This window comes from Janthinobacterium sp. GW821-FHT03C10 (assembly GCF_059420865.1).
In genome coordinates this window covers 87,619-138,355 of the sequence record NZ_JBWKUN010000003.1, presented here as the reverse complement: position 1 = coordinate 138,355, position 50,737 = coordinate 87,619, and the positions used below count along the sequence as shown (strand labels likewise).

Below are 50,737 nucleotides of genomic sequence, written 5' to 3'. Positions count from 1 at the left end.
AACAGGGAAATGCGCAAGGCCAGCGCAGGATGGACAGGTTCTCCCAGCGCGAGCCTGGCGACCCCGTCAGCGTCTATTTGAAGGCCGTGATGGCGCATGACTTGGTAGTGAAATCAGGGTGGTGAAATAGGGGGACTGAAGCAGAAAATGCGCAAAAAGTGCGCTGGGACAAATACTGGCAGGAATTGCAACTCAGCAGCCTTGTAAAGCGCTGCCGATCTGCTAGAGTTTAATTGCATCAACTACGTGCTGGAGCGCTGCTCCGGCACATTGAGCAACCCAGCGGACAGCCGTCCAACGGCGGCTGAAAGACCATGTTAACCTTCCTCGTTTTTCTCTTCATCGCCATCTTCGCCGCCATCATCGGCTTCGTCGCCTTTGAACTGGTCGAAGAAATGCGCGGCAGTCACCATAAGCTGATGGACCGCTACCACGAGTAGTGTTCACCTCGGCAATATCGCATGGCGCCAGCGACGGCCTACAGGCCCGTCCCTCGCGCCATCCTTGTATTTACGCTCCAGCCTCAAACTCCCGTTTTGAACTTCGTATAGATGCGCGTCATCAGGCGGCGGATATCGGCCGTGGTCGCTTCCGGCGCGGCCATGCGCTGCTTGTCCGCGTCCGGCAGGAAGATGGCCTTGTTCTCGCCGATGTCCTTGCGTACATACTTGATGCTGGCCAGGTTAGGATTCGCGTAGAACACCTTGTTGCTCAGGCTGGCATGCACTTGCGGACGCAGGATGTAGTTGATGAACAGGTGCGCATTGTTCGGGTGCGGCGCGTCGGCGGGAATGGCCATGGTGTCGAACATCAGGGCGGCCGTCTTCGGCACCAGCACCTGGATCACGTTGCCGTTCTTCGCGTCGATGGCGCGCTGGCGCGCGATATTGATGTCGCCCGACCAGCCCAGCGCCACGCAGACGGAGCCGTTGGCCATGTCATTGATGTAGCCCGACGAGCTGAACAGCGTTACGTAGGGGCGGATCGCCTGCAGCACCTTGCCCGCTTCCTGGTAGTCGGCGGCCGTTTTCGAGTAGGCGGGCTTGCCCAGATATTGCAGGGCGGCCGGCAGCACTTCCGACGGCGAATCGAGGAAGGACACGCCGCACGATTTCAGCTTGGCCGCGTATTTCGGGTCGAAGATCAAATCCCAGGCGTTGTCGGGCATGGGCATGCCGCCCAGCGCGGCCTTGACCTTGTTGACGTTGATGCCCACCGTCGTGTAGCCCCACAGCCAGTCGACCAGGTAATCGTTGTTCGGGTCGATCTTCGACAGCTTCGCCTGCAGGTTCGGGTCCAGGTTGCCCAGGTTCGTCAGCTTGCTCTTGTCGAGCTTGCGCAGCAGGCCCGCATCGATCTGCAGCCGCGCCCACTGGGCCGTCGGCACGACGATGTCGTAGCCGGACTTGCCCGCCACCAGTTTCGCATTGAGGATTTCGTTATTGTCGAAAACGTCGTAGCGCACCTTGATGCCCGTTTCCTTCTCAAAATTCTTGATCGTATCGTCGCCGATATAGTCCGACCAGTTATAGATGTTCAGGACCTTCTCTTCCTGCGCCTGAGCTTGGGCAGACAATGCCAGCATGGCCGCCGCCAAGGTCAGTCCCAGTCCAATGCGCCGTCCTGCTCGCCATGTGTTTGCCATCGTACCGCCTCCGGAATTAGTCAGAAAATAGTGACGATGATAGCAAGAAGGGCGCGATCAGGTCTAGCCCGATCGCGCCCTGCCTGAGGACGTCTAACAAAACCTACTGCGCGTCGCGCTTTGCGGCCGGCGATGCTCACCGTACTAGAGTACGGTTGCGCTTCTCTGCCACAAATCACTGCCGCTCGCTACGGTTTTGTTAGACGTCGCAAATCGTCGCAAATCTTCCTCACTGCAAATGCCGTAAAACTGGGGGTCAGACCCGACGGGGGAAGCTGCCCCAATGGGGTAGCTTCCAATCCCGCAGGGACTGACCAGCCAGCATTACACCTTGTCCAGCCCCACCTGCGCACCCGTAAACACCAGGTTGCCGTTCTGGGCGTCGATGCGGATCTCGTCTTTCGGCCCGAAGCGGCCTTCCAGGATCAGCTTCGACAGCGGATTTTCGATCTGCTGCTGGATCGCCCGCTTCAACGGACGGGCGCCATACACCGGGTCGTAGCCCGCTTCGGCGATTTGCTGCAGTGCCGCGTCCGTCAGGCTCAGCTGCATGTCCATGCGTTCCAGGCGTTCTTCGAGAATCTTCAGCTGGATCTTCGCGATCGCGCCGATGTTTTTCTCGTCGAGGCCGTGGAACACGACGATTTCGTCGATGCGGTTGACGAACTCGGGACGGAAGTGCGAGCGTACCTCGGCCATCACGGCCAGCTTCACGACACCGGGATCATCGCTTTCCATCGCCTGGATCTTGTGCGAACCCAGGTTCGAGGTCATGATGATGACGGTATTCTTGAAGTCCACCGTGCGGCCCTGGCCGTCCGTCATGCGTCCGTCGTCGAGCACTTGCAGCAGCACGTTGAAGACGTCGGCATGCGCCTTTTCCACTTCGTCGAGCAGGATCACGCTGTACGGCTTGCGGCGCACGGCTTCCGTCAGGTAGCCGCCCTCGTCGTAGCCCACGTAGCCAGGCGGCGCGCCGATCAGACGGGCCACGGAATGCTTCTCCATGAACTCGCTCATGTCGATGCGGATCATCGATTCTTCCGTATCGAACAGGAAGGTCGCCAGCGCCTTGCTCAGCTCGGTTTTACCGACACCCGTCGGCCCCAGGAACATGAAGGAACCATAGGGACGGTTCGGATCGGAGAGGCCCGCGCGCGAGCGGCGGATGGCGTCGGCCACGGCCGTGATCGCTTCATCCTGGCCCACGACGCGCTCATGCAGCTTCTCTTCGATGTGCAGCAGCTTGTCGCGTTCGCCCTGCATCATGCGCGACACGGGAATGCCCGTCGCGCGCGACACCACTTCGGCGATTTCCTCGGCGCCCACTTCCGTGCGCAGCAGCTTCGGCTGGTCGGGATCGAGCTTGGGCATGCCGCTGTCAGCCTGCTTGAGCTGGGCTTCCAGCTGCGGCAGCTTGCCGTATTGCAATTCCGACACTTTCTGCCAGTTGCTTTCGCGCGTGGCCTGCTCCATCTGCAGCTTGACTAGCTCGATCTCTTCCTTGATGTGCGTGCTGCCCTGCACCACGGCTTTTTCCGCCTTCAGGATTTCCTCGAAGTCATTGTATTCGCGCTGCAGCTTGAGGATCTCTTCCTCGATCAGGCCCAGGCGGCGCAACGACGCTTCGTCCTTTTCCTTCTTGACGGCTTCGCGCTCGATTTTGAGCTGGATCAGACGGCGTTCCAGCTTGTCCATCACTTCCGGCTTCGAATCGATCTCGATCTTGATCTTCGCGGCCGCCTCGTCGATCAGGTCGATCGCCTTGTCGGGCAGGAAACGGTCCGTGATGTAACGGTGCGACAACTCGGCGGCCGCGATGATGGCCGCGTCCGTGATTTCCACCTTGTGATGCAGCGCATACTTATCCTGCAAGCCGCGCAAGATGGCGATGGTCGCTTCCACGGTCGGTTCGTCGACGAGCACTTTCTGGAAGCGGCGTTCGAGCGCGGCATCCTTCTCGATGTACTTGCGGTACTCGTCGAGGGTCGTGGCGCCCACGCAGTGCAGCTCGCCGCGCGCCAGCGCCGGTTTCAGCATATTGCCCGCATCCATCGCGCCGTCGGCCTTGCCCGCGCCCACCATGGTGTGCATCTCGTCGATGAAGACGATGGTTTGCCCTTCATCCATGGCCAGTTCCTTGAGCACGGACTTCAGGCGCTCTTCGAACTCGCCGCGGAACTTGGCACCGGCAACCAGGGCGGCCATGTCCAGCGCCAGCACGCGCTTGCCTTTCAGCGATTCGGGCACTTCGCCATTGACGATGCGCTGCGCCAGTCCTTCGACGATGGCCGTCTTGCCCACGCCCGGCTCGCCGATCAGCACGGGGTTGTTCTTGCTGCGGCGCTGCAGGATCTGGATGGTGCGGCGGATTTCATCGTCGCGGCCGATCACAGGGTCGAGCTTGCCCTTGCGCGCCCGCTCCGTCAGGTCCAAGGTGTATTTTTTCAGGGCTTCGCGCTGGCCTTCGGCCTCTTGCGAGTCGACCTTGTTGCCGCCGCGCACAGCGTCGATGGCCGCTTCCAGGGCCTTGCGGGTCAGGCCGTTTTCGCGCGCCAGCTTGCCGCAGTCGGATTTGTCGTCCGTCATGGCCAGCAAGACCATTTCGCTGGACACGAACTGGTCGCCCGCCTTTTGCGATTCCTTGTCGGCCAGGTTCAGCAATGCCACGAATTCGCGGCTGACCTGCACGTCGCCGCCCGTGCCGGAGACCTTCGGCAAGCGTTCGATCGAGGCGCCCAGGGCCTTGGACAGGCCGCCCACGTTGACGCCGGCCCGCTGCAACAGCGAGCGGGCGCCGCCATCGTCCTGGTTCAACAGGGTCGTCAGCAGGTGGACTGGTTCGATATAGGGGTTGTCGTTGCCCACGGCCAAGCTTTGCGCATCGGCCAGGGCTTCTTGTAGCTTGGTAGTCAGTTTATCTTGTCGCATGAAAAGCGCTCCCGGTTAATTAGTTGTTAACCAAATTGGGGTGAGGCAGTGCTTTTCAAGCATACACAAAGCAGAAAACTGATGCATTTTGGCAAATGCTACGGTGCGGGTCGCGTTCGCTTCAAATGGCGCTTGCTTTTACGGCCCACTTGTCCAGGGCCGTCTCGTCGCTGTCGCGCGCATCGACCCAGCGCGCCCCTTCGGGCGTGTCTTCCTTCTTCCAGAACGGCGCTTCCGTCTTCAGGTAATCGATGATGAATTCACAGGCGGCGAACGCCTCGCCCCGGTGCGCGGACGAGACCGCCACCAGCACGATCTGCTCCTGCGGCAGCAAGGGCCCCACGCGGTGGATCACCAGCGCGCCGGACAGGGGCCAGCGCTCCCGCGCCTGCTCGATGATGGCTACAATGGACTTTTCCGTCATGCCCGGATAGTGCTCGAGCTCCATCGCGGCCACGTCCAGCCCTTCGTTCATGTCGCGCACCGTGCCGACGAAGCCGACGACGGCGCCCACCTTGGGGTTGCCTGCACGCAATTGTGCGATTTCTTGACTCAAGTCAAAATCAGCGTGCTGGACGCGGACGGAAGTGCTCATTTCGCATGGCCTCCGATGCGGCGCAGCAGGGTTTCGATGCGGCTGGCCGTGCGCGCATCGGTGGCGGCGGCAATCGCGCACAGCTGCATCAGCTGCGACACTTGCGTGAGCGGCTTCTGGCCCGATTTGAGCGACGATTGCAGCACTTCCACCTGCATTTTCAGGCGGTCGCGGGCAAATTCGGCGCCGCTGTCGACGCCGGCGACGATTTCCAGGCGCAACACTTCAGCGAGCAGGCGCTCCTGGTTGGCCTGCAATTGCCGCACGTAGGCGGCAGCGCCCTCGCCCAGCGCGGCCTGGGCGGCGGCAAAGCGCTGCTGCAGGCTGCGTTCGTACTGGGCGTCCAGCGGCGGCAAGGCGCTCCAGCGCTCGGACCAGGCTTGCGCGTCGGCGCCGGCACCGCCATCGGCCAGCGCGGCTTCCAGCGATTGCACCAGGCGCAGCTTGTCGCGCAAGGCGTTGGCCTGCGCGGCGCCGGCGCGTTCGGCGATGGCGTCCGCCTGCGCTTGCACGCCGGCAACAGCCGCCTGGTAGCGCTGTTCGATCTTCGCTTCGCTGGCGCGCGGCACGGGGCCGGTGACGTTCCAGGCGGCGCGCGTGTCGCGCAGCAAGTGGTTGATGAAGGCCGTACGGGCCTTGTCGTCGCCCTCGGGCACGACGGCCGTTTCCAGCGCGGCGCACAGCGCTTCGCGCGCATGCAGGTGTTCGCGGCGCTCGTGGTCGGCCGCGTGGGCCGTTTCCTTGCGCTTGGCGAAGATATCGTCGCAGGCGGCGCGGAAACGCTGCCACAGCGCCTGTTCCGCGCGGCGTTCCAGCGGCAGGGCCTTGGCCAGCTCCTGCCATTTATCCTGCAAGGCTTTCAGCATGTCGACCGTGTTGCGCTCCGATGGCTTGAGCAGGCCCACTTCGACGATCAATTGCTCGCGGCGCGCCGTCTCGATCTGGCGCTGCGTATCGAGCGGCTTGGACAGGGCGTCCAGCGCGGCGCCGAATTCCGTATCCAGGCGTTTCTTTTCCTTGCGGTCGATGGTGCCCAGGCGCGTCCACGCCTGGCGCAAGCGCTGCGAGGCGGAAGCGACATGTTTCCAGTCGGTACTCTCTTCGGCCGCCAGGGCCGCCGTTTCCGCGATCAGCTCCTGGGCCTTGGCCGCATTGCCGTGGCGCTCTTCGGCCAGTTGCTTGAAATGCTGGGCCGCCGGCGCGTACGCCACGCTGCAGGCGGCGTCGAAACGCTCCCACAGGGATTTCGGCGCGGGGCCGGACAAGGTGTCGAGCGACTTCCAGCGCTCGCGCAGGCTGCCCACTTTCTTGGCCAGCTCGGCCATTGGCAATTGCTGCGCCGGCAATTCCTCGCCCGCCTTGACCAGTTCCTCGCGCGACACGTTGCCGCCCCAGCGCGCCCAGTCGGCCAATTGCTTGAATTGCGCGCGCACATGGGCCAGGCGGTCGGACTGGGCCGGCGTCAAGCGGCCATGCTTGCTATCGCGCAAGGTCTTGTCATGCTCGGACGCCACGTGCAGCAAGCCTTCCTGTAAGGCCGCTTCCATGGCGTCGAGGGTCTTGAAGAACTGCTCCGTCGCTTCCTTCGACACGGGCGCGTGTTCCTGGCGCGGCTTGCGCGGCGCCGGTTCCGCATGCGCTGGCGCATCCACGTCTGCAGCAGGAACGACAGGCGCTGGGGCACTGGCCAGCAGGGCCGCAAATTGCTGCTGCAGGCTGTCGGACAAACTCGATTCGGGCAGGCGCGGCAAGGCTTGCCACGTGCGTTTCAACACATCGGCGTCCAGGGTGGCGGCGTCCTGCGCCTGCCATTCGGTCAGAGCAGCCTGGCGCGCGTCGAACACGGCCTGGTGCTGCTGCAGCGCCTGCAAGGCGGACTGCGCCTGTTCGCGCGCCTGGATGAAATCGCTCTCCAGGTGTTTCGGCAAGGAAGCGCGCTCGGGCGATTGCGCATGCTGCGCATGTTCCGCGTCCAGGCGGGCCAGCGCCTGCGCCAAGTCGCTGGCGGACTGGCCATTGCTGGCCAGCGCGCGCATGGCACCCACGGCATCGATTACGGCGCGCTGCAGCACCACCTGCGCTTCCAGGCGGGCGGCCAGCGCGGCGCGCGCGGCGGCAAAGGCGCTCTCCAGTTCGGGCGTGGCCTTGATGACTTGCCATTGGCGGTCCAGCTCGGCAACCTGGTTCGGGCTCAGCTTTTCATCGTTCAACAGGCGCTGGGCCGTCTCGATGCTGGCCTGCGCGCGTTGCGTCTCGGCGGCCTGATGACGGATCAGGTCGATGCGGCCCTGCATCAGCTTGGCAACGCGGCGGTCCGTATTGCGCATGGCGTGGTGGACTTTTTCCAGCAGGGGCAAGCTATGGACGTGTTCGGCCGCGATCAAGCGGGCATCGGCAAATTCGCTGGACAGGATGAATTCACAGGCGGCGGCTTCGTCGCCCGCCACGGCATGGGCACGCGCAACCTGTTCGGCGCGGCGCGATGCGCTCTGCGCCGAGGCGGCGGCCTGTTCTGCCACGACAGGATCGGGGACGGCAGTCTTGCTGGCAGAACGCTTGAAGAGAAATTCGAACATGACGGGTTTCGCGTGGATCAAAACCACCATCATAACAAAGCCCGGGGTATTGCATCGGACAGGGCTGAACAAGTTATCAAATGACTAAAATGAATATTTTCCCTATGACGGCGCCATGTGCCCGGCAATAAAACCACCCTGGCACAGGCGGGCCTGCCGGGGTGTGCGCTCGCTACCCGTTCAAGCCTGCGCGCGCAGCGGCGGTGACGGTGCGAGCTGCGCCGCTGCGCCGCCGGCCTCGGCGTTTTCCCCGTCGGTGGCAGGCGCGCCCGGCGTCGGCAAGGATGTCGGCAAAGGCGCCGGCAAGACAAAGGGCAGCACCTGCGCCTTGCCGCGGCGCGCCTCCTGTGCGCGCGCATCGTAGGCGAGGAACTGATAGGCGATGGCAAACCACGCTTCGCCCACGATGACCTTGCGCGCCAGCGCGAACAGTTCGCGCTCTTCTTTTTCCAGACGCTGCAGCAAGGCCGCGCAAAAGGCGTCGATGGCCGCACACAGCTGCCCGGCCTGCAATTCGGAATGGTCGATGGCGGCGCCCGCGCCCTGCTGCACCATATTGATGCTTTCCAGCGCCACGTGGTTCAAGCCATTGATTTCGTCGAGCAAGCCGTCCGCATGCGGCGCGGCCTGGCGGATGGCGGGCACCAGATACATTTCCACCTTGCGCCAGTAGCCGCCCTGGTACAGCCGGTTCAGCCAGTCGCCCGCGTACTGCAGCTGCGCCAGGCTGAGCCTGCTCTGCTGGCGCAACTGCACATGCATGTACTTCTGAAAAGCCAGCAGGCTGATGCGGATGCTGGCCTGTTCCACCGACAGGGAAACCAATATGTATGTTGCCGTAAGCATGCACTCACTCCCGAAAACGCGCTGGATGTCTGATCCTGGAAGTGAAAGTGTAAAGACTACCGACAGGGATGGGTTTGATCCTGCACAAACCCGCAGCGGGCCAGCCGCGCTTTCTTTTACGGCGCGCGCAGGCCGATATGCAGGTTGACGACGCCAGGCTCTTCCGATGGCGTGACTTCGCCGCCAAAGCTTTTCACCAGCCGCTGCATGCCCTTGTTGCGCGCCATCGCCTCGCCCACCAGCGCTTCCGTGCCCCGGCTGCGGAAATAGTCGACCAGCTTTTCGAACAGGATGTGGCCCAGGCCCTTGCCCTTCAGGGCCGAGCGCACGGCGATGGCGAAATCGGCGTGGATATTGTCCGGGTCGGCCACGGCGCGCACCACGCCCAGGGTTTCCGGCTTGCCGTCCGGCCCCGTGTGCGTGGCGATGAAGGCCATGGCGCGGTCGTAATCGATCTGCGTCAGGCGCGCCAGCTGCGACACGGGCAGCTCGCGCATGGAGGTAAAAAAGCGCAGGCGCACGTCGTCCGGGTCCAGCGCGTGGAACAGATCCATGTGCTGCGGCGCATCCTCGGGGCGGATGGGGCGCAGCAGGATCGATTGATCCATCCACGTCACCTGCTCTTCCAGTTCCTGCGGATACGGGCGGATGGCCAGGCGGTCGCGCTGCTGGCCCGGCTGCAGGCGGATGCGCGCGTCGAGCGCGATCACGCCGTCCGCGTCGGCCACCAGCGGATTGATGTCGAGTTCGGCCAGCTCGCCGATGTCGGCCACCAGTTCGGCCACCTGGATCAGCGTGTAGCAGATGGCGTCGATATCGGCCGGCGGCTGGCTGCGGTAGCCGGCCAGCAGCTTCGACACGCGCGTGCGCGCCAGCATGTCGCGCGCCAGCACCATGTTCAGCGGCGGCAGGCCGATCGCATGGTCGGCCGTCACTTCCACGGCGATGCCGCCCTGCCCCACCAGGATCACGGGACCGAAGGCGGCGTCCGTCGTGACGCCGACGATCAATTCATGCGATTGCGGCCGGCGCGCCATCTGCTGCACCGTAAAACCGTCGATCAGCGCATCGGGCCGCATGCGGCGCACGCGCTTGAGCATGGCGGCGGCGGCCGTGCGCAGGATATCGGGCGTGTCGAGGTCGAGCGCCACGCCGCCCACGTCGGATTTGTGGGCGATGTCGGGCGAATGGATCTTCAGCGCGACGGGATAGCCGATGTCCGCCGCCACGGCCAGCGCCTCTTCCACGTCGGCCGCCATGCGCGTGGTGGCGACGGGAATGCCGTAGGCGGCCAGAATCTCCTTCGAGCGGCATTCGCCGAGCACCGTCTGGCCGGCCGCCAGCGCGGCGGCGACGATTTCGCGCACGCGCGCGCGGCGCGGCGTGGCCGACATGGGCAGCTGCGCCGGCACCTGCATCAGGGTTTCCTGGTTGCGCCGGTACTGCACGATCTGCATGAAGCCATGCACGGCTTTTTCCGGCGTGTCGTAGGTGGGAATGCCGGCGCGATTGAAGACCTGGCGCGCGGGCGCCACGGTGGTGCCGCCCAACAGGCACGACAGCACCGTGCGCGAGGTGGCCTTGATCAGCGGCGTGACGGCTTCGGCGATGTCGATCGAAGAGACCATGGCCGTGGGCGCGTGCAGCAGCAGCAAGGCGTCCGCCTGCGGCTCGTCGAGCAGGGGCTTGATGGCGTCGGCATAGCGCTGCACGGCCGCGTCGCCGGGCAAGCCGACGGGGTTGTCGTGCGACCACCCGCGTGGCAGCGCCTTTTCCAGCGCGATCACGGTATCGGGCGACAGCTCGGCCAGCTTGCCGCCGCTGCCCACCAGCGCATCGGTGGCCATCACGCCCAGGCCGCCGCCGTTGCACAAAATCGCCAGGCGCTCGCCGCGCTGCGCGCGGATGTGCGTGAGCGTTTCCACGGCGTCGAACAGTTCCTCGGCCGAGTACACGCGCAGCATGCCGGCGCGGCGGATGGCCGCGTCGTACACGGCGTCGGAACCGGCCAGCGCGCCCGTATGCCAGGCCGCCATGGCCGCGCCTTCCGCCTCGCGCCCCGCTTTCAGCACGATGACGGGCTTGCTGCGCGCGGCCGCCCGCGCCGCCGACATGAATTTTCGCGCCGCCTGGATGTCTTCCATGTACAGCAGGATGGCAGCCGTGTCGACGTCGCCGGCCAGGTAGTCGAGCAGGTCGCCGAAATCGATATCGTAGCTGGCGCCCAGCGAAATGAACTTGGAAAAGCCCACGCCGTGCGCATTGGCCCAGTCGAGCACGCCCGACACCAGCGCGCCCGATTGCGACACGAAGGCGATCTTGCCGCTCGTCGCGCCGACGTGGGCGAAGCTGGCGTTCAAGCCCAGTTTGGGCACCAGCAGCCCCATGCTGTTGGGGCCCAGGATGCGCAACAAATGCGGTTTGGCCGCCTTCAGCATGGCCAGGCGCAGCGACTGCTCGCGCACGGGATCGAGGCCCGACGTCATGACGATGGCGGCGCGCGTGCCCAGCGCGCCCAGTTCGCGGATCAGCGCCGTGATGGTGGCGGGCGGCGTGCAGATGATGGCCAGGTCGGGCGCCTTGGGCAGGTGCGCCAGCTTGCGGTAGCATTTCAGGCCCATCAGCTCGTCGTACTTGGGATTGACGGGCCAGATGTCGCCTTGATATCCCCCGCCCAGCAGGTTGTACAGGGCGATGGCGCCCAGCTTGCGCTCGCGCGCCGTGGCGCCGATCAGGGCCACCGAGGCCGGCTTGAACAGCTTGTCGAGATTACGGATACTCATGTTCTGGCCTCATGGATTGCCGGAGCGGGATTGCCGAAGCGACTACGCCCCAGTGTATCGGATGCGTTGCCAAAAAAATTTGACTTTGCGTAGCGTTTCACGAAAAACCCGCTCGCGCCTACCAGCGCGAGCGGTGGCTTTCCGTCACGCCCGCCAGCTGCGCCACGATGCGCTTGGGCGAGTCCGCGCTGGTGCGCACCCAGCCGCTGAAGGTGCCGATGGGCTGGATGTAGCGGCTGGCGGCGATCCACAGGTTTTTATCCTCGCGCCGCGCTCCTTCCGGCTTGAAGTGCAGGTCCAGCAGATCGTCGTCCGTCCATACGTGCCACGGCGCCAGCGGGTTGTCGGGATTGAAGTCGAAATGCGCGCGGCCCAGCGGATACAGCTGACCATCGAGCCACAGCGCATTTTCATGCGCGCCGAAATAGCCGGCCTGCAGGTTGAAACCCAGATCCAGGCTGTGCGCGGAGGCCCAGCGCCATTCCGTCTCGCGCGCCAGCAAGCCGTTCGAATAATCGAAGCTGGCCACGCCGTCATCGAGGCTGTAGCCGACGGCGCCGCAGCGCACGCTGCCCCACAAGGGCAGGCCGCCCGATTTTTGCGTCGCATGCACGCTGCCGCCCTCGCCCACGGGTCCCACGGCCAGCAGGGTGGGCGCCACGGGCGGGCCGCATTCCGCGTCGATGCCGAAGTGGCCGCACGCGAGCCGCAAACGGTAGCGCTGCTGCGGCTGCGCCTCGATGGAGATCGCTTGCGAGAGGAAGCGGAAACGGCTGGAGGCGCCCGCATGCGGCGCCACCGTGGCGCACAGGCCGGGGACGCCATCCTGCGAAAAGCTCGCCACGATCTTGCCCTTGTGGCGGTCGAAGGCATACGCGAACGCCGTGCTGGTCCAGCCCAGGTCGACGATGGCCACGCCGCAGAACACGGCCGGCGTCGACAGGGCCACGTAATGCCAGCGCTTGTGGTGGAACAACCGCCAGAGGGCGCCGCGCGCGTGCGGCGGCGCCAGCGCGGCCCAGTCGAAGGCGTCCAATTGCCCCGTGTAGCGGCCGAAACGGGGCTGGCCGTCGGCGTCGAGCAGTTCGGGCGGAGCCTGCGGCAGCATCATGCGGCCCGCCTTTCCCCTTGGCCGCCATCGTGCAGGGCCTCGGCCAGCTGCGCGCCGAAGGCTGCCGGCTGCGCCTGCGCGATGTCAATCTGCGGACAGGCATGCCAGAGCGCCAGGCGCCGCACGGCGCCGGCCACGTCCTGCACCAGGCGGGGACTGGGGCGCACGCCGTCTTCCAGCGCCAGCGACTTGATCTCGAAGCGCCCCTGCGCGCGGTGCGCCTTGGCGTCCAGGCGTCCCACCAGCGCGCCGCGGCGCAGGATAGGCAGCGTGAAATAGCCATAGCGGCGCTTCTCGGCCGGCGTGTAGCACTCGAGCCGGTAGTCGAAACCGAACAGTTCCAGCGCGCGGCGACGGTCCCAGACGACGGGGTCGAACGGCGACAGGATCGTCGTCAAGGTGGGCGCCAGCTTGCCGGCCGCCGCCGCGCGCAGCAACTCCCCATGCTCGGCATGCACGTAGACGTCATCCTCCCAGCCGGCCACCGCGCAGCGCAGCAGCGCGCCCTCGTCCACCAGCGCCTGCAGATCATGCGCCAGGCTGGCGCGCGACTGTTTGGTGCGGAAGTAGTCGCTGATCCAGCTGGCCCGCGCCAGGCCCAGCGCCTTCACGCTGGCCAGCAGCAGGTGGCGGCGCACCTCGTCCTCGGGCGGCAGCAAGCCGTCGTGCCAGCCCGGCAAAATGCGTTCGGCGAGGTCGTAATAGCGCTGGAACTGATGCCGCTTGGCGATCATCAGCACGCCCGACGTAAACAGCACTTCGAGCGAACGCTTTTCCGGCTTCCAGCTCCACCAGCCGCCCGCCTGGCCATCCGTGCGCTCGAAGTCCGCCGAGCGCGCGGCGCCGTTGGCGCGGATATGCTCGAGCACCGCAGCGACGGCATCCCCCTGATCGGCCATCCATTTGACGGAATACTTCCAGCCCATGGCGGCGGGATCCAGCATGCGGTGACGGTACAAGCCATAGTCCTCGATGGGCACGAAGCAGGCTTCATGGGCCCAGTATTCGAACAGCGCGCCCTCGGCCAGCAATTGCTCCAGCCACGGCTGCGGATAGTCGCCCAGCCGGCTCCACAACACCAGGTAGGGGCTGCGCGCCACCACGTGGATGGTGTCGATCTGCAGCACGCCCATCTGGCGGATGGCGGCCAGCACGTCGGCCTTCACGGCTTTTTTACGCCGCGTCTGCAGCAAGCCCTGCGCGGCCAGGTGCAAGGCGCGCGCGGCGGCCAGCGATAGCGGGGAGAGGTCGGGAGGAATGGGTTGGTGTGGGCTGTGCATAACAGAAAGATACCGCATTCCGGACGCGCCTTGTGCGTTTTATCGCTATCGGATCGCGCAGCCGGCAGCCACGCTACGCGGCGGGAAACACCAGCGTCACCGCCAGCCCCCTGCCCTGCAGGCCGGCGCCCAGCACGATGGCCGCGCCATGCCGCTCGGCGATGCGCCGCACGATGGACAGCCCCAGCCCGCTGCCGGGCAGCTGCGTCGCACTTTCCACCTGCACCAGGCGCACAAAACGCTCGAACGCGCGCTCATGCAGTTCTTCGGCGATGCCCGGCCCCGTATCGGCCACGCGCAGGTAGCTGCGCCCCGCTTCCACGCCGCAGCTGATCTCGACGGCGCCCGGCGACGGCGTGTAGCGCAGCGCATTCTCGACCAGGTTACGCAGCAGCATCTGCAGGCTGTCCGCATGCAGCGCGCACGGCGCCGGCGCCATGCTCACGCTCAGCGACAGCCTGTACGGCGCGGCCAGCGCCTGCCACTGGGCCGCCTGCTGCGCCAGCAGGTGCGCCAGATCGCCCGGCGCCAGCGCCACCTGGCCTTGCGCCTGCGGATCGAGCTGCGCCAGCGCCAGCAGCTGGTTGACGAGGCGCGTGGCGCGCTCCACGCTGGCGCCCAGGGCGGTGATGAATTCCTCGCGCTCGTCCGCGCTGCGGGCCCGCTGCAGCACTTGCAGATTCGTCTTGATGGCGGCCAGCGGCGTGCGCAGTTCGTGCGCCGCATCGGCCGTGAAGCGCTGCTCGTTGTCGCGGCTGTGCCGCACCCTGCCGAACAGGCGGTTAATTTCCAGCAGCAGCGGATGCAGTTCGTCCGGTGCGCCCGCCAGCCTGACGTCGGCCAGTTCATCGGGCGTGCGCGCCGAGACTTCATCGGCCGACGCCTGCAGCACGCGAAACACGCGGTGGATGCTCCACCAGATGGCGAGGGTGGCCAGCGCCACCAGCAGCAGGCCGAACAGCGCGATGCGGTAAAAGAAGCCGCGGCTGATGTCGTCGCGGTGACTGGTCGGCTCGGCCACCAGCAGTTGCAAAGTGCGCTGCGTGTCCCACAGCGAGAACAGACGCCAGCGCTGGCCGCCTATCGTGGTCCACGACAGACCATCGGGCGCGCTGCGCGACAGGGCGATGTCGGACGCCGCGTCGTTGCGGTACAGCACGCGCTGCCGCGCGTCGCGCACCTTGAACAGCAAATACTGGTGGGGATTGTGCTGGCCGCGCAACGGCAGGTCGATGGGCCCCGTCAAGCCGTGTTCGCGCACGTCCTTTTCCACCAGCGACAGCAGCAAATGCCCCGTCTCGGTCAGCGACTGGTCGAACAATTCCTGGCTTTCGCGGCGCGCTTCCACGTACACGATGGCCGCGCTGCCCACCCACAGGGCCAGGGTCAGGCCCAGCAGCACCGTCAGCAGGGTGCGCCGCAGCGACCAGGTTTTCACGCCGCCGCCAGCCGTTAAGAATCTCTTAAGAACTTCTGCGCAAGATCCGGAGCGAAATATTTTCTGGGTAGCCATGACCGCAATTGTAAATGATTCTTATTGCTTTCATGATTCCCATTCCCTTGCCAATACAGCGCAATTATTCATTCACCCTTCAGGAGTTTGCATGTCCAACAGCCCCCGCCGCGCGCGCCTGCCGCGCCCCACCACACTGGCCCTGGCTCTGGCCGCCCTGTCCTGCCTGCCGGCTCACGCCCAGACGGGCACGCCGGCCAGCATGCCGGAAGTAGTGGTCTCCGCCTCCGGGTTCGAGCAGGATATCAAGCAGGCGCCCGCGTCGATCACCGTGCTCACGCGCGAGGAACTGTCGAAGGAACGCTTCGGCAACCTGACGCAGGCGCTGGAAAGCGTGGAAGGCATCGACGTGGGCGCGGCGGGCGACAAGACGGGCGGCATGAACATCAGCATCCGCGGCATGCCCAGCGACTACACCCTGGTGCTGATCGACGGACGCCGCCAGAATGCGGCCGGCAACGTCACGCCGAACGGCTTCGGCGGCACGCAGACGAGCTTCATGCCGCCGCTGGCCGCCATTGAGCGCATCGAGATCATCCGCGGCCCCATGTCGACCCTGTACGGCTCGGACGCCATGGGCGGCGTGATCAACATCATCACGCGCAAGGTGGGCAAGCAGTGGATGGGTTCCGTCTCGGCCGACTACACGGCGCAGCAGGAATCGGACTTCGGCGACGTGAAAAGCGGCCGCTTCTACCTGAGCGGCCCCATCGCTACCGACCTGCTGGGCTTGTCCCTGCGCGGCAGCAAGCAGCGCCGCGACGCGGCCGACATCCGCTACAGCAACGTGGCCGGTGCGCAAGTCACCCCGAACATGGGCGCCAACCCCGTGCGCGCGGACATCGACAACTTCGGCGCGCGCCTGGCCTATACGCCGAACCGCCACCACACCGTCATCCTCGACGCGGACGCGGGCCGCCAGACCTACGACAACTCGAAACAGCAGCTGGGCACCGTGGGCTTGCAGGGCGGCTACGGCCCGGAACAGAAATACCAGCGCGACCAGTGGACCCTGTCGCACACGGGCCGCTTCGGCTTCGGCACACTGGACAGCAGCTACATGGTGAACAAGACGGAAACCCTGGGCCGCACGATTCCGCCGGGCACGCCGGGCGCCGTCGCCGGCAGCGCGCGCACCCTGGAAGTGGAAAGCCAGGTGTTCGACACCAAGCTGGTCATGCCTTTGGGCAAGCACATGGCGACCGTCGGCGCGCAATGGTGGAAGGCGGACATGACGGACGGCGTGGCGCCGAGCAAATTCGAGTTCACGCAAAAAGCCCTGTTCGCGGAAGACGAATGGCAAGTACTGGAGCATCTCGCGCTGACCTTCGGCGCCCGCTATGACGACCACAGCATCTTCGGCGGCCAGACCAGCCCCCGCGCGTATGCCGTGTGGAACGCGACGCCGAGCTGGACCGTCAAGGGCGGCGTCAGCAAGGGCTACAAGACGCCGCGCGTGGAGCAGCTGTCGCCAGGCATCAACGGTTTCGGCGGCCAGGGCACGATCCCGCTCGTCGGCAGCCCGGACCTGAAGCCGGAAACGAGCACGACGACGGAAATCGGCGCGTACTTCGACAATCTGGCCGGCTGGACCGCCAGCGGCTCCCTGTTCAACAACGCATTCAAGGACAAGATCACGACGGGCACGGGCCTCGTCAACTGCAGCTACCGTCCATCGCCGAACCGTCCCGGCTGCGTCAGCTTCGGCAACTGGCCCAACGTCGATGCGTTTGGCCAGTCCGTCAACGTGGACGAGGCCGTCACGCGCGGCGTCGAGCTGAACACGCGCTTCCCGCTGGGCAAGACCTTGTCGGCCAGCGCCAACTACACGTACACGGAAAGCGAGCAGAAGAGCGGCAGCAACGCGGGCAAGCCCCTGAGCGACACGCCCAAACACGCCGTCAACGCGCGCCTGTCGTGGGATATCTCGCGCGCATGGAACGGCTGGCTGCGCGCCGAGTACCGCAGCGAGCGCTTCCGCGATCCGGGCACCTCGGCCGCCACGCGCGCCGCCAAGGCCGCGCTGGGCGACTACAAGGGCTACACCATGCTGCACCTGGGCAGCAGCTACCAGCTGAACCAGCGCGTGACCCTGAACGCGGCCGTGTACAACCTGCTCAACAAGGACTTCATCGACTACCAGCCCTACCGCGCACCGGCATTGAATTACGCCAACCGCTACGTCAACAGCCTGGACGGCCGCCGCCTGTGGCTGTCGGCCACCGTCGATTTCTGATCAAGGGGGCGGCCTCCCGGCCGCCTTTTTTTCGTCAGGCCGCTTTGGGCTTGTCGATGCAATAGCCGACCGCATGCACGGTGCGTATCAAGTCCCGCCCCAGCTTCTTGCGCAGGTGGTGGATATGCACTTGCACGGCATTGCTTTCCACTTCATCGCCCCAGCTGTACAGGTTCTTTTCCAGCTGTTCCCGGCTCAGCACCCGGCCGCCATGTTCCAGCAGCAGCTGCAGGATGCGGAATTCCTTCACCGTCAACGTCACGGGCACGCCCCCTTGCGTCACCTGACGGTCCGCGATATCGAGCGCCAGGTCGCCGTGCACGAGGTGCTCGCGCAGGCGGCCCGCGGCGCGGCGGCAGGCGCTGCGGATGCGCGCGGCCAGTTCGTCGAGGTCGAACGGTTTGACGATAAAGTCGTCGGCGCCCGCGTCCAGGCCGGCGATGCGCTCGCCCACCTGGTCGCGCGCCGTGACGACCAGCACGGCGCCGCTGTAGCCGTTATCGCGCAGCAGGCCCAGCGCCTGCATGCCGTCCTGCCCCGGCAAGCCCAGGTCGAGCAGGATGCAGCCGTAGTCGTGCAGGCGCACGGCCGTGTGCGCGTGTTCGGCGCTCGTGACCCAGTCGACGGCGTAGCCGCCCTGTTCCAGGCCGATCTGCGTGGCGCGGCCCAGCTGCGGGTCGTCTTCGGTCAGCAGGATGCGCATGGGGAGGCGGCGCGGTCCGCTCAGTCCTTCTTCTTGATCAGGCCGGCCAGCGCGGCAAACGGATTGTGCGTGGCGGGCGCCACCTCGGCCGACAGCAGGCCGGCGCCACGGTCCGCTTCCAGGTAGCGCGAGTGCTCATTGTCGTGGCAATACAGGCACAGCAGTTCCCAGTTGCTGCCATCGGGCGGATTGTTGTCGTGGTTATGGTCGCGGTGGTGCACCGTCAGCTGCTGCACGTTGGCACGCGTAAATTCGCGCATGCAGCGGCCGCACACCCACGGATACATCTTCAGCGAGCGCTCGCGGTAGCCGCTCTCGCGCTGGTCGGCGGCGCGGCGCGCTTCGGCCACGATCTTGTCCAGTCTTGCCGCGTCGGGCTTTTTACTCTGCATGACAACTTTCGATATGGGAGGAAGAAGCGTCCATTTTAATGAGGATGGGGGCGCAATTGTACTTTTTCTGCCACTCGCCATGCCCGTGCCGCCCCCGGCGTGCTTTTTTTAGCGTGCGCGGCACCACAGGTACTTGATTTAACGCAAAATAAGGCCAGCGACAGACCACGAACAGACGCTAGGGCAGCAGGCAGCGCGCAGGTCAGCATATTTCGGCTATGATGCGCGCCACGCCGCCCTTCACCTTTCCATGACCCTAGCCTGCAAGCGCCCGTGATAGCGATAACAAGACCCCTGCAACGCCTTGCCCGCCGCCTGTACCGTCTCAGCCTGGTACCCCTGTCCGCGCTCATCTTGCTGCTGGCGCTGTGGGCGGCCGTCTTGTACCAGGTGGGCCAGGAGCGGGCCAGCGCCGTGCGCGACGCCGTGGCCGTCAGCCAGTCGCTGGCGCGCACCCTGGCCGACCACACCAGTTTCACCTTGCGCCAGACCGATCACGCCACGCAATTGTTCAAGCTCAAATACGAGGAAACGGACGGCACCCTGCGCCTGAATGAATTCACGCGCCGCCAGGGCTTGCTCGACAGCGTGCTGCCGTCGAAGCTGGAACTGCCGATCGCCCTCGTCGACGCGCGCGGCGACGTGATCGACAGCGCCAACGCGTATCTGCCGGAAAACCTGGCCGGCAAGGCATTTTTCAGGGCGCTGGCCGCGAATGCGTCCGACACGGCCCTGGTCGACACGCCCATGCTCGAAGCGGGCAGCAAGCACTGGACCATCCGCCTGGCGCGCCGCCTGAACGATGGCCTGGGCCGCTTTGCGGGCGCCATCATCATCCACGTCGACCCCACGTATTTTGTCGACGATTACGACCGTCTGAACCTCGACGAGCATGGCGCGCTGATGCTCGTGGCGCGCGACAGCGGCCTGACGGTGGGGCGCATCGGCGAACAATTGATCCTCAGCGACCGCATCGACTTCCGCATGCCGGGCCCGCCGCAGCACGCGCCCGAGGAATTGCTGATCGAGCCGCCCGTCGATGCGACGGCGCGCATCTACAGCTACCACGAACTGTCCCGCTACCCGCTGCTGGCCGTGGTGGGCGTGAGCCGCGCCACCGCCCTGGCCCGCTTCGAACACCGCCGCCTGGCGTATGTCGGCGCGCTGCTCGCCGCCAGCGTGCTCATCGCCGGCTTTACGGCCCTGCTGATGCGCCAGAGCGCGCGCCTGCGCCGCAGCATCCGCCAGGCCAAGGAAACGCAGGCGCTGCTGCGCGCGGCGCACCAGGCCAGCCTCGATGCCGTGCTGCTGCTCAAAGCCTGGCGCCCCGCGCCGGGCAAGCCGGTGGAAGACTTCATCTTCGCCGACGTCAACGAACGGGCCGCCGATATGCTGGGCAAGCCGCGCTCCGAACTGCTGGGCCAGCGCGTGCTGCCGCGCGTGCCGCTGCTGCGCGGCGAGCGCTTTTTCAAGCGCTTCGTGCTGGTGATGGAAACGGGCCAGCCGCTGGAGGATGAATTCGAACTGACCCTGGCCTCGGGCGGCACGCGCTGGCTGCGCCACCAGGTGGTGCCGATCGCCGACGGCGTGGCCGTCACCTCGCGCGACATCAGCGCGCGCAAGCACGACGAACTGGCGCTGCAGGACAACCGCAGCTTCCTGCAGTCGCTGATCGACCATTTGCCCGTGCTGGTGTACGTGAAAAGCGCGCGCCCGGAAAACTTCGGCCGGATGGAAGTGTGGAACAAGGCGGCCGAGGACATCACGGGCCACCTGGCCGCCGACGTCATCGGCAAGACCGACTGCGCCGCCTTCCCGCCCGACTTCGGCCTGCACGACGCCGAGGACGACCGCGCCATCCTGGCCGAGCGGGGCGTCATCGACCACACGGAAAAGCCGCTGCGCCTGGCGGATGGCAGCCTGCGCTACCTGCGCGCAGTTTCCGTGCCCGTGTTCGACGAGCGCCAGCAGGTCGAGCATATCCTGTGCATCGCCGAGGATATCTCGCAGCGCCGCCAGCAGGAACTGGAACTGCGCCAGAAACAGGCCGAGCTGGCCGCCGTCAACGACGCCTCGCCGCTCGGGCTGGTGCGCCTGGACCGTCAGCGCCGCTGCACCTACGTCAACCGCACCTTCGAAGCCATCACGGGCCTGCCGCGCGCCGCCGCCCTGGGCGCCGGCTGGACCAGCGCGCTGCACCCGGACGACTATCCGCTGATGCACGTGGCGCTGGAACAGCTCACGCGCAGCCACGCACCGTTCCAGTCCACCCTGCGCTGCCTGCAGCGCGACGGCAGGCTGGTCTGGGTCTCCGTCAAAATTGCCCCCATCCTCATCGACGGCAGCATCGAAGGCTACGTGGGCAGCCTGGACGACATCACCACCTTGCGCGAATCGGAAGTGGCGCTGCTGGAAAGCGAGGCGCGCCTGCGCACCATCGCCGACACCTTGCCGGCCATGATCGCCTACATCGACGCCGACCAGGTCTACCGCTTCCTGAACATCGCGTATGAACGCGAATTCGGCCTGACGGGCCGCCAGGCGCTGGGCAAGAGCGTGCGCGACACGGTGGGCGAAGCGCGCTACCGCACGGTGGCGCCGTATATCGAAAGAGTGCTGGCCGGCGAAACCTTGAGCTTCGAGGAAGAAGACGACAAGGAGGGCATCGAGCGCTGCATGGAAGTGATCTACATCCCGCAGATCGGCGAAGACAGGCTGCAGGTGGTGGGTTTTCACGTGATGCGCCAGGATATCACCGTGCAAAAGCGCGAGAAACAGCGGCTGCTGAAGCTGGCCCAGGTCGATGCGCTGACGGGCTTGTCGAACCGCGCCGGCTTCCAGCAGAAACTCAGCGACGCCATGCACGCCAGCCGCCAGCAACAGCACCTGATGGCCGTCATGTACATGGATATCGACCGCTTCAAGCCCGTCAACGACACGCACGGCCACGGCACGGGCGACGCCCTGCTGCGCGCCTTCGCCCAGCGCCTGACGCAGACCATGCGCGCCACCGACATCGTCGCCCGCCTGGGCGGCGACGAATTCACCATCATCATGGAACAGATCGCCCGGCCCGACGACGCGGCCGTGCTGGCGGAAAAAATCGTCGCCGCCATGCGGCAGCCGTTCGAACTCGATGGCATCACCGTGCGCATTTCCGCCAGCATCGGCCTGGCCTTCTACCGCGACGAAGACATTTCCCCTGCCGTGCTGCTGCAGCGGGCCGACGTGCTGCTGTACCAGGCCAAGCAGGATGGGCGCAATACGTATCGCGCCGGCGTGCTGACGACTTGAGCACCTGAGAAAACGTCCATGGCTGCGTTGCAGTGCCTTGCCCTGAACGTTTTTCAGGCACTCTGGATGTATCGATAAAAATCGAAAACACTCTTCGAAATTCGTTCAATTCTCCAGTACCTGCCTCATTTCAGCTATATTGGCGCCTGTTTCCCCTACCCTTGCCCCACCATGCGCCTGCTGCACACTTCCGACTGGCATCTGGGCCAGACCCTGCACAATTTTGAAAGGGGTTACGAACACCAGCGCTTCCTCGACTGGCTGCTCGACACGCTCGTGATGGAGCAGGTCGACGTGCTGCTGGTGGCGGGCGACGTGTTCGACAATGCCAACCCTTCCGCCGCCTCGCAAAAACAGCTGTATGTGTTCCTGCAGCAGGCGCGCGCGCGCCTGCCCGCGCTGCAGCTGGTCGTCGTCGCCGGCAACCACGATTCGGCGGGCCGCCTGGAAGCGCCAGCCCCCCTGCTGGCCGCGCACGGCACGCACGTGATCGGCCATCTGCTGCGCGATGCAGCGGGCAATATCGACCTGGAACGCCTGCTGCTGCCCTTGACGGGCGCCGATGGCCAGGTGCGGGCCTGGTGCCTGGCCGTGCCCTTTTTGCGCCCCGGCGACGTGCCGAAACTGCCGGCCGGCGACACCCAGGACGCCTACCTGGGCGGCATCGCCCTGCTGTACCGCCAATTGACCGACCTGGCCCTGGCGCGCCGCCAGCCCGGGCAAGCCATCCTTGCCATGGGCCACTGCCACATGGTGGGCGGCGAAATGTCGAACGATTCCGAACGCCGCATCGTCATCGGCGGCACGGAAATGCTGCCCTCGGGGATTTTTGACGCCGCCATCGCGTATGCGGCGCTGGGCCATCTGCACAAGGCGCAGGCCGTGGGCGGCCAGGAGCACATCCGCTATTGCGGCAGCCCGATACCGCTGTCGTTTGCGGAAGTGAACTACCGCCACCAGGTGCTGTGCCTCGATATCGACGGCGAGCAGTTACGCGAAGTACGCACCATCGCCGTGCCGCGCGCCGTGCCCCTGCTGCGCGTGCCCGCCGCCCCGGCGCCCATCAACGAAGTGCTGGAACAGCTGGCGGCCCTCGACGTGCCGGACGCTCCCACCGAAGCGCAACCGTTCCTGGAAGTGCGCGTGCGCCTCGACGCGCCCGAACCGGGCCTGCGCACGCGCATCGAGGCAGCGCTGGACGGCACGCCCGTGCGCCTGGCGAAGATCGAAACGTCGAGCGCCGCGCGCGGCAGCGCGCCCGATAACATGACGCTCGACCAGCTGGGCCAGCTGCAGCCCGACGACATCTTCCGCCGCCTGTACCTGCAAAAATACGGCCGGCCCGCGCCGCCCGAACAACTGTCGGCCCTGGCCGAACTGCTGCTGCCTGGCGCCTGACGTCCAGGGGCATTGCGCCAACCATCCATTCTCCCACGGTACCACTTGAAAGGCTTTATGAAGAAAATCCGTCATTTCCCACTGCTGGGCGTTTCGTTGCTCATATCGCTTGCCGGTTGCGGCCCAAGCGCCGAGTACCCGCCCCCGAGGCCGGCCGAAAAGACAGCAGCGTCGCAACTGTCGAAACCCATCATGCTCAAGGACCTGAGCACCGGCATCAAGGCGGGTAAATCGGTGGCGGATGGCTATCTGGGTAAATGGAGCTATTTCGGTAAACCGCGCGTCGTCACGACCGAGCAGCTGGCTGACGGTACCATTACCGCCATCACTGTCTTGCTGGAAGGGTCGGACCTCTACCCGCTCAAAAGCGAACTGGAAGAGAGATACAGCAAGGAGGAAGGCCATCCTGTCACTTTCAGCTGCAACCTTGCGTTCCGCCGCCTCCCCGCGCTCGACAACTTGAGAATCTCCGATGAAAACTGCATTGTGTACCATGCCGATCAGATATTGCGCATACATTCCATCTTTCCGTCTGACACGCAGATGATCAATAAATTATGGTCCGCGAGAGCCCTGTTCTACACCACCAAATTGACGCTGGTCGATGCCGGGCTTGAAGCCAGGCGCGAGGCCGCCATCAAGATGGCGTCCGATGAAAAGCGCGCGGCCGAAGAAGCCAGGGCGAAAAAAGATCTGTAAGCGCACCAGCGCGGCGACTGCACCAGCATAAAGACCAGCATGAAAATCCTCAAAATCAGCGGCAAGAACCTGGCTTCGCTGGCCGGCGAATTTGAAGTCGACTTCCAGCAGGAGCCGCTGGCGTCCTCCGGCCTGTTCGCCATCAGCGGCCCCACGGGCGCGGGCAAGAGCACCCTGCTCGACGCCCTGTGCCTGGCCCTGTACGACGCCACGCCGCGCCTGCTGAAAGTGCTGGGCCGGGGCAGCGCCCTGCCCGACGTGGGCAAGGAAACCGTCAGCGCGCAGGATACGCGCACCCTGCTGCGCCGGGGCACGCCGGACGGCTACGCGCAGGTGGACTTCGTCGGCAACGACGGCGGTCACTACCGCGCGCGCTGGAGCGTGCGCCGCTCGCGCACAAAAGCGGAAGGGGCGCTGCAGGCGACCGCCATGAGCTTGCACCAGCTGCCCGCGCTGCAGCCCCTCGGCGGCACCAAGACGGAAGTCAAGGACGAAATCGAAAAACGCATCGGCCTGTCGTTCGACCAGTTTACGCGCGCCGTGCTGCTGGCGCAAAACGAGTTTTCCACCTTCCTCAAGACGGAAGACAATGAACGGGGAGAATTGCTGGAAACCCTGACGGGCAGCAGCATCTATACGGACATTTCCATGCGCGCCTTCGAGCGGGCGAAAAAGGAAAAGCAGGTCCTCGAACGGCTGGGCGAAAAACTGGCCGACCAGCGGCCGCTGTCGCCGGAAGAGCGTGCTGAAACGGCAACGCTGGGTGAGGTCGCCGAAGCGGCCCTGCACACCATCGACTTGCGCAAGGCCGTGCTGGAACTGCAGCAGCGCTGGCACCAGGAGACGCACAAGCTGCAAAGCCAGGCGGCGGCCGCGCAAGAGGCGCTGGACGGTGCGGATGCCGAGCGGGCCGCCGCGCAGGAGCGCCAGACCGCGCTGGCGCAATGGGAATTGCTGCAGCCGGCGCGGCCCCTGATCGACGACGTGGCGCGCCTGGCCAACGACATCGCCGGCACGGGCGCCGCGCTGGAAGCGTCGCGCGCGCAGGCGGCGCAGGCCGTGGCCGGCGAAGCGCAGCTGGCGCAGGCCGTGCAGCAGGCGGCAGCGGCCTTGCTTGCCAGGGAAGCGGCGCAGCGCGATGCGGCGCCCCTGCTCGACCAAGCCAAGGCGCTCGACGCGGGCTTGGTGGCGCACATGCCCGCGCACCGCCAGGCGCAGGATGGCGCCCTGGCCGCCGATCAGGCCAACGAGGCGGCGCGCGCCGCGCTGCACGACCTGCATCAGCGCCAGCATGCCGCACAGGCGGAACAGGAAGCGGGCCGCCAATGGCTGGCATCGCATCAGCAATGGCAGGCACTGGCGCAATCGTGGCAATTGTGGGATCAATTGTTTGCCCAGGCCGGGCAAGCGGCCGCGCAAGCCGATGCGGCCGACGCCAGCATGGCCGAGTCAAGACAGCAGCTGCGCCAGGCCTCGGACGCCACGCAGGCGGCGCAAGCGGCGCTGGCCAGCGCCGCTGCCGCCCTGGCCGTGCGCGATGCGGAAAGGCGCGAGGCGCAAGCGGCCGTGCAAGCCATCGATGGCCAGGGGCTGCAGGAACAGCGCGGCCAGCTGGAGACGCACGCGCGCACGTTGACCAGCGCGGAAAAGACCTGGAGCGAACTGGCGCGCCAGCAGCAGGCGCTGGCGCACTGGCAAGCCAGGGCGGCCCAGCTGGCGCAGGCCGCGCAGACGGAAAGTACGGCGTTGGCGGCGGAAGCGGCGCAAACGCCGCTGCTGGAAGCGCGCCTGGCGCAGGCGGAAAAATCCCTGAAAGGCGCGGAAGCGGCATGCGCGGCCAGCGTCGAGCAGCTGCGCGCCACCTTGCAGGACGAGCAGCCCTGCCCCGTCTGCGGCGCGCTGGAACACCCGTACAGCCAAGCCGACCACGCCTTGCAGGCGATGCTGGCCAGCTTGCAGGATGAGGTGCTGGCCTGCCGCACGCAGGCGCGCGGCAATCTGGAGCGGCTGGCCACGCACAAGGCGGCGCTGGCCGCGACGGCGCGCGAGCAGGCGCAAACGGATGCCGAACTGGCGGCCCTGCCGCCCGCCATCGACAGCTTGCTCGCACAGTGGCAGCCGCATGCCGATACCCTGCAACTGCCGCCGGCAAACCAGCGCGCGGACTGGTTCGCGCGGCAGCTGGCGGCCAATACGGCCGGTTTGCAGGCGCTGGCGCAGCAGGAAACGGCGCTGCGCCAGGCCGGCGCGCGGCGCGAGCAGGCGCAGGCGGCGCATGAACTGGCGTCCAGCGAGCACGCGCGCTGCACAAGCAGCGTCGCCGATGCGCAAGCGCGGCTGGCGCAGCTGCAGGCGCAGCAAGCGGGCAACGCCGACAAGGGCGAGACGGCGCGCGCCGCGCTCGACGCCTTGCTGGCGCAGCTCGATGCCGCGTTCGCCGACGCCGACGGCGCCGAGGACTGGAAAGACAGCTGGCGCGCCGGTCCGGCCGCCTTCCGCGCGGCGCGAGACACGGACAGCCGGCAATGGCTGAAACAGCAGGCGGACCAGGACCACCGCGGCCACGCGCTGGCGACCCTGGCCGCGCAGCTGGAAGCGGCGCGGCCGGCCGCCGCCAAGGCGCGGCAAGCGGCGCAGGAAGCCCACGCCGTCTTTGCCGCCGCCGACAAGCAGCGCACGGCAATGCAGGCGGAGCGCCACGCGCTATGGCAGGGCAAGAGCGTGGCCGAGGTCGAGCGCGCGCTGGCAGACGCCGTCGCGGCAGCCAGGGAGCTGCTGGCGCGGCAGCAAACGGCGGCGCAATCGGCCAGCCAGCAGCGCACGCGTCTGGACGAAGCATGCGCGCAGCTGTCGCAGCGGCTGGCGGCCCTGCGTGAACAGGAACACGGCGCCAGCGCCGCCCTGCACGACTGGCTGCGCCAGTTCCAGGATACCCACCCTGCCCATGCGCCCGCCGACATGGATGCCTTGCGCGCGCGCCTGGCCATCGCGCCGGAAGCCATACGCGCCGAACGCGACGCCCTGCAAGCGATCGCCGACCGCCACACGGCAGCCGTCTCCGTGCTGGCAGAACGCCGGCAGCAGCTGGCAGCGCATGTGCAGCAGCCGCCGGAATCCCTGGAAACGGACGCGGCGGCGCTGCAGGCCGCGCTCGACGCGCTGCTGCTGGAACGCCAGGCGGCCAACCAGGAAGCGACCCGGCTGCGCCTGGCGATCGCCCAGGACGACGCGCGGCGCCACGGCGCGCAAGCGATGCTGGCGCAGATCGAGGCGCAAGCCATCATCGAGCGGCGCTGGGCCAGCCTGAATGAACTGATCGGCTCGGCCGACGGCAAGAAATTCCGCAACTACGCGCAGCAATTCACCCTGGAAGTGCTGCTCGGCTATGCCAACGCGCACCTGAACCACCTGGCGCGCCGCTATCAGCTCGAACGCATCGACAACCCGAACAATCCGTCGCTGGGTCTGATGGTGCGCGACCAGGACATGGGCGGCGAGCTGCGCTCCGTGCATTCGCTGTCGGGCGGCGAATCGTTCCTCGTCTCGCTGGCCCTGGCGCTGGGCCTGGCCTCGCTGTCCTCGAACCGGGTGCGCGTGGAGTCGCTGTTCATCGACGAGGGCTTCGGCAGCCTGGACACGGAAACCCTGCGCGTGGCCATGGATGCGCTCGACGGCTTGCAAGCGATGGGCCGCAAGGTGGGCGTCATCTCGCACGTGCAGGAAATGACGGAGCGCATCGCCACCAAGATCCTGGTCCAGCCCGGTTCAGGCGGCAAGAGCGTGGTGACGGTGCGCTAGGTCGCTAGCGGCTGGCCGGCTCCCGGCACAGCCTGAGCATATCCCAGCCCAGTTCGCGGCGGATCTGCTCGGGGTCGGGCGGGGGCCGGCGCTGTTCCAGCTCCGCTTTCAGCCACTTCCTGACCAGCTCCTTGGCGGGCTGTACAGGCTTTTCCTTGTCATGCTTGTCCATGGTGCTACCTCTTCAATGGCGGTCAGACGACCTCCTATATACGTTCAACGTCACGGCACGGATTCAGTTGACCTGCGCGTGGCGCAGATGCAACAACGTGTAACGATGGCCGGAGTGCGTTAAAATCGCCGCCTTCGCGTAGATGAACTCTACGCCCCGCAACAGTTCAAGGAACCCCATGAAAGCCGCCCGCAGCCTCACCTTCAAGTGCGTCAAATGTCACAAATCCATGCAGGTCTACCTGCAAAAAGTCTCCGCCTGCTCGCATATCCAGCCATACCAGGGCATTTGCGCATGCGGCGAACTCAAGCGCCACGCCACGGGCCAGGCCGATGCCGTCAAGTCTTACCTGGAATCGGCGGACGGTAGCTGGTCGCACCACCACTAATGGTTAAAGAATGGGACACGACTGCCGTTAACTGAGTACTTGCTCATTCGGAATTTGTCCATGTCCCAGCTTCCCGCCCTTGCCAACCGTCAACCCGCCTCGACTACGCTGGATGGACAGCGGCCGTCCCGCTCGGGCGGCAGCGCCACCGGCCTGGCCGCTTCGCCCCTGATGCAGCGCACGGCGCAAGATGTGGTAGCCCTGTCGAAGAATGGCCTGGACCTGTCGGCCAAGGGGCTGTCGCAACGGACCGATGCGCTGGGCAACGCCACCGTCGACGTGGCGCAGGATTTCCTGAACAACATGACGCGCCAGTTGTTCGGCGACGGCGCCAGCATCTCCTTCGATTCGGTCGACCTGCAAGCCGGCTCCAGCTTCAGCAGTGCTGGCGCCAGCGTCTCGGGCGCAGGCGCCAGCAGCCGCGCGGCCGCCTTCAGCCTCGATGAAAACGCCCATTTCATCGGCAAGGGCAAGATCACCACGGCCGACGGCCAGACCTTCGACTTCGAAGTGGAAGTGCAATATCAATCGAACATCAGCGCGGGCGTGCTTGAACAAACGCAAGGTGAAACGCCGGAAGCCACATCATCCGATGACGGCGCCCTGCCCGCCAAGGAGCTGCCCGCCACGACCTTCGCCGGCAATCTGCACGACCTGTTCAAGCTGCTGGGCCAGCAATTGCAAAGCAATCTCTATCAGGGCACGTCCGACGGCGCCAGCGCCAGCGGCAAGGATGGCGACCTGGCGGGCAGCCTGAGCTTGCGTTTGCTCAAGCTGGTGCAGCCGGACCATGCCACCGAGACCGCCAAAGACGACAGGAAAGCCGTGGAAACGACGCCGGAAGACCAGGCGCGCGCCCGCGCGCTGGCACTCGCCTATGGCACGGACACCGCTGACGGCACGGCAAGCGACGTATAATGGAAGACGGCCTGCGCAGGCGACCATGCCGCGCGCCCCCTTCTATCGATTGAAATCCATGTCCGACACTTCTTCCCCTACCGTTCATCCGCAGATCCACTGGAGCGAAAACGGCGCCGAGCATTCGGCCCGCTGGCGCTCGGAAAGCGGCATGCCGCCGCCCAAGCGCGTCGTCATCGCCGATGACCGCACGACGGCCGACCAGGCTTACCGCCTGGCCTGCGAAGGCACGGCCATGCTGTGGCGCGGCGACTTCCAGAACGCGCGCCAGCTGCTGCAGGCGCTGGCGCGGCGCGCCGACCACAAGAACGACAAACCCAGCAAGAAGGCCAAGGCCGCCAAGCTGGCGAAACCCGAACCATCGGCCACGGAAGCCTTCCATCTGCACCGCCAGGCGCAGTCGCAGCGCGCCCGCACCCTGGCCATGCTGCTGCTGCCGTTCGATGCCGATTACACGATCCCGCTGCGCCGCGCGCCGGACGTGAAACTGGCTTGCAATGAAGCGTATGGCCGTGGCGAGGAAGCGTTCGTCGCTTCGCTGCGCGAACTGCTGGGCCTGATCGGCGCGCACGAATGGCGCCGCACGGGCGTGGAACTGCCGGCCCTGGGCCAGCGCATCCACCCGCACTACGGCGTGTTCGCCCCGATCCGTGGCGAATACGTGGGCCTGGTGGCGGAAGCGCCGCTGCCCGCGCGCGCCAGCCTGGCCTTCGACATCGGCACCGGCACGGGCGTGCTGGCCGCCGTACTGGCGCAGCGCGGCGTCGCCCGCATCGTCGCCACCGACCAGGACCCGCGCGCCCTGTCCTGCGCGCGCGAAAACCTGGCCCGCCTCGACTTGACCGACAAGGTCGAGGTGGTGCAGGCCGACCTGTTCCCCGCCGGCCGCGCCCCGCTCGTCGTGTGTAATCCGCCATGGCTGCCGGCCCGCCCAAGCTCGCCGATCGAATACGCCGTCTACGATCCGGACAGCCGCATGCTGCGCGGCTTCCTTTCCGGCTTGGCCGACCACCTGGAAGCCAATGGCGAAGGCTGGCTGATCCTGTCGGACCTGGCCGAGCACCTGGGCCTGCGCCCGCGCGCGCAATTGCTCGAATGGATAGCGCAAGCGGGCTTGAAGGTGGTCGACCGCCTGGACGTGAAACCCACGCACCCGCGCGCGCAGGACGCCACGGACAGCCTGCACGCGGCCCGCTCGCAGGAAATCACCTCGCTGTGGCGCCTGGCGGCGGCGTAATCCAGTCAGCCATTGCGCATTGCAGCAAACCCCGCTATAATTCGCCTGCGGGGTGGAGCAGTCTGGCAGCTCGTCGGGCTCATAACCCGAAGGTCACAGGTTCAAATCCTGTCCCCGCAACCAGATACCGGAAAGCCGCTGATTCTTGCAAGAGAATCAGCGGCTTTTTCCATTGCGGCGCAGTATCTCAAGGGCCATCCTGCAAGCCAAATATCCTTCATTTCCATCCGCTCTTTCGCAATGCAGCAAACTCGGTTATAATTCGCCTGCGGGGTGGAGCAGTCTGGCAGCTCGTCGGGCTCATAACCCGAAGGTCACAGGTTCAAATCCTGTCCCCGCAACCAATACATAAAAAACCGCTGATGCCTGCAAGGGAGTCAGCGGTTTTTTTCATTCCGGGCCGGGCCCATGCTGTTCGGGCCCATGCTGTTACGCGGTGACGCTGGCCCTGATCTGCCTGGCCGCCGCATGCAGGCTGGCCGCCACCCGTTCCAGCTTGTCGGCGCCCGCCGTTTCGGCCAGGGCGGCAAAGGCGCTGATATGAAACGTGGCCACCATGGCGGGCGACACTTCCAGCTCCAGCGCCGTCTTGCTCAATTCCGTCGACGCCTCGAGATAGGGCTCGCTGCCCGCCTCGAACGCCTGCTTGGTTTCCAGCAATTCCTGACCGCCTTCCGCCTTGGCCAGGCAGGCATCGACTTTTTGCTGGAAGGCCGGCAAGGTATCGCGCACGGGGCCGGCATCCGGCGCCGGTTCCGGCTCCGCTGGCGCGGGAGCGGCTGGCGCCGGCTTGCCCGCCGCCGGCATGTCGCGCAAGGTCAGCCAGCGTTCGACGGCGAGGAAGTCGGCAAACGGCTCCTCTACCTTCGGGTTCATCAGCCAGACTTCGCCCGTGCGCCAGTCGATCCTGGCGCCGCGCTCGTTTCTCGCCAACAAAATATCCTTGCCGCCATCGGCATTCGACACGCGGCCGATGTCGAGCCAGTTCATCAGTTCCGCCTGGCGCGACATCGCGTTGACCCGGTGAAAAAAGGCCAACCATAAAAATCTGGCGACCAAAAGAACCAGGGCACCGCCAACCATCCACATCATTTTTCGCTCCGCACCACATCGACAGCCCGCATTTTCTCACATGAAAGCTTGCGCCAAGGAAACTTTTACATCTGCCGTGCGCAGGCGCAAATCCCTTGCCGCAGGCGGCCAGGGGCGCAGTCGCATTTCAGCAACGCCGCGTTTTCCCGATTGCCTGGCGTGCGCCGCTGCGCTATCATGAGAACAATTCTCATTTAGATTAAGATACCCTATCCCATCCTGTGCGCATGCCGTCCGCCCCTTCCCCGCCATCCGATTTCCAGGCCCTGTATGCCGAGCACCACTCGTGGCTGCTGCACTGGCTGAAGCGCCGCCTGCACGATGCGGGGCTGGCGGGCGACCTGGCGCAGGATACCTTCCTGAAGATCTTCGTCGCGCGCAGCAGTGCCGGGATTGCGCAGCCGCGGCCTTTCCTGGCCACCATCGCCAAGCGCCTGCTGGCCAACCACTGCCGGCGCGAAGAACTGGAACGGGCCTACCTCGACGCCCTGCTGCACCAGCCGCAAGCCTGTGCGCCATCGCCGGAAGCGATGTCCATGCTGCTCGAATCGCTGCAACTGGTCGACCGCGCGCTGGACCAGCTGTCCGCCAAGGCCAGGGCCGCCTTCCTGCTGGCCCACCTGGACGGCATGACCTACGCCGAGATCGCCGCCGAACTGGGCACCACCACGCATTCCGTCAAAAAATACCTGAGCAAGGCCAACCTGCTGTGCTTTTTTGCCGTGCCCGATTTTGCCGCGCCCTGACATGCGCGCCGCCACCGTCTACGCCCAGGGCCAGCCCATCGATCTGGCCGTCGCCATGCAGGCGGCCGAATGGCTGACCACCCTGATGAGCGGCGAAACGACGCCGGCGGAAAAAACGGCCTGGCAGCAGTGGCGCCAGGCGCACCCCGATCATGAACGGGCATGGAAACACATCGAAAGCGTCAGCGGCGGCTTGCGCGCACTCGATGGGCCAGCCAGCCGCCAGGCGCTGCTGCAAAGTCCCCTCTCGCGTTCCGTCTCGCGGCGCGGCAGCCTGCGGCTGCTGGCGTGGATCTCCGCCATCGGCATCACCGGCTGGTTCGGCGCGCGCTCGGAATATGCGCCCGACATGGCCCGCGCCGCGCTGGCCGACCTGTCCACCGGCGTGGGCGAACGCCGCGAGCTGACCCTGGCGGACGGCAGCCGCCTGCATCTGAACAGCGGCAGCGCCGTCAACATCCGCTACACGGACACGCAGCGGATGCTGCAACTGGTGCGGGGCGAAGCCTTCATCGCCACCGCCCGCGAAACGGGCCGGCCTTACCGCCCCTTCCTCGTCGAAACGGCGCAAGGCCGGGCGCAGGCGCTGGGCACGCGCTACTCGGTGCGCCAGGACGAGGGCAGCACCCAGGTCGCCGTCGAGGAAGGCGCCGTGCGGCTGATGCCGCGCCATGGCCATGCCAGCCTCGTGATCCAGGCGGGCCAGGGCGGCGGCATGACGGCGCGCAGCACCGTGCCCGCGCACGCCGTCTCGCCCGACATCTGGGCCTGGCGCCAGGGCTTGCTGCTGGCCGACGCCATGCCGCTGCGCGACTTCCTGCATGAATTGAGCCGCTACCGTCACGGCTGGCTGGGCTGCGAAGACGCGGTGGCCGGCCTGCGCATTTCCGGCGTCTTCCCGCTGGCCGACCTGGACGCCGTGCTGCTGTCGCTGCCCGATTCCCTGCCGGTGGACGTGCGCCTGCGCACGCGCTACTGGGTGCAGGTGGAGGCGCGCCAACAGCGCTGAACATGTATTTTCACGCCAGCGCAAAAAAAGGTACCCGTTTTCGATTCTCGCGTGACCTGTGTAGGCAACGTTCTTTTTGACGACTACACCACAAGGTAACCATGTCCCAAGTTATGTCTTCCCGGTCCCGGCCACGCATCAAGCGCATGGCGCATGCCATCCAATGCATCTTCATCGGTTCGGCCCTGCTGCTGAATATCCCCGCGCCAGCCCTGGCGCAGGAAGTCGCGGCAGCGCCAGCGGCCAGCCTCGACTTCCAGGTGCCGGCCGGCGACCTGGCGGCGGCGCTGCGCCAGGTCGCCAGCCAGTCCAGGGTCATCCTCAGCTTCACGCCGGACCAGACGCGCGGCAAGACGTCCACGGGGCTCACGGGACGCCACGACGTGCTGGCCGCCCTGAACGGCGTGCTGCGCGGCACGGGCCTGAAGGCCGAGCGCAGCGCCAATGGCAGCTACGTGCTGCGCGCGGCCGACGCCGCAGCGGGTGGCGAAGCGCTGTCGATGATGCCGGAAGTATCGGTCAAGGCGCAGCAGGACGCCACCGAAGGCTCGGGCGCATATGTCTCCGCCCTGCCGATCGCCACGGCCACGCCGCTGGGCCTGTCGATCAGGGAAACGCCGCAGTCGGTCAGCGTCATCACGCAGCAGCGCATGCAGGACCAGGGCTTGAGCACCATCGCGCAAGTGATGGCGCAAACGCCGGGCGTCACCCTGTTTTCGCTGGGCAGCGAGCGCACGGGCTTTACTTCGCGCGGCTATTCGATCACCAATTACCAGCTCGACGGCGTCAGCACGCATTCGGAAAACCTCGGCCTCAATGCGATACCGTCGCAAAGCCTGGCCGACATGGCGCTGTACGACCGCATCGAAGTGCTGCGCGGCGCCTCGGGCCTGATGACGGGCGCGGGCGACGCCTCGGGCGCCATCAACATGGTGCGCAAGAAGCCGACGGCGCAGTTCCAGGCCGCCGTCGAGGGCGAGCTGGGCTCCTACGATGAACGGCGCGCCATGGCCGACATCTCGGGTCCGCTGAACGAGGCGCGCACGGTGCGCGGCCGCCTGGTCACCGTGTACGAGGAAGGCGACAACATCATCGACGGCTACAGCCGCGACAAGCAAGTGGTCTACGGCGTGCTCGAGGCGGACTTGTCAAACGACACGAAACTGACGGCCGGCGTGACGCACCAGCGCAAGCGCTCGGACGGTTCCCTCTCCTACCTGGGCTTCCCCCTGTTCTACAGCAATGGCGTCATGACGGACCTGCCCCGCTCCTTCAGCCCGGCGTCCAGGTCGAATCGCTTCAACACCAATTCAACCGACATCTTCGCCACCGTGGAGCACGCGCTGGCGAACGACTGGAAGCTGAAAATCTCGGCCAACCGCGTGCAGTCGTCGCAGGAGGAGCGCGCCGTCTACATGAACGTGAGCGCCGGCTTCCCCGACCAGGCCACTGGCGATGGCCTGAGCCTGAGCGCCGACTACCGCGATTACCAGCTCCAGGTCAACAGCGTGGACGTCAACGTGCGCGGGCCGTTCAGCGCCTTCGGCCGCCAGCACGAGCTGGTGCTGGGCATGGACTACAGCGAATTCCAGAGCAAGACGGACGGCCGCTTCGACTGGAGCATCCAGGGCAGCGACGTCAACCTGTACCGCTGGAATCGCCTGGCAACGCCCGCGTTTGGCGCTACCTACGTCACCTACGACAGCACGCGCCGCCAGGCCAGCGCGTATGCCGCCACGCGCCTCAACCTGTCCGAGCGCCTGAAACTGATCGCCGGCGCCAAGGTGCTGCGCTACAGCGAGAACTACATCTCGGACGCGCCTACCGTGCCGTTTTACAGCGCGTCGCCAGCCGCGGAAAGCCGCGTCTTCACGCCGTATGGCGGCCTGGTGTTCGACATCGACGGCACGCACAGCGCCTACGCCAGTTATTCCACCATCTACCAGCCGCAAGCCCAGCAAGACCGCTACGGCAAGCTGCTGGCGCCGCGCGAGGGCAAGACCTTTGAAGCGGGCGTCAAGAGCGGCTGGCTCGATGGCCGCCTGAACACGGCCGCCGCGCTGTACCAGATCCGCCAGAGCAACCTGGCCGAATCGGACCCCGGCTACACCGTCCCTGGCACGAACAATCCCGCCAACCGTGCCATCAAGGGCGCCAGGACCCAGGGAGTGGATCTGGAAGCGACGGGCGCGCTGACGCCGGACTGGAACATCTCAGCTTCGTGGTCCTACAGCCAGACGGAAAACAATACCGGCAAGGCGATCCTGACCACCTTCCCGCGCCACCTGGTGAAACTGTGGACCACTTACCGGCTGCCCGGCGAGCTGCATCGCCTGACGGTGGGCGGCGGCGTGAACTGGCAAAGCCGCGTGTATTCCGACATCGACGCGTGGCAGATCAACAGTACCCTGCACTGGGAACAGAAGGCGTATTCGGTGGCCAGCCTGATGGCGCGCTACGACGTCAACGACAAGCTGTCGGCCACCGTGAACGTGGCCAACCTGTTCGACAAACAGTACACGGCTTCCGTATCGGACTGGTGGTACTCGGGCATGCATGGTCCGGCGCGCAAGGTGGCACTGAAGGTGCGCTACCAGTTCTAGGGCAGGCTGAATATTTCGCACTGGCGCAGGGCCGGTGATACAATTTTCACGCTTCACGGGCGTTGCCGGCCATTGCCGCCAACGCCCGTGCCCATAGAGACACCCAAGGAGAATGTGTGAAGGACCTCGCCCCCGCCCTGCCAGCCGATCCGGCCGACCAACCCGCCAATCCCTCGCGCCGGCGCATTTTCCAGGCCGCTTCCGCAGTCGGCCTGGCCGCCAGCCTGCCGGCGCTGGCCGACGCCGCGCCAGCCAGGAAGACCATCGCCAAGGGTTCGCTCGACGCGAAACTCAAGGCGCACGTCAAGAACGTGGTCGTGATCTACCTGGAAAACCGCAGCTTCAACAACCTGTTCGCCAACTTCCCCGGCACCAGCGCCCCCCTGTCCGCCGTCACGGCGGAACAGGCGCAGCAACTGGACCGCGACGGCAAGCCGCTGGCTACCCTGCCGAAGATCTGGGGCGGCCTGGTGCCGAACCAGCAAAACATCGGCGGCACCGATTACCTGATCAAGGAAGACCAGATTTCCGGCCTGCCCAACGCTCCCTACAAACTGAGCGACGCAGCCGGCAAGCCCCTGCCCGAGAGCATCATCACGCGCGACCTCGTGCACCGCTTCTATAACAACCAGATGCAGATCAACGGCGGCAAGAACGACGGCTTTGCCGCGTGGGCCGACAGCGGCGGCCTGGTGATGGGTCACTACGGCGAAACGTCGAAAAACCTGAACCTGTGGCAGATCGCCGAGCAGTACACGCTGTGCGACAACTTCTTCATGGCGGCCTTCGGCGGCTCCTACATGAACCACCAGTTCCTCGTCACGGGCCGCGCCAACGAATACTTCAACGCGGCCGAGACGGCGGCAAAGAAAAAGATCGCCGTGCTGTCGGACGGCCCGCAAGGCGTGCGCCTGGCCATCTCGCCCGACTGTCCCGCCTCCGCGCTGGACGGCAAGCCGAAATACGTGAACGACGGCGCCCTCACGCCGGACGGCTATGCCGTCAACACCATGGCGCCGCCGTATCAACCGAGCTACATCCGCCCCGCCTTCGACGGCGACCCGATGCACGCCGACCCGGCCGACGCGAATACGCTGCCGCCGCAAACCTACGACACCATCGGCGACCTGCTGTCGCGCAAGGGCGTCAGCTGGGCATGGTATGGCGGCGGCTGGCAAGCGGCGCTCGACCACAAAGGCGGCGGCAGCAAGCCGAACTTCCAGTTCCACCACCAGCCGCTGAACTACTTCAAGCAGTTCGCGCCCGGCACGGCGGCGCGCGCCGAACACCTGCGCGACGGCGGCACGGGCGACAGCCCGATCTCGAACAAATTCCTCGCCGCCGCCGTGGCGGGCAAGCTGCCGGCCGTGACCTTCTACAAGCCGCAGGGCAATCTGAACCTGCACGCGGGCTATTCGGACATCGAATCGGGCGACCAGCACGTGGCCAACGTCATCCAGCATCTGAAGGAATCGCCGCAGTGGAAGGACATGATCGTGGTGATCACATTCGACGAGAACGGCGGCTGGTGGGACCACGTGGCGCCGCCAAAGGGCGACCGCTGGGGCCCGGGCACGCGCATTCCCGCCATCGTCGTCTCGCCGTACGCAAAGAAAGGCGCCGTCGACCACAGTTTCTACGACACGACGTCGATCCTGCGTTTGATCACGCGCCTGCACGACCTGCCGCTGCTCGAAGGCCTGAAAGTGCGCAACGACGCCTTCGCGTCACGCGGCGCGCTGCCGCCGGGCGACCTGACGGGCGCCCTCAGCTTCCGTTAAGCCCTACACGGTGCGGCACGCCTGTGATACACTGCGTGCCGCACTTAAATCCGCAGGTGTGCTTTTCCTGCCGATGATATTCACAATGAGCCCGACTCCTGTAGCCGGGCTTTTGTTTTGTGGATGAAGTGAAAGCGTATGGACATAGGCGGACGGCATGCTGCCCGCCCCCCTGGCCTTCGTAGGCCAGGGACAGAGGTTATCAAATGAGAGATAAAAAAGACAACGCCACCATCGACTTGCCCGGTTTCGGTCCGCCGCCAGCGCTCGAGGCGCCAGAGCCGGCGCCGGAACCGCAGCGCCGCGCGCGCGCGCGCAAGGTGGCCTTGAAGCAGGTGCAGCTCGAATTGCTGGAGCCGACCGATGCCACGGGCTTGCCCGTATGGACGCGCGACGCCGGCCTCGATCTCACCGGCTTGCCCATCTGGGCGCCCGACAATTAGTAGCAGACTGAGTAACAACGCCGGCGGCCGTTTGCCGCCGGTGGCCACACCACCATCCGCACAAGGGCGTAAACGCCTGTAGACTGTGCCCATCCACCCGCTTTTTACCGGCTCCGCCCCTATGAACACCACCACTGACACCACCAATTCTTTTGCCAGCCTGCCGCTGACGCCCGCCTTTTTGGCCAACCTGGATTCGCTCGGCTACCACGAGATGACCACCATCCAGGCGCAAAGCCTGCCGGCCGTGCTCGATGGCCGCGACCTGATCGCGCAAGCGAAAACGGGCAGCGGCAAGACGGCCGCCTTCGGCATCGGCATCCTGCACAAGCTCAATCCGGCCTGGTTTGCCGTGCAAGGCCTGGTGCTGTGCCCCACGCGCGAACTGGCCGACCAGGTGGCCAATGAGCTGCGCCGCCTGGCGCGCGCGGCCGGCAACATCAAGATCCTGACCCTGACGGGCGGCGCGCCGATGCGCCCGCAGATCGCCTCGCTGGAACACGGCGCCCACATCGTCGTCGGCACGCCGGGCCGTTTGCGCGACCACCTGGGCCGCGGCACCATCAACCTGAACCACGTGCAGACGCTGGTGCTCGATGAAGCGGACCGCATGACGGACATGGGCTTTTACGAGGAAATCGCCGGCATCGTCAGCGCCTGCCCGGCGCGCCGCCAGACCCTGCTGTTCTCGGCCACGTATCCGGAAGACATCCGCCGCGCCACGGCGTCGTTCCTCGTCAATCCGCTGGAAGTGACGGTCGAGGCGCAGCACGACAACGACAAGATCGAGCAGCGCTTCTATGAGATCGGCTTCGACGAGCGCAACAGCGCCGTCGGCAAGCTGTTAAAACACTTCAAGCCGGAATCGACCCTGGCCTTCTGCAACACCAAGGTGCATTGCCGCGAACTGGCCGAGGAACTGCGCCAGCAAGGCTTTTCCGCGCTGGCCCTGTACGGCGAACTGGAACAGCGCGAGCGCGATGAAATCCTCGTGCTGTTCGCCAACCGCAGCTGCTCCGTGCTGGTGGCCACCGACGTCGCCGCGCGCGGCCTCGATATTTCCGACCTGGGCGCCGTGATCAACGTCGACGTCTCGAAAGACACGGAAGTGCATATCCACCGCATCGGCCGCACGGGCCGCGGCAGCAAGAAGGGCCTGGCCCTGTCGCTGTGCGCGCCGAACGAGAAAAAATGGGTCAAGCTGATCGAGCAGTACCAGAACAGCGCCGCCGAATGGCACGACCTGAAGGAGCTGGCGGAAGACGATGGGATGGAGGCGCTGCCGGCGCCGATGGTCACCCTGTGCATCATGGGCGGCAAGAAGGACAAGCTGCGTCCGGGCGATTTGCTGGGCGCGCTGACGGGCGATGCGGGCCTGACGAAAGAACAGGTGGGCAAGATCAACGTGTTCGAGTTCATGACCTACGTGGCGCTCGACCGCAAGGTGGCCGAGGCGGCGTTCAAGCGCCTGAATGCGGGCAATACCCTGGGCCGCGACTTCGGCAACATCAAGGGCCGCAGCTTCAAGATGCGCTTTATCGAGGCCTAAGGCCTTGCAAGGTACGCAGGGCCGCCATGGTCCTGCGTCCAGGATAGTTTTCCCACACGGGATACTCCCGGCGGTAATAACAGCTCCAGTAGCTGATGCTGCGCCGCTCCAGCGTGTCCACATACGCTGGGTTCTCCCGCAGGTAGCGCGCCAGCGCTTCCGTATTCCAGGCCGGCAGCGCCGCGCCAATTGCCTCGATAATCTCCAGCACGTATTCGCCGCACAGGTGCACGACGAAGGGCACCGTCCACGCCCGCTCCTGCAGCAACAGCTGCCTTGCACACGCTTCGCGCAGATGGCCGTCATGGTGGCGCGTGCCCAGGCACAGGGCGAGCACGCCCGCGTCGCCGGGCAGCCGCGTACAAGCCAGCAGCCGCTCGCGGTCGTAGTAGGTGCGCGTCGGGATCAGCAAGGCCTCGCCATCCTGGCGCACGGCAAATGGCGGGTGTGCCCGGCCGCTGCCCAGCACGGACAGCAGCTGCGCCACAGTGCCGGCCAAGGCCGCCGGAAAGGCCTCCGCTTCAGCCATCGCGCCCCTCCCGGCACACCTTGCGCACGCCCAGCGCAGGTTTATCCACCTTTTCAAAGATCACATTCGAATACCATGCGGCGGGGTCGCCGTCCGTGGGCTTGCCCAGCGAAATATAGTAGCCGCCATGGGTGAACAGGGCCGTCGTTTCCTTGCCCGGCGTGGCACCCTGCAGGAAGGCCGGCCAGGCCGCCTTGTCGACTTGATCAAAACGCGCGGCCAGCAGCGCCAGCAGGCGCGCATGCGTCGCCGGCGCATACGGGAACAGATACAGGTATTCGACCAGTTCCCCGCCATCGGCCAGGCGCGTGACGGCGGCCGTCGCGGCATCGACCGTCCCCTCGTCGCCGCCAAAGCGGCACAAGGTGCCGCCGCTGTAGGCGAAGTCGATGACGGTCGCCGGCGCGCACGCCTGCCGTTCGCGGTCGACACCGACGGGCGGCAGCGCGCGCACTTGCGCCAGCAGCGCTTCGCCGGACGTGGCCAGCACGGGAAAGCCCGGACACTCGCTGGCCGCCAGCACGGACGAAAAGGCAAGACAGCAACTCAACAACAGCACACCACGCTTCACGGCATCTCCTGCGTTTATCATGCGGCCATTATGCATGGCCGCCGCAGATACGGCCACACGCTCACAGGGTGTCACAAAGCGCGCGCCTGCTGGCCCTGCGGCGTATCGTCGATGTCGTAGCCGGCCGCGCGCGCCAGTTCGCGCAAGCGGTCCGCCTCGGCCCACTGGCGCTGCGCGCGCGCATTGGCCCGTTCCGCCAGCCACGCCAGCACCGGCTGCGGCACTTCCACCTGCGCCGGCCGCCAGGCCAGCAGATCGAGCCCCAGCGCCGCATCGAAGCGGGCCATGGTAGCCTTTTTGACGGCCTCCGGCAGCGCGCTTTTCAGCAGCTCCCAGGTCACGGCCAGCGCGCGCGGATAATTCAGGTCATCGTTGATGCAGGCCCTAAAACGCGCCAGCCATGCGGGATCGGCCTCGCCGCCTGCATCCCCCAGGCCATGCACGGCCACGCGCAGGCGCGCCAGGCCGCTGCTGGCGGCGCGCAGGGCTTCATCCGTAAAATTGAGGCTGCTGCGGTAGTGGGCGCCCAGGCACAGGTAGCGGTAAGCCAGCGGATCGACGCCCTGCTCCGCCAGGCTTTGCAGGCGCAGGAAGTCGCCCGAGGATTTCGACATCTTCGCATCCTGGGTCTTGAGGAAGGCGCCGTGCAGCCAGAAGTTGGCCAGGCGCGTGCCGTGGCGCGCTTCCGTCTGCGCGATCTCGTTGCTGTGGTGGACGGCCACATGGTCTTCGCCGCCACAATGGATGTCGAAATACGTCCCCAGGTGCTTTTCCGCCATGGCCGAGCATTCGATGTGCCAGCCGGGGAAGCCCAGGCCCCACGGACTGTCCCACTCCATCTGCCGCTGTCCCGGCACGCCGCTGAACTTCCACAGCGCAAAGTCGCAGATATCGCGTTTTTCCCCAAGGTCCACCCTTTTCCCCGCCTGCAGGCCGTCGCGCTTCAGGCGCGCCAGCTTGCCGTAGCCGTCCTGGCGCGTCGTGTCGAAATAGATGCCGTCGTCCGTGCGGTAGGTATAGCCTTTCGCTTCCAGGTCGAGGATGAAGGCGATCTGTTCCGCGATGTGGTCCGTGGCGCGGCACCAGACGGTGGGCGGCAGGATATTGAGCTGGCGCAGATCATCTTCAAACGCGCGCGTGAATGCGGCGGCGATATCCCAGGCCGACTCGCCGCTGCGCCGGCTGCGCGCCTCGATCTTGTCATCGCCGCTGTCCGCGTCCGACGTCAAATGGCCCACGTCCGTGATGTTCATCACGTGGCGCACCTGCAAGCCGTTGAATGCGAGCGCGCGGCGCAAGCCGTCGACGAACAGGTAGGTACGCAGGTTGCCGATGTGCGCATAATCGTAGACGGTGGGGCCGCAGGCGTACAGGCCCGCGTGGCCGGCGGCAAGGGGTTCAAACGGGCGCAGGCTGCGCGCGTAGGTATCGTACAGATGAAGTGTCATGCGGGACTTTCATTAACGCTGCGGAAAAAGAAAATGGCCACAGGTTTTTCAACGCTGTGGCCATCGGAATGAGGAGTAAAAAGTTTAACGGCACCGGGCCGCATCCTCACGAAGCCAGGTACACGGACACAGCGCAGCGGCGGCGGCGGATGCAGAAACTGGAGGGAGGATGAAAGTGATCATGGGACGAATATCGCATGTACGCGGGCGGGCCGTCAAGCCCTCCCGCGTCACCCGCTTATTTTTTCGCCTGCTCGATATGCGGCAGCAGCACCGTCAGGATGCCCAGCAGCGGCAGGTAGGAGCAGATTTTATACACATAGGCGATGCCGGAGATATCAGCCAGGTGGCCCATGGCGGCGGCGGCGATGCCGGAGACGCCGAACATCAGGCCGAAGAAGATGCCCGCGATCATGCCCACCTTGCCCGGCACCAGTTCCTGCGCAAAGACGACGATGGCGGAAAAAGCGGAAGAAATCACGAAGCCGATGATCACCGTCAAGACGGCCGTCCAGAACAGGTCGACATATGGCAGCAGCAGGGTAAACGGCGCGGCGCCCAGGATGGAAATCCAGATCACGCGCTTGCGGCCGATGCGGTCGCCGATGGGGCCGCCCATAAAGGTGCCGGCCGCCACGGCGGCGAGGAACAGGAACAGGTAGAGCTGGGCATCGCCGAGCGACAGGTGGAATTTGTCGATCAGGTAAAACGTGTAGTAGCTCGACAGGCTGGCCATGTAGATGTATTTGGAAAACACCAGCAGCGCCAGCACGCCCAGCGCGCCCATCACCTTGTTGCGCGACAGGTTCGGGCCATGGCCGCCCGCCTTCGGCTTGAAGCTGGCCAGGTGGCCGCTGTACCACCGGCTGACCTTGTACAGCACGCCGATGGCCAGCACGGCCAGCAGGCTGAACCAGGCGACATTGCCATGGCCCCGGTTCACGATGACGGCGGCCGCCAGCAGCGGCCCCAGGGCGGAACCCACGTTGCCGCCCACCTGGAACAGGGACTGGGCAAAGCCGTAGCGCCCGCCCGAGGCCATGCGCGCCACGCGCGACGCTTCCGGGTGGAAGGTCGAGGAGCCGACGCCGATCAGACCGGCGGCGAGCAGCAAGGTCGGGAAGGTGGTGACGACGGACAGCATCAGCACGCCGGCCAGGGTAAAGCACATGCCGACCGGCAGCAGGAAGGGCAGCGGACGGCGGTCCGTGTACAAGCCGATCCAGGGCTGCAGCAACGATGCCGTGCACTGGAACGTCAGGGTTATGAGGCCGACCTGGGTAAAACTGAGTGAAAACTCGGCTTTCAGCATCGGATAAATCGACGGCAATAATGCCTGGATCAAGTCATTGAGCAAGTGCACGAAGGCGACGGCGCCCAGGATGTGCATGGCCAGACCGGATTGTTGTTGGGAACTATGAAGCGAGGGAGCCGCCGGCACGGGCTTGGCCAATGCCGCGGCAGTTGTGGTTGTGTGCATGTATCATCCGCAATAATCGGGCACGGCGGGCGGCCCGGCAAAGAAGCCAGTATAGTATGGTCACTGAACTGATAACTTCCAATAATCGTCGCTCAAGTGACAACTAAGTGACAATCAGGCGACAAGCCAACGACCGACATGTACACCCACCCACCCGTCCAGACCCACCCCGATGGCGTGCCGTTCAGCCGCAGCACGAGCTCGCACGATTACCAGCACGTGCCGCGCCCCGTGACGGCCATGTCCAGGCAATATGCGGCGGGCGACTATACGGCGCCGCACAGCCACGTGCGGGCGCAGCTGCTGTATGCGACGCAAGGCGTGATGCGCGTTTCCACCGAACATGGCGTGTGGATATTGCCGCCCCGGCGCGCCCTGCTGATTCCCGTAGGCGTCGTGCACGAAGTCCATATCTTGAGCGAATTGAGCATGCGCACCGTGTACATCGACGCGCAGGTGGCGGCCCCGTATGGCGCCGATTGCAAGGTGCTGGAAGTGAGCCGGCTGCTGCGCGAACTGATCCTGGCCTTGCTGGCCGAACCGATCGAATATGCGCTGGCGGGGCGCGGCGACTGGCTGGCCCATTTGATCCTGTCGGAACTGGCGGCGGCCGACACCGTGCCCCTCGCCATCCCCTGGCCCCGCGACCGCCGCCTGGTGGCCGTCTGCTCGGCCATCATGGACGCGCCCGGCAGCCGGCGCAGCATCGAGGAATGGGCCCAGGATGCGGGCGCCAGCGCGCGCACCCTGATCCGCTTATTCCCAAAGGAAACGGGCTTGCACTACCGCCAATGGCTGCAGCAAGTCCACCTGGCCGAAGCATTCTGCCGCCTGGACCGGGGCGAAGGCGTGGCGGCCATCGCCTATGCGCTGGGCTATGCCAGCCCCAGCGCCTTCAGCGCCATGTTCCGCCGCATCCTGGGCCGCACGCCGCAGCATTACCTGAGCGAGTGGCGCGCCGCGTAGGTCGGCTTAGCGTGGCGCAGCCGCGCGTAAGCCGACAAGCTACACTGTTGGCATTGTCGGCTTACGCCCTGCGGGCCAAGCCGACCTACGACGATGCCTGCGCACCGGGCAATGCGCCAATGACGGGCGCCGCGTAGGTCGGCTTAGCGTGGCGCAGCCGTGCGTAAGCCGACAAGCTACACTGTTGGCAGTGTCGGCTTACGCCCTGCGGGCCAAGCCGACCTACGACGATGCCTGCGCACCGGGCAATGCGCCAATGACGGGCGCCGCGTAGGTCGGCTTAGCGTGGCGCAGCCGCGCGTAAGCCGACAAGCTACACTGTTGGCAGTGTCGGCTTAGACCCTGCGGGCCAAGCCGACCTACTCTTTTTCGCCCGCGATCAAACGGTAGGCCAGCGCCCCGAGCAAGGCGCCGATGATCGGTGCCAGCCAGAACAGCCACAGCTGGCTGGTGGCCCAGTCGCCCACGTACAGGGCCACGCCCGTGCTGCGGGCCGGGTTGACCGAGGTATTCGTCACGGGGATGCTGATCAGATGGATCAGGGTCAGTGCCAGGCCGATCGGCAGCGGGGCGAAGCCGGCCGGTGCGCGCCTGTCGGTGGCGCCCAGGATGACGATCAGGAAGAACATCGTCAGCACGATTTCAATGACCAGCGCCGACAGCATCGAATAGCCGCCCGGCGAATGGGCGCCGAAGCCGTTCGAGGCAAAGCCCTTGCTGACATCGAAACCGGCCTGGCCGCTGGCGATCACGTACAGCACGCCGCCGGCCACGATGGCGCCCAGTACCTGCGCGATGATGTACGGCAACAGTTGACTGGCAGGAAAGCGGCCGCCCGCCCACAGGCCGATCGAGACGGCCGGATTCAGGTGGCAGCCCGAGATGTGGCCGATGGCGTAAGCCATGGTCAGCACCGTCAGGCCAAACGCCAGGGCTACGCCGGCAAAGCCGATACCGAGGCCGGGAAAGGCGGCGGCCAGCACGGCGCTGCCGCAACCACCCAGTACCAGCCAGAACGTGCCGAGGAACTCGGCGCCATATTGTTTCATGATGTATTCCTTTAAAGTGACGAGAAAACGTGCCAGGGACGACCAATCGGACCGCTCACCACCTTTGCCCCCGCCTGGAGGCGACGGCAAAGCACAGCACCAGCAATGCACTGCACGCTGCAGAGCGCGAATAATGACATGCTGTCATTATCAATGCAACATTAATCTCATACAACAATATTAATGGTTTTCCAGGAATAAACTATTGTTTTACCAACTATCATGATGCCGGGCGGCGCATGTATTTGTGTGGCGCCTCCAATGGCGCAAAGCCAAAGCCCGCATACAGGCCATGCGCATCATCGGTCCCCAGCATCCAGGTGACCGCGCGCAAGCGCTCATCGCCGAGCACGGCGGCCACCAGTTGCTTGCCATAGCCGCGTCCCTGGTATGGCGGCAATACAAACACGTCGCGCAGGTAGGCAAAATCCGTGTAGTCGGTGATGACCCTGGCGAACGCCACTTGCTGGCCATCCGCATAGCCGCCGAAACACAGCGCGTTGGCAATCCCCTTGCGCACCGTTTCGATCGCCACGCCACGCTTCCAGTACGACTGCTCGCTCAGGTAGCGGTGGATCATGGGCACGTCCAGTTCGCCGCGCTCGCTGGAAATGTGTAATGGCGCGTGCATCAGTTCTTGTACAGCAAGTCGGCTTCGGCGATGCTGGGCTCGCCGAAATACACGGTGCGCAAGCCGCCCTTGGCATCGCTGCCCATGTACACGCCCGTCATGCTGCGCGCGACCGGGTCGTACAAAATGGAGTAGCGGTGGCCGCAATTGTGCGGTTCGCAGACGCTGCTCAGCAGGCGTGCCTTGCCGTCGATCTCGACCGGCTTGAGCGGACTGGCCACGCCATCGGGCACCCAGCGCTGGCGCTTCAGGCCAGCCTTTTTCAGCCCCACGTTGAACGCCTTGCGAAAGGCGTAGTCCGCCTTGTAGACGTCGGGGAAATACGGGCAGGTATGGCCGCCATCGCAGCTTTGCGCCTGCTCGATCAGCGACAGTTTGGGCGTACGCGCTTGCGCCGGCATGGCGGCCAGCGCCACGGCGGCGCCCAGGAACAGGGGAAACAGCAAACGTGCGGACATGCAATCTCCTAACAGCATTCAGTAATGGAGGCAGCATAGCAGAATGGCATGCCGGTGCGCGCGCCTCAGGGAGAACAGCGGATGCCGACGACCCCGTTGACCTTGCCTTCCGGCCAGCCCGTCTCGCGCCAGCGGTACACACCCGGCGCGACGATGATCAACTGCCATTCCACCAGCTTGCCAGCGTCGTTGACGCGCGTTTCATTGTCATAGCGCAAAGTCAGGCTGCGCTCCGTTTCCGCCACGACCGTCGCGGCAAAGCGGTTGGTTTCGCCCAGCTTGCTTTTCCACGTGCGGTCGTTGAAGATCGCCAGCCGCTGATGATCGTCAGACAACTGCATGCGCGTAAAGTGCCGCGCTTCTTCGCACACACTGCTCGTGTTCACGCTGTCGGACCAGCTGCCGGACAGTTGCGCGGCATCAAAAGGAGTCGGGTTGGCGGCCGCGGCCGCAGTCAGCAGCAAGATTGCAAGCATAGATTATCAAAAGAAAACAAAAGGAAAAATCATGGTCAACGCAGCGCCAGGGCGATGCTCGATGGCAGTGCGGGCGTGTGCCGGTGCAAAGTCGCCTGCTCGTAGGCATACGCCATCGCAATGAGCGGCATGTCGCCGTGGGCAGGGCCGATGAAGGACAAGCCGACCGGCAAGCCCCCAACCATGCCGGCAGGCACCGTGATATGCGGCAAGTCGGACTGCGGCGATACGCCATGGCAGGTGGGGCCCACGAGCGCATCGAGCGTATGCGAACGCAGCAGCGCTTCGATGCCGCCAGGCCCGGGCGCGGGCGGCGTCTCGACCAGTTCCGCACCCAGTGCGCGCAGCACCAGCAGCGCTTGCTCGATCACGGCATCGGTCCCGGCACACAGGCCGAACAGGCTGCGCGCCACGCCGATGCGGCGCCCTTGCAAGCCGGCAAGGTCGAGCGCCATGCCATCGGCCAGGCGCTCGCCCGTCAGGGCGGCGAGCAGCCAGGCCGCTTCGCGCACGCTGGGCGCCATCGGTCCGGCCGTGGCTGGCTCGCCGCCCTGCCCCGCGACAGTCCTGCCCGTGGGCTTGATGGCGACCAGGCCGCAGTTTGAAGCAGGTGCGACGATGGCGCCGTCCGCCGCGCTGTCGACGGCCAGGATGGTCAGCCCGGCCCAGCTGGCGCTGGCATGCGGCACGCTGACGGCGGCCCACTGGCGCAAATTGCTTTTGCCGATGATGACGGCGCCGGCCGCGCGCAAGCGCGCCGCCACAAAGGAATCGCAGCTGGCATGCGTGGCCAGGGGTGCTTGCGTGCGCGTCTTCATGCGGTCGCCCGTGGCGATATTGTCGCGCAAGACGATGGGGATGCCGTGCAAGGGGCCGCGCACCTTGTGCACTTGCCGTTCGCGGTCCATTTCCAGGGCAATTTTCAAGGCATCGGGATTGATTTCAATGCCGGGATAGGCGCGCGCGCCCGTGCTGCACAGGGAACGGATGCGCCTCAGGTACTGCGACGTCAGCGCATGCGAACTGAGTTTGCCTGCCTGCATCATCTGCTGTTGCGGCAAGACGCCCGCATCGAGCAGATGGGCCATGGGGCTGGCGGGCGCCGTGGCACGGGCCAATACGGGGCGCGCCACGCCCCGGGACGCGCCACTGCGTAACATCTGACTGCGCTGCATGCTATCTCCAGGAAACTTCAATGTTTCTACCGCAATAATGTGCTAGCCATAGCATAGCAGTCCTAGCAACACAATTGTTGTTGAAAGGAATTATTTTTCAAGCAAAAAAAAACGCCGCCCGAAGGCAGCGTTTCTTGATGGTCAAGCACTGGGGCGTATCAGTTGCGTACGACACGCTTGTATTCGTTGGTACGGGTGTCGATTTCGATCACGTCGTCCTGTGCCACGAACAGCGGCACTTGCACGGTGTGGCGATGTGCGTCGATGGCGTTTTCGATCTTGGCTTCTTTCAGGACGTTGCCCGACGTGTTGCCCTTGACCGCAGGCTCCGAGTACACCACTTGACGGGCGATGGTCGTAGGCAGTTCAACGGAGATAGCCTTGCCGTCGTAGAAAATGGCTTCGCATTCCATGCCATCTTTCAGGTAGTTCAGCGCTTCGCCCAGGTTTTCTTCTTCGATTTCGTACTGGTTGTATTCAGCGTCCATGAAAACGAACAGCGGGTCGGCGAAGTAGGAATACGTCACTGGCTTTTTATCCAGAACAACAACGTCAAACTTGTCGTCGCCGCGGAACACGTTTTCCATCGGGGTGTTCGTCAGAAGATTTTTCATCTTCCATTTGTAGGTGAAGCCCGTGCGGCTCGAACCGTTGACATCAGAACGCAACACGATCATTGGCTTGCTGTCGACCATGATGATATTGCCAACACGAATTTCTTTTGCGGGTTTCATAGGAATGTACGTAAAAAGTGGGTTGCATGAAGACCATCTGCCGCCTGTGCGCCATCAGCGCCGCAAGCTTGCGTTTGATCGGTTAAAAATACGTTAGAAATAACCGGGCATTTTACCTTAATTTTTGGCAAGCGCCTATCTCGTCGCGCCGGCGAACGCCAGCAAGTTACTTGCCAGATCGCCATGCGCCTGCATCTGCCGCTGCCAAGCCTGCGCGCGCGCCCGGATGCGCGGCAGATCGGCCTGCAATGCGGGCCACAGCCGCGCCCACGGCAAGGCGTCCGCGCTGGCCCCATTCCAGGCCAGCGCCGCCTGCACCAGGCTGTCGATGGGGCCGTCCGCATCGACAGCATAGCGCTGCAGGAAGGCGCGCAATTTCACGTGATGCAAGTTTTCATCCTGCAGATAGATATGCCAGAGAAACGGCTGGCCCGCCCATTGCGCACGCACGAAGGAATCCTCGCCGCGCACGAAATTGACGTCGCAAGCCCACAGCAGGCGGTCGTAATCGTCCTGCGGCACGAAAGGCAGCACGCGCACGGTGAGCGCGCCGCGCGTGCGCGCCGCACCGGCCACCGCCGCATCGTCGCCGATAAACGCCTGAACGGCATCGAACGCGACGCCTTCCGGCGCCAGGCATACCACAGCTTGCTCACCCGCCTGCCAAGCCGCGAACAGTTCGGCGACGGGCGCGGACGGATAGCAGAACAGCGATACTTTCACGGCGCGCATTTCCGCATCCGTCACGCCGAATTGCCCGAGGAATGCCGCCATGGCGCCCGCATCGGCCTGGAACGCCAGCCTTTTCTCATCCAGCGCCGCTTCGCGCAGCAGGCCGCCCGTTTTATCGGTAAAACCGGGAAAGAAGAAATGCTTGATCATGCCGTGGCGCGGCGACGTCAGCGCATGGCAACCCTCGACCCACTCTTCCGCCGTCAAGCCTTCCAGGTTCAGCCACACGGGCTGCGGCGTGCATTGCGCCATGGCGGCGATATAGCCGGGCGGAATATCGCAGGCAAAAAACTCGATGACGATATCGGCGACGTCGGCGGGCAAAAACACGCCATCCTGGCCGCGCCAGTGGCGGACCGTGACGCCGGATGCCTGCTGCGCCTCGGCCGCCACGTCGATGGCGGGGCAGATGCGCCGGAAACTGGATAAATCATCGACCCACAGGGTGACGGCGACGCCGTGCTCGCCGCTCAACTGCCGCGCCAAGCGCCAGCAAATGCCGATATCACCGTAGTTGTCGACGACTTTGCAGAAGATGGCCAGGGATGGTGCGCGATCGGTAGGTAGTGGCATAGTCGACGGGAAGAGAAAAACGTGGGCATGGCGGCCAATAACAAAAAAGCCGCGCTGTTACCAGGCGGCTTTTTTGTTGGCTGATTCAGCCGGTCTGGCGTCCCCAAGGGGATTCGAACCCCTGTACTCACCGTGAAAGGGTGATGTCCTAGGCCTCTAGACGATGGGGACAGAAAT

40 protein-coding genes and 3 tRNA genes are annotated in these 50,737 nt (G+C 65.4%); 18 read left to right on the top strand and 25 right to left on the bottom strand.

Going from position 1 to position 50,737, the window contains the following annotated elements:
* The first annotated feature begins 314 nt into the window (after window positions 1-314).
* Window positions 315-440, top strand: coding sequence for a hypothetical protein (locus tag AC07VH_RS11815; protein ID WP_255206302.1), 126 nt, complete (start codon window positions 315-317; stop codon window positions 438-440).
* An 83-nt stretch (window positions 441-523) separates the two neighbouring features.
* Here AC07VH_RS11815 and AC07VH_RS11810 read toward each other — a convergent pair whose 3' ends face one another.
* The 9 genes from AC07VH_RS11810 to AC07VH_RS11770 form a co-directional block, all read right to left on the bottom strand.
* Complete coding sequence (locus AC07VH_RS11810; RefSeq protein ID WP_475413519.1) at window positions 524-1,585, bottom strand: polyamine ABC transporter substrate-binding protein; 1,062 nt, start codon at window positions 1,583-1,585, stop codon at window positions 524-526.
* Between the two features lie 384 nt (window positions 1,586-1,969).
* Entirely contained in the window at window positions 1,970-4,576 is a 2,607-nt protein-coding gene (gene clpB / locus AC07VH_RS11805) for an ATP-dependent chaperone ClpB (RefSeq protein ID WP_494787975.1), read from the bottom strand.
* Between the two features lie 121 nt (window positions 4,577-4,697).
* A complete protein-coding gene (moaE, locus tag AC07VH_RS11800; RefSeq protein WP_494787974.1) occupies window positions 4,698-5,171 on the bottom strand; it encodes a molybdopterin synthase catalytic subunit MoaE in 474 nt (157 codons plus the stop codon).
* Complete coding sequence (locus AC07VH_RS11795; RefSeq protein ID WP_494787972.1) at window positions 5,168-7,747, bottom strand: DUF349 domain-containing protein; 2,580 nt, start codon at window positions 7,745-7,747, stop codon at window positions 5,168-5,170. The genes moaE and AC07VH_RS11795 overlap by 4 nt, the downstream gene beginning before the upstream one ends.
* Window positions 7,748-7,927: 180 nt before the next feature.
* Window positions 7,928-8,593, bottom strand: a complete 666-nt coding sequence (locus AC07VH_RS11790; RefSeq protein WP_494787971.1) for a hypothetical protein — start codon at window positions 8,591-8,593, stop codon at window positions 7,928-7,930.
* A gap of 116 nt (window positions 8,594-8,709) precedes the next feature.
* Window positions 8,710-11,376, bottom strand: a complete 2,667-nt coding sequence (locus AC07VH_RS11785; RefSeq protein ID WP_475413524.1) for a bifunctional acetate--CoA ligase family protein/GNAT family N-acetyltransferase — start codon at window positions 11,374-11,376, stop codon at window positions 8,710-8,712.
* 118 nt (window positions 11,377-11,494) lie between these two features.
* The gene (locus AC07VH_RS11780; RefSeq protein WP_494787970.1) at window positions 11,495-12,487 is read right to left on the bottom strand and encodes a DUF2804 domain-containing protein; all 993 of its coding nucleotides are present in this window, start codon (window positions 12,485-12,487) and stop codon (window positions 11,495-11,497) included.
* Window positions 12,484-13,767: a winged helix-turn-helix domain-containing protein gene (locus AC07VH_RS11775; RefSeq protein ID WP_494787969.1), complete on the bottom strand. Its 1,284-nt coding sequence runs from the start codon at window positions 13,765-13,767 to the stop codon at window positions 12,484-12,486. The genes AC07VH_RS11780 and AC07VH_RS11775 overlap by 4 nt, the downstream gene beginning before the upstream one ends.
* Window positions 13,768-13,840: 73 nt before the next feature.
* Window positions 13,841-15,205 carry a sensor histidine kinase gene (locus AC07VH_RS11770; RefSeq protein ID WP_494787968.1) on the bottom strand — a complete coding sequence of 455 codons (1,365 nt, stop codon included), beginning with the start codon at window positions 15,203-15,205 and terminating at the stop codon, window positions 13,841-13,843.
* Window positions 15,206-15,371: 166 nt separating this feature from the next.
* On the opposite strand from AC07VH_RS11770, the gene AC07VH_RS11765 reads away from it, so the two are divergent.
* Window positions 15,372-17,516, top strand: a complete 2,145-nt coding sequence (locus tag AC07VH_RS11765; RefSeq protein ID WP_494787967.1) for a TonB-dependent receptor domain-containing protein — start codon at window positions 15,372-15,374, stop codon at window positions 17,514-17,516.
* A 34-nt stretch (window positions 17,517-17,550) separates the two neighbouring features.
* Here the strand turns inward: AC07VH_RS11765 and AC07VH_RS11760 are convergent, their stop codons facing one another.
* Both AC07VH_RS11760 and AC07VH_RS11755 read right to left on the bottom strand, forming a co-directional pair.
* Window positions 17,551-18,219: a response regulator gene (locus AC07VH_RS11760; RefSeq protein WP_475413529.1), complete on the bottom strand. Its 669-nt coding sequence runs from the start codon at window positions 18,217-18,219 to the stop codon at window positions 17,551-17,553.
* Between the two features lie 20 nt (window positions 18,220-18,239).
* Window positions 18,240-18,611 carry a YajD family HNH nuclease gene (locus AC07VH_RS11755; RefSeq protein ID WP_034755042.1) on the bottom strand — a complete coding sequence of 124 codons (372 nt, stop codon included), beginning with the start codon at window positions 18,609-18,611 and terminating at the stop codon, window positions 18,240-18,242.
* Window positions 18,612-18,884: 273 nt separating this feature from the next.
* Here AC07VH_RS11755 and AC07VH_RS11750 point away from each other — a divergent pair, with 273 nt between their 5' ends.
* The 4 genes from AC07VH_RS11750 (at window position 18,885) to AC07VH_RS11735 (ending at window position 27,800) form a co-directional block, all read left to right on the top strand.
* On the top strand, window positions 18,885-21,905 hold the full coding sequence (locus AC07VH_RS11750; protein WP_494787966.1) for a PAS domain-containing protein: 3,021 nt from the start codon (window positions 18,885-18,887) through the stop codon (window positions 21,903-21,905).
* 171 nt (window positions 21,906-22,076) lie between these two features.
* A complete protein-coding gene (locus AC07VH_RS11745; protein WP_494787965.1) occupies window positions 22,077-23,303 on the top strand; it encodes an exonuclease SbcCD subunit D C-terminal domain-containing protein in 1,227 nt (408 codons plus the stop codon).
* A 57-nt stretch (window positions 23,304-23,360) separates the two neighbouring features.
* Window positions 23,361-24,002: a hypothetical protein gene (locus tag AC07VH_RS11740; RefSeq protein WP_077402103.1), complete on the top strand. Its 642-nt coding sequence runs from the start codon at window positions 23,361-23,363 to the stop codon at window positions 24,000-24,002.
* Window positions 24,003-24,041: 39 nt separating this feature from the next.
* On the top strand, window positions 24,042-27,800 hold the full coding sequence (locus AC07VH_RS11735) for an AAA family ATPase (RefSeq protein ID WP_494787964.1): 3,759 nt from the start codon (window positions 24,042-24,044) through the stop codon (window positions 27,798-27,800).
* 4 nt (window positions 27,801-27,804) lie between these two features.
* Here the strand turns inward: AC07VH_RS11735 and AC07VH_RS11730 are convergent, their stop codons facing one another.
* The gene (locus tag AC07VH_RS11730) at window positions 27,805-27,972 is read right to left on the bottom strand and encodes a hypothetical protein (protein WP_162835746.1); all 168 of its coding nucleotides are present in this window, start codon (window positions 27,970-27,972) and stop codon (window positions 27,805-27,807) included.
* Between the two features lie 178 nt (window positions 27,973-28,150).
* On the opposite strand from AC07VH_RS11730, the gene AC07VH_RS11725 reads away from it, so the two are divergent.
* The 5 genes from AC07VH_RS11725 (at window position 28,151) to AC07VH_RS11705 (ending at window position 30,859) form a co-directional block, all read left to right on the top strand.
* The gene (locus AC07VH_RS11725; RefSeq protein WP_034755039.1) at window positions 28,151-28,360 is read left to right on the top strand and encodes a hypothetical protein; all 210 of its coding nucleotides are present in this window, start codon (window positions 28,151-28,153) and stop codon (window positions 28,358-28,360) included.
* Window positions 28,361-28,420: 60 nt separating this feature from the next.
* Complete coding sequence (locus tag AC07VH_RS11720; protein WP_494787962.1) at window positions 28,421-29,278, top strand: hypothetical protein; 858 nt, start codon at window positions 28,421-28,423, stop codon at window positions 29,276-29,278.
* A gap of 58 nt (window positions 29,279-29,336) precedes the next feature.
* Window positions 29,337-30,515 carry a methyltransferase gene (locus AC07VH_RS11715; RefSeq protein WP_489628120.1) on the top strand — a complete coding sequence of 393 codons (1,179 nt, stop codon included), beginning with the start codon at window positions 29,337-29,339 and terminating at the stop codon, window positions 30,513-30,515.
* A 46-nt stretch (window positions 30,516-30,561) separates the two neighbouring features.
* Window positions 30,562-30,638 (top strand) — tRNA-Met (locus AC07VH_RS11710).
* 144 nt (window positions 30,639-30,782) lie between these two features.
* Window positions 30,783-30,859, top strand: a tRNA-Met gene (locus AC07VH_RS11705).
* A gap of 85 nt (window positions 30,860-30,944) precedes the next feature.
* On the opposite strand, the gene AC07VH_RS11700 is transcribed toward AC07VH_RS11705, so the two are convergent.
* Window positions 30,945-31,553, bottom strand: coding sequence for a hypothetical protein (locus AC07VH_RS11700; RefSeq protein ID WP_494787961.1), 609 nt, complete (start codon window positions 31,551-31,553; stop codon window positions 30,945-30,947).
* A gap of 281 nt (window positions 31,554-31,834) precedes the next feature.
* Between AC07VH_RS11700 and AC07VH_RS11695 the strand changes: the two genes are divergently transcribed.
* From AC07VH_RS11695 to dbpA, 6 genes are all read left to right on the top strand, one after another.
* Window positions 31,835-32,353: a sigma-70 family RNA polymerase sigma factor gene (locus AC07VH_RS11695; protein WP_475413536.1), complete on the top strand. Its 519-nt coding sequence runs from the start codon at window positions 31,835-31,837 to the stop codon at window positions 32,351-32,353.
* Window position 32,354: 1 nt separating this feature from the next.
* Window positions 32,355-33,362 (top strand): FecR family protein, encoded by a 1,008-nt coding sequence (locus AC07VH_RS11690; protein ID WP_494787960.1) that lies wholly within the window; start codon window positions 32,355-32,357, stop codon window positions 33,360-33,362.
* Window positions 33,363-33,508: 146 nt separating this feature from the next.
* The gene (locus tag AC07VH_RS11685) at window positions 33,509-35,965 is read left to right on the top strand and encodes a TonB-dependent siderophore receptor (RefSeq protein ID WP_494787959.1); all 2,457 of its coding nucleotides are present in this window, start codon (window positions 33,509-33,511) and stop codon (window positions 35,963-35,965) included.
* Between the two features lie 116 nt (window positions 35,966-36,081).
* Window positions 36,082-37,746, top strand: a complete 1,665-nt coding sequence (locus tag AC07VH_RS11680; protein WP_494787957.1) for an acid phosphatase — start codon at window positions 36,082-36,084, stop codon at window positions 37,744-37,746.
* Window positions 37,747-37,952: 206 nt separating this feature from the next.
* Window positions 37,953-38,189: a hypothetical protein gene (locus AC07VH_RS11675; protein WP_070223821.1), complete on the top strand. Its 237-nt coding sequence runs from the start codon at window positions 37,953-37,955 to the stop codon at window positions 38,187-38,189.
* Between the two features lie 121 nt (window positions 38,190-38,310).
* Window positions 38,311-39,738, top strand: coding sequence for an ATP-dependent RNA helicase DbpA (gene dbpA / locus AC07VH_RS11670; RefSeq protein ID WP_475413540.1), 1,428 nt, complete (start codon window positions 38,311-38,313; stop codon window positions 39,736-39,738).
* Here the strand turns inward: dbpA and AC07VH_RS11665 are convergent.
* The 4 genes from AC07VH_RS11665 to AC07VH_RS11650 all read right to left on the bottom strand — a co-directional run bounded on the left by AC07VH_RS11665 (window position 39,725) and on the right by AC07VH_RS11650 (window position 43,766).
* Window positions 39,725-40,267 carry a hypothetical protein gene (locus AC07VH_RS11665; protein ID WP_494787956.1) on the bottom strand — a complete coding sequence of 181 codons (543 nt, stop codon included), beginning with the start codon at window positions 40,265-40,267 and terminating at the stop codon, window positions 39,725-39,727. The genes dbpA and AC07VH_RS11665 overlap by 14 nt on opposite strands.
* Window positions 40,260-40,838, bottom strand: coding sequence for a hypothetical protein (locus AC07VH_RS11660; RefSeq protein ID WP_494787955.1), 579 nt, complete (start codon window positions 40,836-40,838; stop codon window positions 40,260-40,262). The genes AC07VH_RS11665 and AC07VH_RS11660 overlap by 8 nt, the downstream gene beginning before the upstream one ends.
* A 71-nt stretch (window positions 40,839-40,909) precedes the next feature.
* On the bottom strand, window positions 40,910-42,286 hold the full coding sequence (cysS, locus tag AC07VH_RS11655) for a cysteine--tRNA ligase (protein WP_494787954.1): 1,377 nt from the start codon (window positions 42,284-42,286) through the stop codon (window positions 40,910-40,912).
* A 238-nt stretch (window positions 42,287-42,524) separates the two neighbouring features.
* Window positions 42,525-43,766, bottom strand: coding sequence for an MFS transporter (locus AC07VH_RS11650; RefSeq protein WP_494787953.1), 1,242 nt, complete (start codon window positions 43,764-43,766; stop codon window positions 42,525-42,527).
* A gap of 138 nt (window positions 43,767-43,904) precedes the next feature.
* Between AC07VH_RS11650 and AC07VH_RS11645 the strand changes: the two genes are divergently transcribed.
* Complete coding sequence (locus tag AC07VH_RS11645; protein ID WP_475413544.1) at window positions 43,905-44,732, top strand: AraC family transcriptional regulator; 828 nt, start codon at window positions 43,905-43,907, stop codon at window positions 44,730-44,732.
* A 359-nt stretch (window positions 44,733-45,091) separates the two neighbouring features.
* On the opposite strand, the gene aqpZ is transcribed toward AC07VH_RS11645, so the two are convergent.
* The 8 genes from aqpZ to AC07VH_RS11605 all read right to left on the bottom strand — a co-directional run bounded on the left by aqpZ (window position 45,092) and on the right by AC07VH_RS11605 (window position 50,731).
* Complete coding sequence (aqpZ, locus tag AC07VH_RS11640) at window positions 45,092-45,781, bottom strand: aquaporin Z (RefSeq protein ID WP_475413545.1); 690 nt, start codon at window positions 45,779-45,781, stop codon at window positions 45,092-45,094.
* A 220-nt stretch (window positions 45,782-46,001) separates the two neighbouring features.
* Window positions 46,002-46,412 carry a GNAT family N-acetyltransferase gene (locus AC07VH_RS11635; protein ID WP_475413546.1) on the bottom strand — a complete coding sequence of 137 codons (411 nt, stop codon included), beginning with the start codon at window positions 46,410-46,412 and terminating at the stop codon, window positions 46,002-46,004.
* A complete protein-coding gene (locus tag AC07VH_RS11630; protein WP_475413547.1) occupies window positions 46,412-46,870 on the bottom strand; it encodes an Ivy family c-type lysozyme inhibitor in 459 nt (152 codons plus the stop codon). Before AC07VH_RS11630 ends, AC07VH_RS11635 begins: the two co-directional genes overlap by 1 nt.
* A 65-nt stretch (window positions 46,871-46,935) precedes the next feature.
* Window positions 46,936-47,346 (bottom strand): hypothetical protein, encoded by a 411-nt coding sequence (locus AC07VH_RS11625; RefSeq protein WP_475413548.1) that lies wholly within the window; start codon window positions 47,344-47,346, stop codon window positions 46,936-46,938.
* 35 nt (window positions 47,347-47,381) lie between these two features.
* On the bottom strand, window positions 47,382-48,521 hold the full coding sequence (locus AC07VH_RS11620) for an amidase family protein (RefSeq protein WP_494787952.1): 1,140 nt from the start codon (window positions 48,519-48,521) through the stop codon (window positions 47,382-47,384).
* A 158-nt stretch (window positions 48,522-48,679) separates the two neighbouring features.
* Window positions 48,680-49,255, bottom strand: coding sequence for an elongation factor P (locus AC07VH_RS11615; protein ID WP_034778059.1), 576 nt, complete (start codon window positions 49,253-49,255; stop codon window positions 48,680-48,682).
* A gap of 135 nt (window positions 49,256-49,390) precedes the next feature.
* Complete coding sequence (gene earP, locus AC07VH_RS11610) at window positions 49,391-50,560, bottom strand: elongation factor P maturation arginine rhamnosyltransferase EarP (protein ID WP_494787951.1); 1,170 nt, start codon at window positions 50,558-50,560, stop codon at window positions 49,391-49,393.
* Window positions 50,561-50,655: 95 nt separating this feature from the next.
* Window positions 50,656-50,731, bottom strand: a tRNA-Glu gene (locus tag AC07VH_RS11605).
* Window positions 50,732-50,737: the final 6 nt, after the last annotated feature.

Excerpts from the sequence above, each read along its gene's own strand:
- AC07VH_RS11815 (WP_255206302.1), top strand. The coding sequence starts at position 315 with ATGTTAACCTTCCTCGTTTTTCTCTTCATCGCCATCTTCGCCGCCATC.
- AC07VH_RS11810 (WP_475413519.1), bottom strand. The coding sequence starts at position 1,585 with ATGCTGGCATTGTCTGCCCAAGCTCAGGCGCAGGAAGAGAAGGTCCTG.
- clpB (WP_494787975.1), bottom strand. The coding sequence starts at position 4,576 with ATGCGACAAGATAAACTGACTACCAAGCTACAAGAAGCCCTGGCCGAT.
- moaE (WP_494787974.1), bottom strand. The coding sequence starts at position 5,171 with ATGAGCACTTCCGTCCGCGTCCAGCACGCTGATTTTGACTTGAGTCAA.
- AC07VH_RS11795 (WP_494787972.1), bottom strand. The coding sequence starts at position 7,747 with ATGTTCGAATTTCTCTTCAAGCGTTCTGCCAGCAAGACTGCCGTCCCC.
- AC07VH_RS11790 (WP_494787971.1), bottom strand. The coding sequence starts at position 8,593 with ATGCTTACGGCAACATACATATTGGTTTCCCTGTCGGTGGAACAGGCC.
- AC07VH_RS11785 (WP_475413524.1), bottom strand. The coding sequence starts at position 11,376 with ATGAGTATCCGTAATCTCGACAAGCTGTTCAAGCCGGCCTCGGTGGCC.
- AC07VH_RS11780 (WP_494787970.1), bottom strand. The coding sequence starts at position 12,487 with ATGATGCTGCCGCAGGCTCCGCCCGAACTGCTCGACGCCGACGGCCAG.
- AC07VH_RS11775 (WP_494787969.1), bottom strand. The coding sequence starts at position 13,767 with ATGCACAGCCCACACCAACCCATTCCTCCCGACCTCTCCCCGCTATCG.
- AC07VH_RS11765 (WP_494787967.1), top strand. The coding sequence starts at position 15,372 with ATGTCCAACAGCCCCCGCCGCGCGCGCCTGCCGCGCCCCACCACACTG.
- AC07VH_RS11760 (WP_475413529.1), bottom strand. The coding sequence starts at position 18,219 with ATGCGCATCCTGCTGACCGAAGACGACCCGCAGCTGGGCCGCGCCACG.
- AC07VH_RS11755 (WP_034755042.1), bottom strand. The coding sequence starts at position 18,611 with ATGCAGAGTAAAAAGCCCGACGCGGCAAGACTGGACAAGATCGTGGCC.
- AC07VH_RS11745 (WP_494787965.1), top strand. The coding sequence starts at position 22,077 with ATGCGCCTGCTGCACACTTCCGACTGGCATCTGGGCCAGACCCTGCAC.
- AC07VH_RS11740 (WP_077402103.1), top strand. The coding sequence starts at position 23,361 with ATGAAGAAAATCCGTCATTTCCCACTGCTGGGCGTTTCGTTGCTCATA.
- AC07VH_RS11735 (WP_494787964.1), top strand. The coding sequence starts at position 24,042 with ATGAAAATCCTCAAAATCAGCGGCAAGAACCTGGCTTCGCTGGCCGGC.
- AC07VH_RS11730 (WP_162835746.1), bottom strand. The coding sequence starts at position 27,972 with ATGGACAAGCATGACAAGGAAAAGCCTGTACAGCCCGCCAAGGAGCTG.
- AC07VH_RS11725 (WP_034755039.1), top strand. The coding sequence starts at position 28,151 with ATGAAAGCCGCCCGCAGCCTCACCTTCAAGTGCGTCAAATGTCACAAA.
- AC07VH_RS11720 (WP_494787962.1), top strand. The coding sequence starts at position 28,421 with ATGTCCCAGCTTCCCGCCCTTGCCAACCGTCAACCCGCCTCGACTACG.
- AC07VH_RS11715 (WP_489628120.1), top strand. The coding sequence starts at position 29,337 with ATGTCCGACACTTCTTCCCCTACCGTTCATCCGCAGATCCACTGGAGC.
- AC07VH_RS11695 (WP_475413536.1), top strand. The coding sequence starts at position 31,835 with ATGCCGTCCGCCCCTTCCCCGCCATCCGATTTCCAGGCCCTGTATGCC.
- AC07VH_RS11690 (WP_494787960.1), top strand. The coding sequence starts at position 32,355 with ATGCGCGCCGCCACCGTCTACGCCCAGGGCCAGCCCATCGATCTGGCC.
- AC07VH_RS11685 (WP_494787959.1), top strand. The coding sequence starts at position 33,509 with ATGGCGCATGCCATCCAATGCATCTTCATCGGTTCGGCCCTGCTGCTG.
- AC07VH_RS11675 (WP_070223821.1), top strand. The coding sequence starts at position 37,953 with ATGAGAGATAAAAAAGACAACGCCACCATCGACTTGCCCGGTTTCGGT.
- dbpA (WP_475413540.1), top strand. The coding sequence starts at position 38,311 with ATGAACACCACCACTGACACCACCAATTCTTTTGCCAGCCTGCCGCTG.
- AC07VH_RS11665 (WP_494787956.1), bottom strand. The coding sequence starts at position 40,267 with ATGGCTGAAGCGGAGGCCTTTCCGGCGGCCTTGGCCGGCACTGTGGCG.
- cysS (WP_494787954.1), bottom strand. The coding sequence starts at position 42,286 with ATGACACTTCATCTGTACGATACCTACGCGCGCAGCCTGCGCCCGTTT.
- AC07VH_RS11650 (WP_494787953.1), bottom strand. The coding sequence starts at position 43,766 with ATGCACACAACCACAACTGCCGCGGCATTGGCCAAGCCCGTGCCGGCG.
- AC07VH_RS11645 (WP_475413544.1), top strand. The coding sequence starts at position 43,905 with ATGTACACCCACCCACCCGTCCAGACCCACCCCGATGGCGTGCCGTTC.
- aqpZ (WP_475413545.1), bottom strand. The coding sequence starts at position 45,781 with ATGAAACAATATGGCGCCGAGTTCCTCGGCACGTTCTGGCTGGTACTG.
- AC07VH_RS11635 (WP_475413546.1), bottom strand. The coding sequence starts at position 46,412 with ATGCACGCGCCATTACACATTTCCAGCGAGCGCGGCGAACTGGACGTG.
- AC07VH_RS11630 (WP_475413547.1), bottom strand. The coding sequence starts at position 46,870 with ATGTCCGCACGTTTGCTGTTTCCCCTGTTCCTGGGCGCCGCCGTGGCG.
- AC07VH_RS11625 (WP_475413548.1), bottom strand. The coding sequence starts at position 47,346 with ATGCTTGCAATCTTGCTGCTGACTGCGGCCGCGGCCGCCAACCCGACT.
- AC07VH_RS11620 (WP_494787952.1), bottom strand. The coding sequence starts at position 48,521 with ATGCAGCGCAGTCAGATGTTACGCAGTGGCGCGTCCCGGGGCGTGGCG.
- AC07VH_RS11615 (WP_034778059.1), bottom strand. The coding sequence starts at position 49,255 with ATGAAACCCGCAAAAGAAATTCGTGTTGGCAATATCATCATGGTCGAC.
- earP (WP_494787951.1), bottom strand. The coding sequence starts at position 50,560 with ATGCCACTACCTACCGATCGCGCACCATCCCTGGCCATCTTCTGCAAA.